Source organism: Legionella anisa (assembly GCF_001467525.1).
In the GTDB taxonomy this organism is placed as follows: domain Bacteria; phylum Pseudomonadota; class Gammaproteobacteria; order Legionellales; family Legionellaceae; genus Legionella; species Legionella anisa.
In genome coordinates, this window is sequence record NZ_LNXS01000022.1 from 1 (window position 1) to 57,671 (window position 57,671).

The window sequence follows — 57,671 nt, forward strand, 5'->3', positions numbered from 1 at the left end:
ATTGTGTAGGAACTCTTATTAGATCAAAAGTTTCCATCGCTTGCATCTTTTTTTTAGCGATTCAAAAATGAGAGGATCACTCAGAGCTTCGCTGCCTCAAAAGAAAAGAGATAAAGGGGCTAAGGGGTAAAAGTCCTGGTACAACGAACAGGTAGTTCGCTGAACTTATCGTTGATGTTGATGCTGTTACCCGACGGGAAGATCACGCCCCTCGCGATGGTGAGGTCGAGCTGCGACGAACTCCAGTAGAACGCGGTTGAAAACCCGCCAAAGTTACAAGGGATTGCAAGGTTGGAGCACAACGCGCTATGGACTGCAGACAGTTCGTTTCTTGCCGGAAGATACCAGTCTGCACTGATGTCTCGGCAGCGTTGGGCCGCGCACTCAGAAGGGCTGCCAGTACAAGCTACATCAGCGACAATGGCATCGGTATTGGCAACCCCATCATCCAGGCTTGTTGCGCCAGCTATAATTGTATAAAAACTCGTCCATCGGCTATCAAAACCTTGAGCGACATCAATAACGACTTTGCCGCTGCCTCCGCTTTCCTCAAATACCAATCCTCCTAAATGAAAAAAGGCAATCAAAGTTTGCGGGCTGTTGGCTGTGTTACTGCCGCTGACGGTAATCGTACAGGGCGCGTAAGGGGTGTTGGAAGTCAATTCCAGCGTGCAGGTGGCTCCAGGTGCCACACTGGCGCAATTGCTGTCGTCAACGGACAGGTTGGGACAGGCTGCCATATTGCTGACCGTAATCGCATTGGCATTGACGGCACTGCCGGCATCATTGGTGATTTCTAAAGAAAGCCCCGCTCCGGATACGGTAACGACCCGCTCTTGCTGTATGGGGTTGGTGATGCTTATCTGCGGCTGACTGGTGACGGTCACATCGACATTCACCGTATTGGTATTGCCCCCTGCGATGGGAATGGTGGTTGGTCCCTCTGCTGCCGAAGCGGTGAAGGTAATCGTACAGCTTGCTCCAATCGCAAGACTGGCACCACAAGTCGTACTCTGTACGCTGATGTTGCTGCCTCCAGGAATGGTCGCGGCGATATTTTCTGCTGCAACCGGAGAACCTGCGCTATTGGTCACGGTGACAAGGCCTGTTGAATTTTCAGCAAACAGTAATGTGGTTGGATTGACACTGATGGTGGCCATCGGTACGGGCGTAACCGTCACTGCAACATGGGCGGTATTGGTGTTGCTGCCGTGAATGCCAATGAGAGTGGGTCCCTCTGCTGCTACAGCGGTGAAGGTCATGGTACAGCTTGCCCCAATGGCAAGGCTGGCACCGCAGGTGGTGCTTTGTAGGCTGATGTTGCTGTTGGCCGGAATGGCGGCGGTGAGATTATATGCCGGTTGTGGTGAGGACACGTTGTTCGTTATCGTGACTACTCCATTCATTCCAGCGACAAAGTTTAAAGCAGAAGGATTCACATTGATTGTGGCGCCAGCCGCGGGGCCGCGCGTAATATTTAAGCTGTTGGCAGGACTTGGCTGATAACATTGGTTTGGATTGGGACTGCCATCGGAATTGGCCTGACACACTACAGGGCCGCCATGCACCCCGTTTCTGGGTAGTCTACTTCCGTTAATGGCAAGATTTAACGTGCAGGTGCTGCCCGCTTGTCCTTTCGGGGCTAATTGACAGGGTGCGGTTTGAGAAATCCCTGCAATCGGCTGAATGACCAGCTTTTTAGGTTTGCCAGACTGGTTGTGCACCAGATACTGCATGATGGCGGTTCCATTTTCCGGTACGGTCTGGGTGGGATTGTTTCCTGTTGCTGGCTGGATAATCCACAGAGGGCTTGCCGCTTGTGCTGCGGTCCACATCAGCCAGGATAACAAGCCAAACAGTATCCTGTTCCTCAACGTATTTTGGGTCGTTCTGCGCATGGTTTTATCCTTAAGCCACATAAGTCAGGTTAAATAACACCCCATTGGTGTAGAGGTGATTTTGATATTGAAAAAACAGTGCAAATTATGATACGTTGCTGATGTTTTAAAAGCAAAAAATTTCTTCAATTTTATTTCTTAAAATTATCTCAAACAATACGCGACAGCAACGAGTTAAGCACATAAAAAATTATCTCAAATTTTCCACTACTAAAATTGATATCTATGCTCGGAAATGGCTCTGGTGTATGATGCTTCTATTTATTTTCATTACGGAGTGTTTCTTAATGGAAGACTACAAGGCAAATCGAGTAATTAGAGCAAATCGAGGTAACGAAAAACAAGCCCAAAGCTGGCTAACTGAAGCGGCGCTACGTATGTTGTGCAACAACCTCGACCCAGATGTGGCAGAAGACCCTGATTCCCTAATTGTGTATGGCGGTTTGGGTAAAGCTGCTCGTAATTGGGAGTGTTTTAACAAAATTGTAGATGTTCTCAAAACATTAAACGAGCAACAAACCCTGTTAATTCAATCCGGTAAACCTGTTGGTGTTTTTACCACGCATGAAGATGCGCCTCGAGTTCTTATTGCCAATTCGAATTTAGTCCCGCGTTGGGCTACTTGGGAGCATTTTAATGAATTGGATAAGAAAGGTTTGATGATGTATGGACAGATGACTGCAGGAAGCTGGATTTATATTGGTTCACAAGGCATTGTACAAGGAACTTATGAAACTTTTGTTGCAGCTGCCCGCAAACACTATGCAGGAAGCTTAGAAGGACGTTGGATTTTAACTGGTGGTTTAGGAGGAATGGGGGGAGCACAAACTTTAGCTGGTACCATGGCAGGAGCTAGTGTGTTGGCTGTTGAATGTGATATATCACGAATAGAAAAGCGTATTAAAACAAAATACTTAGATCGATATACATCGGACTTGGATGAGGCTTTGGCATGGATTAATGAATCATGTCAAAAGAAAAGTCCGTTATCTGTTGCTGTTTTAGGAAATGCTGCAGAAATCTTTCCGCAGTTGGTTCAGCGAGGAGCTTCTCCTGCATTAGTTACTGACCAAACGAGTGCTCATGATCCCTTAAATGGATATCTTCCTGCTGGATGGACTTTAGAACAGGCAGCAAAATTGCGTAAAACTGCGCCGGAAGAGGTGGTTACTGCAGCAAAAGAGTCTATGGCCGTACAGGTTCATTCGATGCTTGAATTCCAAAAAAGAGGCATTCCCGTTTTTGATTATGGAAATAATATAAGACAAATGGCTTTTGAAGCGGGAGAAAAAAATGCTTTTGAATTTGAAGGTTTTGTTCCTGCTTACATCCGGCCTTTATTTTGTGAAGGAATAGGACCTTTTAGATGGGTTGCTTTATCAGGAGATCCTGAAGATATTTATGCTACTGATGAAATGGTTAAAAAATTAATTCCAGACAATAAGCATCTGCATAATTGGTTGGATATGGCGAAGAAAAAAATTGCGTTCCAAGGATTACCTGCGCGTATATGTTGGGTTGGGTTAAAAGATCGCGCTCGTTTAGCATTAGCCTTTAATGAAATGGTTCGTAAGGGTGATGTTAAAGCACCCATTGTGATTGGACGGGATCATTTAGACTCTGGTTCAGTAGCAAGCCCTAATCGTGAAACTGAAGGGATGATTGATGGTAGCGATGCAGTATCTGATTGGCCTTTACTCAACGCCTTACTAAATTGTGCGAGTGGTGCAACTTGGGTTAGCATCCATCATGGTGGTGGAGTAGGTATGGGATTTTCACAACATGCTGGAGTTGTGATTGTTGCGGATGGCACAGATAAAGCTGCGGAACGTTTGGCAAGAGTGCTCCATAATGATCCGGCTACCGGGGTCATGCGTCACGCGGATGCAGGGTATGAACTTGCAAAAAAATGTGCTAAAGAAAACTCACTTTGGCTGCCTATGGAATCTTAGATCAACCTTTGTTCGGGTTTTTATCCAACAAACTTTTGGTTCTAGTTGTGATCTCACGTTGGGTCAAAAAGACACAACCATATTTAAGGAGGTAAGTTAATGCAAGAATCTTTTATTCTTCAACCTGGCGAGTTGAACTTGCAGTCAATCAAATACATTTTAAATCAGCAATTGCATTGTGTTCTTGCTAAAGAGGCATTTGAGCGGATTCATGCATCGCACCAAACAGTTAAAAAGGTAATTCTTGATAAGAAAACAGTATATGGAATTAATACAGGTTTTGGTTCATTGGCGAATCAGAGGATCTCGGAGGAAAACCTGAAACAGTTACAGCGGAATATAGTCCTTTCCCACGCTTGCGGAACAGGTGAGCTGTTGTCTGATGAAGTTGTTGCTTTAATCTTACTGCTTAAGATAAACAATTTGGCTCAAGGGTATTCTGGAGTTCGTCTGGAACTGATTGAAGCATTAATCTCTTTATTCAATCATAAAGTTTACCCTTGCATTCCAGCTAAAGGCTCGGTAGGTGCTTCTGGAGATTTAGCCCCGTTAGCTCATATGTCTTTACCTTTATTAGGGGTTGGTGACGTTCGTTATCAAGGAAAAGTAATTAGTGCGATTGAGGGATTGAAAATCGCGGGTTTAAAACCAATTGAATTGGAAGCGAAGGAAGGACTTGCTCTTTTAAATGGACTCCAAGCTTCTACAGCTATAGCATTAAATGCTTTATTTGTTACAGAAACTTTGTTTGAAACCGCACTGGTTGCTGGTGCTTTATCGGTGGATGCGGCAAATGGCAGTGATGTACCATTTGATGAACGAATTCAAAAAGTACGAGGCCATGAGGCACAGCAAAATGTAGCAACATGCTATAGAGAATTATTAGCTGGAAGTGAGATCCGCGAGGCACATCGTCATTGCGCACGAGTCCAGGATCCTTACTCATTAAGATGCCAGCCCCAAATTATGGGTGCAATATTGCATCAAATTCGGTTCGTAAGAAAGACTTTAGACGTTGAAATCAATGCTGTTTCTGATAATCCACTTGTTTTTAATGAACAAGAGCAAATTATTTCGGGAGGCAATTTCCATGGGGAGATTGTTGCGATGGCGGCGGATAATCTTGCTTTGGCTGTAGCTGAGATAGGTGCAGGTGCTGAACGACGCATCGCACTGCTCATTGATAAAAACTTTAGTGGTTTACCTGCTTTTCTCACTAAAGAAAGCGGCTTAAATTCAGGATTTATGATTGCTCATGTTACGGCAGCAGCTTGTGCCAGTGAGAATAAGGCTCTTGCTCACCCACATTCAGTAGATAGTCTTCCAACATCTGCAAATCAAGAAGATCATGTATCTATGGCAACCAGTGCTGCCCGACGGTTGCGCGAGATGAATGATAATACTGCAACTATTTTAGCTATTGAGTTATTAGCAGCTGCACAGGGAATTGAATTTTATAAACCACTAAAATCATCAACATTATTAGAAAAATTTCATCAACGTATACGTTCTAATGTAGCAGCTTACGATACGGATCGATTTTTTGCACCTGATATTGCCATAATCAAGCAAAAAATATTCGATGAGGAATTTGCCACGCCATTTTTCCACGTGTGGAATAAAAATTAGGGATGAATGTGAGTATAGAAATTTATACCGATGGGGCATGTAAAGGGAATCCAGGACCTGGAGGCTGGGGAGTATTGCTTCGTTATAAAGGAAAGGAAAAAACTTTATACGGAGGTGAGGGGCATACTACGAACAATCGTATGGAACTCATGGCCGCGATTAAAGGTCTGGAAGCCTTAAAACGTCCTTGTACCGTTGATTTATATACTGATTCTCAGTATTTGAGACAAGGTATGACGGAATGGTTGGCTAACTGGAAATCAAACGGTTGGCGTAATTCCAAAAAGGAGCCTGTGAAGAATGCAGATCTTTGGAAGTTATTAGATGAATTGGCTTCGTGCCACAAAATCAAGTGGCACTGGGTAAAAGGACATTCAGGTCATGTGGAAAATGATTTGGTTGATTCTTTGGCTAACCGAGCAATTGAAGAGTTAAGTGAGTAAATAATGCGCCAGATTGTTTTAGATACAGAAACTACGGGTATAGGGCATGAGTATGGTCATCGTGTGATTGAAATAGGTTGTGTCGAATTAATAGATAGAAAATTAACCGGCAAACATTTCCATGTCTATCTCAATCCAGAGCGCCCGGTTGATGAGGGTGCTTTTCGCGTCCATGGTATTAGTGATGAATTTTTGCAGGATAAACCTTTATTTGCAGAAAAGGCGGATGAATTTTGGCAGTTTATTATTGGCGCTGAATTGATAATTCATAATGCTCCCTTCGATGTTGGATTTCTCAATTCTGAGCTGAGGCTGATTAAATGGAATAAGAAGTTAGAAGACTTTTGTCCTATTATTGATACACTCGTTTTGGCACGTGAAAAATATCCTGGGCAACGAAATAGTTTGGATGCTTTATGTAAACGTTATGCCATCGATCATTTTAATCGTGAACTCCATGGCGCTTTGCTTGATGCCGAGATCCTTGCTTATGTTTATTTGGCAATGACTGGTGGTCAAACCAGCTTGTTTGCAGAGGTTGAAGAAACATCAAGTCAGGCTAAAGTCAAAACGCAAGAAATTGCAGCACTCCATTTGGCAAATCCTGTTGTTTTATTAGCAGATAATGCAGAACTGGAATTGCATCAATCATTTGTTGATTTGTTGCACAAAAAGTCAGGTATTAATCACTGGAGCGATAACTGATATTTGGACGCATTATATCCTGTTTTCGAGCCGTATTTCCTATACATTACTCATAATGTTCGTTGAGTGATATAAAAGGCATTTCCATGCCTTTTATATTGAACTTAGTGGATTTAACTAGCTTTTGGGAACTAAGTATTTTATTGCAAAATCTTTACCAATACACTCACCAAGCGCCTTTCCCCATACTCCTGCATTATCGTTAGTAATTTTTTCAGGAATACTCGCATAAATATCTTGCTGACATTTACTGACACTATCTGGGATTTTGGCTACACATTGCTCAAAAGTCATTTTTATTTCATCAAGTCGTTTTTTTAATTGAGGGTCATTCTGAAATCCTTTACAAATGAGATCAGGTAATAAAGGTGTAACTGATTTTAACCAGCTCTCTTTCGATATGCTATCAGTAGCGCTGTCAGTAGAACTCCCAGTAGAACTGCTCGTAGAACTATCAGCCTTGTCTTCTGCATTTGAAGTGAACGAAATAAACATACATCCTAGTGTAATACAAAAAGCAGTAAACATTTGTTTAGTCATGATTGAAATACCTTTTAATATTCTTCACTTAATAGTAGAACAAATATCACTTCTTTGCTTGGAAATAATTTGAATTGATCAAAAAATGAACTAGAATTAGGATGAAGATGGATAAATTGTTAGGAATTATTATGGAAAAGCAAAGTTCTATTTTATTATCATTAGCATATTTTTTATTCATTGCCTTATTCGGTTTTCTTTTATATTCTTCCACCGCTTCAGCAAATACCTTTGTTTTTAATCCCAATACCCTTACATGGAAGGCTATTGATTCGAATGGTAAAGTGGTTCGTACCGGCAAAGGATCTGGTGGTAAAAAATATTGTAAGGACATACATAGAGGATGTAAAACACCGAGCGGAGTTTTTACAATTTGGAGTAAAGGTGGTCCTGGGTGTGTTTCCAGTCGTTACCCAGTGGGTAAGGGTGGTTCACCTATGCCCTATTGCATGTTTTTCTCAAAATATTATGCAATTCATGGTTCTTATGATGTACCCAATTACAATGCGAGCCATGGCTGTGTGCGAGTACATCCTGGTGATGCCAGATGGTTAAGTAAGAATTTTATTCATATAGGAACTAAGGTAATTATTAAACCTTATTGATTGAACAAGGCAAGGTGTAGCAAGGTGAAATTTATTTTCTGCCTCTACACCTTGATGATTTATTTTAATAATCATCTTCATCATCAATACTAAATGATGAGCCACAGCCACAAGTTGTTTTTGCATTGGGATTACGTATCACAAATTGTTCGCCCTGTATGCCTTGGACATAATCAATTTCAGCTTGATGCAAGTATTGATAACTCATTGAATCAATAAGAAGCTTTACGGAGGAGACGCCATCTGAACATTGCTGAATAACTACCGTATCATCCTCATTGACTTCTTCATCAAAACTGAATCCATACTGAAATCCAGAGCAACCTCCGCCTGTAATTGAGACCCGTAGATTCAAATTTGAATTATCTTCTTCTTTTATTAGCTCAGCCACTTTGTCTGCCGCACTAACAGTAAAGTGGATGTCGCTGGTGCTGGTAGCAGGGGATATATCAATAGCAGCCATTTTAACTCCCGTTTTATAATACAAGTATAATGTATTTATCTAATAATTTGTTCAATAGTAGCACCACCTAGGCACTGGTTTTTATCATAAAAAACCACATATTGTCCTGGTGTAACTGCTCTTTGTGGATTTGAAAACATCACATAATGCTGATTTTCATTCTGAGGTGATATCATACAGCCTTGTTCTGCCTGCCTGTATCTTGTCTTAGCGTAGCAGGTAAGCGGTAAATTATCTTTGCGATCAGCAAGCCAATGGATTGGACCGCAAATCAGGCCTTGTGCATAGAGCATTGGATGTTGACTGCCTTGGGCTACAAATAATGTATTGGTAGCTACTTCTTTATCGACTACATACCAAGGATCATCGGTTGAATCGTGTAAACCACCAATACCTAACCCTTGTCTTTGACCCAAAGTGTAAAACATTAATCCATCATGTTTACCCAGAACTTTACCATCGGTGCTCTTTATCTCGCCTGGTTGCGCCAAAATAAATTCTTGTAGAAAAGATTTAAAACGCTTTTCCCCAATAAAACAAATACCTGTCGAATCTTTCTTTGCTTGTGTCACCAAGCCAAGTTTCCTAGCAAACTCTCTAATTTCAGGTTTTGTATAATCGCCAACTGGAAACAGAGTTTTTGCCAGAGCTTTAGGATCTACAGCATGAAGAAAATAGGTTTGATCTTTATCACGATCTTTGGCTTTATATAAAAGTCCAATATCGCTTTCAATTTTATTTTTAGCGTAATGACCTGTAGCAATATAGTCAGCTCCAAGGTTCAACGCATGATTTAAAAAAGCATTAAATTTGATTTCCTTATTGCACAATACATCAGGATTCGGGGTTCTTCCTTTTTCATATTCACTTAAAAAATGGGTGAAAACCTTTTGCCAGTACTCTTCAGAAAAATTAACCGCATGGAGAGGAATATGTAATTGATTACATACGGCTTGAGCATCAGCAAGATCTTGAGCTGCAGGGCAGAATCCATCTTTATCATCCTGCTCCCAGTTTTTCATGAACAAGCCTTCTACTTGATAGCCTGCTTCTTGTAACAACCACGCTGCAACTGAGGAATCAACACCACCAGACATTCCAACTATAACTTTAGCTTTCATAAAATTAAGATACCGCTTAATATTCTATACTTTTCCAGAATTGTAGCCTGGGTGCTGCACCCAGGCTACAATTCTGGAAGTGACCTTTTACAAATATAACTCTTTAGGATACGACAATAATGCTCCACTTACAAGAAATGGTTAAACAAGGCCAACAAACTAAGACTGTGACACTCAGTGAGCGTTTACCTGATTTTATTACCTCTTCATGTCAGTTGGATATTACCTATCATGTTGAAGTTAAGGAAGATTTTTACCTGATTCATCTTCATGTTAAGGGTGTGTTGCCTATTCAATGTCAGCGTTGTCTAGACGAATTTAAATTTCCATATGATAATATAACAGTAGTTGCTGTATGTCGTAATGATGAGAGAGCAGAACAGTTATTGGAACATTACGAGTGTATTGTTTCTGAAAATTTTCTAGTGAGTTTGGAAGATATACTAATTGATGAGTTACATCTCTACGCGCCACAATTTCATCCGGAAATTAATGATTGCAGCAGTGAAATAAATCAAATTTTAGCGGGAAAAAAATGAATATTATTGAAATTTTATGTAATTAACACTAATATTCCCGCTTTATGAATGCAATTTGTTTAGGAGTAATACAATGGCCGTACAACAAAATAAAAAATCACGCTCACGTCGTGACATGCGTCGTTCGCATGATTCTTTGACCAAGCCAACACTTTCTGTTGATGCAACTACTGGTGAAACACATCGTCGTCATCATATGACAGAAGATGGTTATTATCGTGGTAGAAAGGTCATTGATACTGGTAACGTTTACGAAGACGAAAAAGAGTAATTTTCTTGAAAAATATCACCATTGCAATTGACGCGATGGGTGGGGATCATGGTTTAGGTGTTGTGATTCCTGCCTGTATTCGTGCGGCAAAGAATAACCCTGATTTGAAGCTTATTCTTGTTGGAGTTCACGACAAGATTCATGCATTTCTAAAAAAGCAGGGGATGACTTCTTCAAATCAATTTTCGATAGTACATGCTTCTGAAGTGGTGACTATGGATGAATTGCCTTCGCATGCTTTGCGAAATAAAAAAGATTCATCCATGCGTGTAGCCATTAATTTGGTGAAGGAGGGCATGGCTCAGGCCTGTGTTAGTGCCGGTAATACTGGTGCGCTAATGGCTACGGCACGTTATGTTTTAAAAACTTTACCAGGAATCGATAGACCTGCAATTGTTTCTGAACTGCCGACTATGCGCGGTAGAACATGGGTGATTGACTTAGGTGCTAATGTAGACTCTTGCGCGGAACATTTATTTCAATTCGCAGTTATGGGATCTGCATTAGTGCAAGCTGTAGCGAATAAATCCAAACCGAAAATCGCCTTGTTAAATATCGGCGTGGAAGAAATGAAGGGAAATGATCAAGTGAAGCGTACGGCACATATGCTTGCTGAATGTGACGTTATGAATTATGTAGGCTATGTTGAAGGTGATCATTTTTATACCGGAGAGGTAGACTTAGTAGTCTGTGATGGTTTTGTGGGTAATGTTGCCTTAAAAGCGAGTGAAGGCCTTGCAAAGCTTTTTGTGAATTTACTCATGGAGTCATTTAACAGGAATTGGTATACCAAACTTTCTGCTTTAATTGCTCGTCCGGCATTAAAGCATCTTAAAAACCGTTTTGATCCCTCTCGTTATAACGGTGCAAGTATGCTCGGTTTGAATGGCATAGTGGTGAAAAGCCATGGTGGTGCCAATGAGATTGGGTTTCAACATGCTATTGAACAAGCAGTTCTTGAAGTTAAAAATAATGTAGTTGATTTAGTGCGTGTTCAAATAAATGATTTTATAAATCAGGGATTGCTGTTATGAAAAATGCTGTAATACGTGGGACTGGAAGTTATATTCCTGAAAAGCAACTTACCAATCTTGAACTGGAGTCAATGCTGGATACCAGCGATGAGTGGATTGTTACTCGAACTGGCATTAGTAGTCGTAGTATTGCACAACCTTATGAAACCACCTCGTATATGGCATCCAAAGCTGCGGAACAGGCATTAAGTGCCTCAGGTTTGGAAGCTGATGAAATTGATTTGATATTGGTTGCTACGTGCACTCCAGATCATTTCTTTCCTGGAGTAGCTTGCTATGTTCAGCATGCTTTGAAAATTAAGCGACCTATACCTGCTTTTGATGTTGGCGCTGCATGCAGTGGCTTTGTTTATGTGATGGATATTGCAAAACAGTATATTGCAGCTGGTGCCGCAAAAAATATCCTAGTCATTGGTAGTGAAAGTATGTCCAGGGCTGTGGATTGGACAGATCGTTCAACCTGTGTTTTATTTGGTGATGGTGCCGGAGCAGTAGTTCTAAGTGCCAGTGACAGACAAGGTCTTATGGGTAGTGTGTTACATGCTTCTTATGATGCAGAAAAATTATTAAATCTTAGTAATGCAACATTTGATAATCAACGTGCTACGATTAGTATGCGTGGTAATGAGGTTTTTAAAATTGCTGTCAAGATTATGGGTGATGTTGTTGATGAAGTTTTAGAGGTGAGTCATTTAAAAAAATCGGATATTCAATGGCTAATTCCTCATCAAGCAAATATGCGTATCATTCAGGCTATTGCTAAAAAACTTGACCTTCCTATGTCACAAGTGATTGTTACTATCGGTAGCCAGGGTAATACTTCGGCTGCGTCTATTCCTTTAGCTCTAGACCATTCTATTCGAACCAATCAGATTAAGCGAGATGAGCTGTTATTGATTGAATCCTTTGGGGGTGGAATGACTTGGGGAGCTATGGTAATTCGTTATTAATAATTTATTGAGTTAACTTTTTTGAATTAATTTTTTAGTTCGGAGCTATTTTTGATATGGTAAAAACAGCATTTGTATTTCCCGGGCAAGGTTCGCAATCAGTAGGAATGTTGGCTGATTTTGAGTTGCAATATCCTATTGTTGTAAAGACTTTTGAAGAAGCATCAGAAGCAGTAGGTTATGATTTATGGAAACTTGTGCAACATGGTCCTGAAGAGAAACTAAATCAAACAGAGCATACTCAAGTCGCTATGCTTACTGCTGATGTCGCTGTATATAGAGTGTTGATGCAACATAATATTGCTCAGCCAATGATTATGGCTGGCCATAGCTTGGGCGAATATGCCGCATTGGTGTGTGCTAATGCATTGTCATTATTTGATGCCGCATGTTTGGTTGCCCGTAGAGGACAAGTAATGCAAAATGCAGTACCTTTGGGCTTGGGTTCTATGGCTGCAATTGTTGGTTTAACAGATGAGCAAGTAAAAACTTTATGTGATCAGGCCAGCGAAGCAAATGAAGTTGTGACTCCTGCAAACTATAATGCAATCGGACAGGTGGTTGTTGCAGGCCATACTCCAGCAGTCACACGAATATTAGGATTAGCTGAGGAAGCCGGGGCTCGTTTGGCTAAAGTGATTCCAGTCAGTGTTCCATGTCATTGTCCTTTATTGTCTGATGCTGCATCATCCTTTGCTGAATATCTAGCTAAAATTGAATTCAAAAACCCCAAAACTTATGTGGTGAGTAATGTTGATTTAAGTATTTATCATTCGCCGCAGCATATACGAGAAAAGTTAAAGGAGCAGTTATACAGTCCTGTTCGATGGGTTGAAACAATTCAACTTTTTAAAAATAATGGTATCGAGTTAATTCTTGAGTGTGGTCCAGGAAAAGTACTTGGCGGATTAGTTAAAAGAATAGACAGAAGCTTAAATACTATTAGTGTTTACGATACGATTAGCCTGGAACAGATTGAAGAACAATTTGCATAGTCTAGAGGTACATGAAGAAGCGAGTTTAGATGGTATGCTGGATGTAGAATGAGCTATGGCAGCCTAACTTGTGTTAGCGTGAAACCTGAAATTGTTTGCCAAGTGCAACCTACAAAAATAAACATTTTCTATCGAGGAAAATAAATGATGAGTCTAGAGGGAAAAATTGCCTTAGTCACAGGGGCAAGCCGAGGAATAGGACAGGCTATAGCCCTTAAATTAGCACAGCAAGGTGCTTTGGTATTTGGTACGGCAACTACTGAACAAGGTGCTCAATCAATTAATGCCTATTTTGAAAAAGAAAAATTATCAGGCAAGGGATTAGTTCTTGATGTTACAAACTCAGAGCAAATAGAAAATGTGATAAGCGAATTGGCTAAAGAAAACCAATCTCCTTCAATATTAGTAAATAATGCGGGGATAACATCAGATAATTTACTGCTGCGTATGGACGATGAAGAATGGTATAAGGTAATCGAAACGAATTTGAATTCAATATACAAAATGTCTAAAATTTGTATAAAACCCATGTTTAGAGCACGATGGGGACGAATTATTTCTATTGGGTCAGTGGTTGGTTCAAGCGGAAATTCAGGCCAAGTGAATTATACTGCAGCAAAAGCCGGTATTGTTGGTTTCAGTAAGTCTTTAGCTCAAGAAGTTGGAAGCAGGGGAATTACTGTGAATGTTGTCGCTCCCGGTTTTATTGATACAGACATGACAGCAGCTTTACCTGATATAGTAAAGGATGAAATGTTAAAAAGAATTCCTATGCGTAAGCTGGGAGAGCCTGGGGATATAGCTGAAGCTGTTGTTTTTTTAGCATCAGAAAGTGCTAAATATATCACAGGTGAAACAATTCATGTCAATGGCGGCATGTATATGGACTAAATGCACTTGCGTTATCTGTATAAATGAATAAACTATACCACTTCCATTTAACTTTGGTTGTTTTGGTTTTTTGAATTGCCTTTAAATTTAAGTGATTAGCTCATGGACTGTAAAAAGACCATTAAAAATGGAGCCTGGCTTGTTTGTTAATTGGTTAAAATTTAAAGAATAAATATGAGGCTTACTTTTCAAGCAATTAAAGTTAAGTGGAAGTAGTATGGTAATTAACCTAGAGTTTTTTAAATTTCTATCAACCGAAAGAGGAAAATCAAGTTATGAGTACAGTTGAAGAGCGTGTTCGCAAAATTGTTGTTGAACAATTAGGTGTTAAAGAAGAAGAGTTAAAGAATGATGCATCATTTGTTGATGACTTAGGTGCTGATTCTTTAGACACTGTGGAATTGGTTATGGCTCTTGAAGAAGAATTTGAAACAGAAATTCCTGATGAAAAAGCTGAAAAAATTACCACGATTCAAGAAGCAATTGATTATATTGAATCTAATTTAAATAAAGAAGAAGCGTAACGGTTTTCTTTTATCTCTTTCTCTCCTGCCCTTAGCGTGTAGGAGATGGACGAGAATGTTTTACGAGGAGCTTTCATTGAATAAGCGGCGTATAGTAATTACTGGCATGGGCATGGTGACTCCTGTCGGACTTAATGTAGAAGAAACTTGGCAAAATATATTAGCTGGTGTAAGTGGCGTTGTTTTAGCAGATGAGTTTGATGCTAACGAGTACAGCACACGAATATGGGCTAAGGTTAAGAATTTTAATATTGAGAACTATGTTCCGCTTAAAGATGCACGTAAAATGGATGCATTTACCCAATACGGTATTGCTGCTGCTGATGAAGCAATACTTGATTCGGGTTTGAAGATTGATGCAAATTTATCAAATCGTATTGGTGTTGCTGTGGGTGCGGGAATTGGTGGCATCCAGACAATTACTAATAATCAGGATAAACTGATGGCGGGTGGTCCTCGAAAGGTTTCTCCGTTTTTCATTCCAGCCGGTATTATCAATATGGTAGCTGGACAGATTTCAATTAGACATAAGCTCAAAGGCCCCAATATTGCAGTTGTTACTGCCTGCACTACAGGAACACACAATATTGGTCTTGCTGGACGAATGATTGCTTATGGCGATGCCGATGTCATGGTATGTGGTGGGGCTGAAATGACCTTAACACCGCTATGTTTAGCAGGATTTTCTGCTGTACGTTCTTTATCTAAGCGTAATGATGAGCCTGCAAAGGCATCAAGACCTTTTGATAAGGATAGAGATGGTTTTGTTATGGGCGAGGGTGCAGGTGTTCTTGTATTAGAGGAATATGAGCATGCTAAAGCTCGTGGTGCAAAAATTTATGCCGAACTTGTAGGATTCGGTATGTCTGGTGATGCTTTTCATATCACTGCTCCAGATGATGACGCTGATGGTGCTGCTCGTGCAATGGAAGCAGCCATACATGATGCAGGAATTGATCCCGAACAGGTTGATTATATTAATGCGCATGGTACATCGACTTATCTTAATGATTTGAATGAAACAAAAGCGATTAAACGTGTATTTAAGCAACACGCTTATGATTTGGCTGTGAGCTCTACAAAATCAATGACTGGACACTTATTGGGTGCTGCCGGTGCTGCAGAAGCAATATTTAGTATTTTAGCAATCAGAGATCAAATTGCTCCACCAACGATTAATTTGGATAATCCAGATGAAGGATGTGATTTGAACTATGTACCCCATACACCTCAAAAAAGAACTATTAATTACGTTCTGAGTAACTCATTAGGTTTTGGTGGAACAAATGGTAGCTTATTATTTAAGCGTGTATAAATGACGTTTCCAAGACATAAAAAACTGGTGCTTTTTGTAGTAATACTGTTTTTTATGTCGTTCCTTTCTTTTTTTTTGATTGTCTATAATCAAATCACTAGACCTATTATTCCAAAACAAGGCTCGCCGGTTATTATCACCGTTGACCGAGCTGCTTCGGCATCGCAATTTGTAAAAAATTTAAAAGAGAAAAATCTAATACGTTCAAGTTCAATGCTTTTAATGATGATTCGTTATTCAGGTTTGTCTTCTCAACTTAAAGCGGGTGTATACCAAATAAATCCAGGTGAAACGCCAATGCAATTAGTGCATCGAATCGTAGCCGGAGAAGTTTTAACGCAAAATTTTACAATAATAGCAGGGACTACTCAGCTGAAAATTTCTCAAGATTTGATGAAAGCAGCATATTTGAATTATCGTTCGGAGGATTGGAATTCGATTAAGGGTGATCATCCCAATGCTGAAGGATTATTACTTGCTGATACTTATCAATATCCAGGTGGGGGTAGTGGTAAAAGTTTGTTAGAGCATGCTCATCGTAATTTAATGAATTATTTAAATATAAGTTGGGCTAACAGAGCACCTAACTTGCCTTATAAAAGCCCATATGAATTGCTTACAGCAGCCTCAATAATTGAAAAGGAAACAGCTATTTCGCAAGAGCGAAAATTGATTTCAGGTGTAATGGTTAACCGCTTAAATAAAAAAATGCCTTTACAGATGGATCCTACAATCATTTATGGATTAGGTGCTACATATACTGGAAAACTATCTCACAATGATATGTTCATCGATTCGCCCTATAACTCATATCATAATCGAGGATTACCGCCAACACCGATTGCAATGGTAGGTAAGGAGGCTTTAGATGCAGCAGCACATCCTCAATTATCCAATTATTTATATTTTGTTGCCAAAGGAGATGGAACACATCAGTTTTCAGAAACTTATGAACAGCAAAAACAAGCAATTAATCAATACAAACGCAAGGATTTTTAATGCCATCATTAAGCGGGAAATTAATTGTTATTGAAGGATTGGAGGGAGCAGGGAAGTCCACTGCAATAAACACTATTACCGAGCTGCTTACAGAAAGACAAATTAAAACCCTAACTACTCGAGAGCCAGGTGGCACCGCAATAGGTGAGATTTTGCGTGCTTTGATCAAAAATCCAGATTATCGTGATATTTTGGATGATCGCAGTGAATTATTATTACTCTATACGGCGCGTATTCAGCTTTTTGAGGAAATTATTAAACCTGCATTGCGTCAAGGAGTTTGGGTTATTGCAGATCGATTCGAACTTTCCACTATGGCCTATCAAGGTGATGGGCGTGGCTTGGACCAAGAGATAATAAATCAGTTATCTTCTTTTGCATTGAAGGGATTTAAACCGGATTTGATTATATATTTAGATATTAGTCCTGAGGAAGGAATGAAGCGAGTCAAATCAAGAGGAGAGTTTGATAGGATTGAGCAACAATCTATTGATTTTTTCCATCGTGTCCATAAAAGCTATATTCGTCATGTTGAAATGAGCACTAATGCGATAACAATTGATGCGAGGCAACCGCTACATGAAGTGCAGCAGGCAATTCAAAAAGCAATGAATGACTTTATAGAGCGCCAGGGATGAGTGAGTTCAATGAGCTTCAGGATCTTTCACCACCGAATGGAAAGAAAGAATATCAAACGCAATGGAATCAAATGCAATCTGCATGGGCAAGCAATCGTATACCTCAGTCTATGCTATTCGTTGGTTCGTTTGATTATGCTTTTATGGCTTTTGTTAAGAAATTGACTCAATTAATTTTCTGCAAAAAAAAGGAAAATAAGCCTTGCTTTGAGTGTGCTGATTGTCACATGGTTGCTCATGATGAGCACCCTGATGTGGAATGGGTTAAACCAGAAAAAAGTAGTGGTCCAATTAAAATCGATCAGATCAGAGAATTACAAAATTATGCCTATTTGACCCCTCAGCGGAGCAAGCATCGTTTGATTGTGATTGAATCGGCTGATCGAATGAATACTGCTGCTGCAAACTCATTACTAAAAATTTTAGAAGAGCCTGCGCCGCAGACGATATTTTTACTTTTAGCGCAACAACTAAGCACTTTATTGCCTACGGTTTTAAGTAGATGTCAAATAATACGCTTTACATCACACGAAGATTTATCAGTTATTAATCTTTTGCAATTGGCTGAACACTACTTACCGGACTCTGAACAAGTAATGATTGTGAAACAATCGGAATTTATTTTAGATGGTTTAATCGCTGTGATGGAACAAAAGGAACATCCGAGTGTGATTGCAGCTCAATGGAATCAATTTGAGTTTGGTGCGTTACTTTGGTTTCTGTATTTAGTCTATGCGCAAGTACAAATGATGCAAATTAATATGTCTGCAGCTGTTGGTCCAGCTATTCATCAATTGAATCATCTAATGTCTTTATTAAATCCCATAATAATTTTCGCTCAAATAGATAAATTAAATACATTGCGGCGAAAATTAAGCCATAATATGAATGTAAATCAAATTTTGGCATTGGAAGATTTATTGCTAGGACTACAGTAAATCTAAGACTTTCTCATAAACAAGCCCATGCTTTAATGTTTTGATTATATAGAAAATTAAGGGATATAAAGGAAATCGATGATGGATACAATTCACCAGATCAATTGCACATTTCTTAATGAATCAGCATTATATGCAGCTTATATGCCTTTTATAAAAGGAGGCGGGTTATTTATCCGTACTAATACAAATTATTTGTTTGGTTCAACAGTTAATTTATTGATTAAATTAATGGATGAGGATGAGATCTATGTAGTCGATGGGAAAGTAGTTTGGATTACACCTAAGGGGGCTCAGGGTAATAAAGTACCTGGAATAGGGGTACAATTTATTGGTGAAAACAGTCGCTACGTGTGTAATAAAATAGAGACCTATTTGGCAGGCATGTTAAAATCCTCGCAATTAACCGATACAATTTAGAACGTATAAATATTTAATGAGGACATCCATGTTAGTTGATTCGCACTGTCATTTGAATTTTCTCGATTTAGCAGATTTTAATGATGATATAGCTAATGTCTTAGCACAAGCAAAAGCAAATGGTGTGCAGCATTTTTTATCTGTTTGCGTCGAACTAAAGGATTATCCGCAATTGGAAAAGCTTGCAGCAGAATACTCTGATATCAGCATTTCTGTAGGTGTTCATCCAAATACGGAAGTGGAATATCCTGTTACATCACAAATGCTATGTGATTTAGCAGTGAATCCAGCATGTATTGCCATAGGTGAAACAGGTTTGGATTATTATCGAACTCATACCGAAGAAGCTCAGGAAGTACAACGTAACCTTTTTAGAGAGCATATTAAAGCTGCTTTAAAATCTTCGAAACCCTTGATTATTCATACTCGCCAGGCAGCAGAAGATACAATAGCATTAATGGCAGAAGAAAATGCAGGTCAAATTGGCGGTGTCATGCATTGTTTTGCTGAAAGTTTGGACATCGCACATAAAGCGATGGATTTAAATTTTTATATTTCATTTTCAGGGATTGTTACATTTAAAAATGCAACCGCACTTCAAGATGTGGCACGTAAGGTGCCTTTGAATCGAATACTTATTGAAACGGATTCCCCCTATTTAGCTCCAGTGCCTTATCGTGGCAAACAAAATCATCCTGCACTTGTAAAGCATGTAGCTGAGGCTATAGCCGAGCTTCGTAATATGTCCTATGATGAAGTAGCTGAAATTACTACGAATAACTTTTATACTTGTTTCAGATTGTAATCACGTACAACGTAGCCTGGGTGCAGCGCGGCGAAACCCGGGGTTTCCAGACAAGAATAGATTTATTAATCCTGGGTTTCGCTGCGCTGCACCCAGGCTACAAGTGACAATCTCTATTTTTAATATAATTTGGTAATGAATTGAGGATTAATTAATGACTTTGTACATTGGCTTGATGTCTGGAACAAGTATGGATGGTATCGATGCTGCTCTTGTTGATGTATCAACAAATACGTTGCTTTATGGAATTACTAAAAAATACAGTGATGAAGTACAAAGACGGATGGAGAAGCTGCTTTCCGGTACAGATTTAAGTTTGGCATCTATTTGTCAGCTCAACACATTAATTGGAAGAGAATTTGCTTATGCAGCAAATGAATTATTACAGAAAGCAAAATTATCAGCCAGTGATATTTGTTCCATAGGAAGTCATGGTCAAACAGTATGTCATAATACTACGTGCACTATTCCATATACTTTGCAGCTTGGATGTCCTCACACTATTTCTACATTAACAGGCATTACCGTTGTTGCTGATTTTCGAACCCGTGATCTCGTATTGGGTGGGCAAGGAGCACCTTTTGCGCCTCTTTATCATCAGAAGTTATTTGGTGATACGAATAATCATGTCGCTGTAGTAAATATAGGCGGTGTTGCAAATATTACATTGATTAATGCAAATGAACCAATTAAAGGCTGGGACGTAGGCCCTGGAAATTGTTTAATGGATGCATGGATAATGAAACACCAGGGGAAGTCTTATGATGCTGATGGGGCATGGGCGCGGCAAGGGAAAATTATTGAACCTCTTCTTGAAACGCTAATGTCTGATTCGTTCATTACTTCGACATCACCCAAAAGCATAGGCAAAGAATACTTTTCTTTATTATGGCTAGAGCGCCATTTAAAAGAAAAGTATCAACCTGTGGACATTCAAAAGACACTGCTTGCATTTACTGCTAAAACAATTGCAGATGCAGTATTAAATGAAAAAAATCATGTTGAAACAATGTACTTATGTGGTGGCGGGACTCACAATCTGGCTTTATTATATATGCTGGCTCAGTTATTGCCTGAAACCGGAGTAAAAAGTATTGCAGAAGTGGGCCATAGCCCTGATTACTTGGAAGCCATGATGTTTGCCTGGCTTGCTGAACAAACGATAAATCACATTCCAGTAGATTTATGTACTATTACTGGCGCACGACAACCAGCAATTTTGGGCGCGGTCTATCCTGTTATAAAATGATTTGAAGGAAAATCATACCGCTTTGGGAAGCGAATATAACCCAGAGTTTATGGTAGTTACTTTGTTGTCTGATCAGGCTTTTTTATCTTTAAATGGGATGAAAAAAAAGTACTGAATATATATTAAATCTGTATTTGCTTTATATGTATCAAGATTATATTGACAAAATAAATATGGATAGGCTTAAATGTGGAATTTCAAACGGAGTGACCTTAAATTGAGCGCACATTATTCAAAAAACACAAATCAAGGAACGAGCACAAGTCTCGTAACTGCTTATTTTATATTTTTCCTCGCGGCTTCATTTTATTTATATGAATTCATTTTGCAAGTAGCACCTAGTGTTATGGCTGAATCCATGATGAAGACTTTTGGAGTTACCGGACAAGGATTTGGGGTAATATCGGCTTTTTATTTTTATGCTTACGCACCCACCCAAATACCTGCTGGTGTGTTATATGACCGTTATGGTCCGCGAAAATTAATGACTTTTGCAATTATTCTATGTGCGCTTGGCTCTGCTTTTTTTGCTTCAACAGACAGTGTATTCACTGCATGTATTGGAAGGTTCCTTATTGGAATTGGCTCAGCATTTTCTTTCATAGGTGTGCTGGTTCTTTTATCACGATGGTTTCCCCCTTATTATTTTGCCATTTTGGCAGGAATTGCCCAATTGATGAGTTCGGTTGGTGCCATTTTTGGTGAAATGCCTCTTGCCTTTTTAATTCAAGCTGTTGGGTGGCGGAATGCAAGTTTTATCCTTTCGATTATTGGCTTTATTTTAGCAGCATTTTTTTGGTTGTATATCCGCGATTATCCACACCAGAAAAGTCAATCAGTTCCTGAGCATTACCTGCGTGATGAATGGAAACGACTTATTGAAGTGTGCAAACATGGTTATACTTGGATAATAGGCAGTTATGCGTTCACAATATGGGCTCCAATTGCAGTTTTTGCTGCACTCTGGGGGGTTCCATATTTACAAGAAAAATTTCAAATAAGCTTGGTTGCTGCTTCAGGATTGTGCAGTATGATTTGGATTGGAATAGGTGTGGGGAGTCCTCTCCTAGGATGGTTCAGTGATAGGATTGAAAGTCGACGTATCGCTCTGATTATTAGTGCATTTTTAGGTTTATTTGCCACATTGGTCCTATTGTATTTGCCTGGATTAACCTATGGATGGGCACCCTTTATTCTCTTTGTATTGGGTTTAGGGGCAGGTGGGCAAACAGTAAGTTTTGCAGTAGTCAAAGAAAATAACCCTCCTGAGTTTGTTGGTACTGCTTCAGGTTTTAATAATCTTTCAGTTGTGTTAGGTGGTGCACTATTTCAGCCATTGGTAGGTTACATCTTACAGCATACTAACTTATGGCATGTAGTGAATGGGGCGCATGTATATAGTGTTGCAAGCTACCAGATTGCCTTGGTGGTAATGCCAATTTGCTTTTTAGCCAGTTTACTTATTGCAACCTTCATCCTTAAAGAGTCGCATCCAGCGCATCAGAAGCATTGATTACAAATTTTTAGGCTCATCTCTTCAACTAAAGAAAAGATGAGCTTACTGCAATTTCAAGATCCCAATAGAGTGGTACATCCAATACTCAAGTCGGCTGAATTGCTTGGTTCTGCCTTATTTTTTGATGCAAACCATAATAAAGCACATTTTTCTTTATAAAAGATATAACTTGCTTCATTTAATCTACTTAAATACTTTTGCTTGGCATAACCATCATAGCATTGTTCATCTTTTGCAATCCGATTAAATTTTTCTTCAAAAGCATTAAGCTTGGCTGCTAAAAATTTAGCTGCTTCTGAGGTATCCCATGTACTCGATAAAATTCTGGTAATGTTATTAGGATAAGTAAAAATATGTTCCTCAAAAGAGTCAAATAGAATATCCCATAAGCTTAATGCTTCAAAAGGGCCTTTAATTTGTGAAATTGTTTGCACAAATTGGCAAACAGACTGTGAATGCAGCTGCAAAATCCCCTCTTTTCGCGCTTCTTCCAAAAGAAAAAATTGAATGGAATGAGCCCATTTGCCATGTGTTGGACCTGCACCCACATCAGCCGATAAATAACCATTTTGTAATAGAACATTCTTAAATAGATCGGCTGTCAATTCACCATATAAAACAGGTGTGTGTTTTGGATATTGGAAGTCAGGGCTGGTTTTAAATTCCTCACTGATTTTATCAGTGTTTGGAGCATTAAAATGATTTTTGCTACCCCATTCATCAAAAAATTGGCGTAATGACCTTTTTTCTTTTTGGTTAAATAAAAAATATTCAGTTACAAATTTTTTTAAACCCCGTAATACCAATTCTTCATTACAGAAAAATTTCCAGACTGCAATAACATCTTCCTTAACTTTTTTGTCTAGGTCGGTATATCCAAAATCGTGTAAGCTTTGTTCATAATCATTCGTATCTTCTTTTCCAATTTGTATGAGTTCAACAGTCATGATCTTTCCTTCGAAATGCAGTTCCGATGATCAGTGATTTTTAGAAGATTAAACGGTTTTCACAATAAATTAAGCTTCAATCACTACTTTTAGTTGCTTGAACTATCAAAATTTTGACTTATAGCTTCTGAGGAGTATTTGGCATTGAGTTTGCACTTGTTGCCGATTCAAATGTTATATTAATCATTTATTGTCATGCTTGTCAAACGGTTGATCCTCTGGCATTTGTTTGCGCCAAGAAGGGTAATGATTATAGGATTTTCCCATGTAGCAATTTTATTATGCCAATACAATAGCACGTAATGTTCCAGCAAGTGCAGGGGGCAAATGGGCATCTTGTCCTGGAGTAGGTATGTATGAAAGTGCAGGTTCAAGATATATATTGTTCATTATTTTTGCCTGATAATAAATTTGATACATTATCTCAGAAGAGCGATTTGTAATTCTATGATTGAGCCAAGCGAGAGAAAATCCTGTGCCTAGTGAGTCTCCCTCTCGATTTGCAATAAGGCCAAATACAGTGAAGCCTGCACCAACGGATCGTTTCATCGGTAATACACTGGAATTGTTGATACTTAATTGATAAAACGCAGAAATCCCGCTAATGTCATATCCGGGATGGCGATACCACAAACGTTGGGAACCAAATAGATAGGCGCCGGTTGCTCCCTTTTCAGTAAGATCATGTTGGCGAATTAATCCTGTTTGATGCCATATACCTATTCCTGCAGTGCCTGGTCGATGATTTCTGCCCAAAACCCAGGCTCCACCAGTTTCACCAACCTGAAAATAGTTTCCATTGAATGTTGGACCTGTCAAGCCAGTTTGTTTGCCACTGGCTAAATTGCCATCATATATGCCGTAGGAAAGGTACCATTGAGTGATCGGAGCCAATGTCACGGTAATACCATATGCGGTATTCGTATAACCCGGCATGACGCCATCAACTGATGGATTGATGAAAATCGGAGTATAAATCAAGCTTGTTACAGCAGGGATATTGGGTGCATCAGAACTAAGTGATGCAGGCTTGATTACATTATTAAAATCAAGGGTGGTGATCGTTTTTCCAATTCGAAGAAACATCTTTTTATCAAAAAGTGCTTGTCTATACCAAAGCGCATAAAGCTCGGACCGATTAAAAGGATAAACATCTGGTAATGAGTTATATCCTTGAATAATACCTGCTTGCGCATTGGTATTCTGAGCATTTTGTTGGAGAAACTGAGCGCTAAATAACCCTCCATTCCATCCATTAAACTGTTCCATATCTACAGTAAGATCCAATAAAAGTACACTGTTTGATGTTACACGATCAGCATCTGAGATTCCTCCTGAAAACAATTTATTCGTGTCACCTATCCAAGCACCTTGAAACATAATTCCATGATTATTTTGAATACCCAGCTTTTTCTCTAAATAGTGTTGAAAGGCGCCCGATCCCGTTGTTACATTGACCGCGGCTGGGTTAGAGCTTATGCTCGAATTACTTGCTATAGCTTTGGGATTTGATTTCGTTGATTCTATAGGGACAGATTGTGATCCCTTTGAATTAGCAATACTATAAATACTATTTACAAGAATAAGTAAGGTAAAAAATAATAATTTGATCATATTTTTTCTTTTAAAAGCATAGACATGCACATGTTTTTCTTTACATCTTTTACCATATACTTTTCTAAAGCTAGATTCAATAATTTCTAGGACCTAAATCAACAATTGCAACAGGAATTGAGCTGTATTGAGTGCTCAAAAATAGTGCATATGGAACAAGGGGATATAGTCAGGCTTGGAAGAAGCAATTTTATAAGCTTGTGGGCTAAATATGCTCCTAGAACACTGCCACAAGCTTATAAAAATTTTTGACGGTCTAGCAGCCTGCACCAGTCATTAGTATCGCTGATGCAAGTTGGTCTTGGTTTACAATATAGGTTTTATCAGGAACAATATCTACCCAGTTTGTAAGTAAATCAGGCCCCTTTTTGCCAGTTGACCAAACCACTACTCTAAAGTAATTGGCATGATTAGGTAGAGTAAGCTTGATTTTCCCCTTTTGAGAAAGAATCATAAGGGAGCTTAAATCTAATTTTGAACCATTAATGATGGTTTTATTGCTTTCATTAATGGCCTCAGCTGATGTTACCCATTGCACTGCAATTTTGCCTCGATTATTTTTTGCAGGGTAATCTGTTTTATTATCAAGCACAATTTGAGTAGCAAAGGAAGTTGAAGCCGTGAGGTATAAGTATAAGTAAACTGAGATCTTATTCATTTTTTACCTCAAGGTTATTCAATAATTTTGCCTTCTTGAGGCACACAGGTTGCCTTTTCATTGATTTTAGGCGTTGCGAGAGGGAACTTGCCTTCAGCGCTAAGTGTGGTCGCCTTCCCATTGTGCATGAACGTTTCTTTAGGAATATGAACAGCTACGTTCTTAATGACATTGACTGCTTCGGGAATTTTAAAATCACCTACCATGCTTAAAAATTGGTAACTTTCTTGCGGAGAGAACCCTTGAGTGCGTACTAAAAAGTTAATTGCGTTTTTAGAGGCAAGCTGCATCGCTTCAAACAGGTTTTCATGTAAACCCATTATTATCCATTCATCAGCATTTTCGACAATAGGCCATGTGAATAAACTATTCCCATTTCGTTTGGTTTTATCAAATACCCCTTCGGCTTTTAAATCTTTTCTTACAATAAATTGCAGGGTAATTCCTTCATAGGAGGTCTCGAGTGCTGTGACATCAATCTCACCATTACTCTGCATGGCATGTGAATCACCTGTCCAAACTAAAGCCCCTTTTTGGAAAACGGGCAGATAAAGAATGGATCCTGCTTGCAAGCTTGGTTGATCGAGGTTCCCTCCAAAAGGACCTGGCGGGACTGAGTTGAATTGTCCTGGAACGGGTTGGCCCATGTGACTTTCTATATTCACCGGCCATCCATCAGGCCAATCCCGAGGTGGCGCTACCGCGATAATTCCCGGAAAGGGTTTTAGGCGTAAACATATACCCTTGGCGAATTCTGTGGTGTTCTTTTCTTTATCATATTTGAAGTACATGATTCTTGGTTTAGTAAACTCTGATAAAATCCCTTGCGTAGGGCTTAAAAAGTTATACCCAAAATCATTTAATTTGATATCTAACACGCGAATCTCGAGTACATCCCCAGGCTCTGCTTCTTCAATATAAACAGGGCCCGTTAAGCTATGCATACCACGTCTTTTTTGAATGTCATATTTTGTATAGAATTTTGCAATTTCAGCAGGTGTAGTTTTATTAAAGACCATTTCATGCAAGCAACTGTTCCAAGTTTCTAAGGACACAGAATCTCCAGAGTGAACTTTAACTACAGGTGTTTTATCCAGTGTAAAAAGACCAAGGGTTACCGTATCTTTTGTGGCCGCAACTTTGAATGTTTCTGCTGAAACAGTAGAGGAAAATGCGGTTGCTATGAATAAAGAGAACATTTGTATTTTCTTCAGCATTTCTTGTCCTTAAGAATGAATGTGTGGCAATAGAGTACATCGAATAACTTAATAGGTTAATAAAAATTCAAGTCAGTTTAAAGTTGTATCTTAAAGAGTTATCACGCCATAACCATTATGAAATGTTTTATAATTTTAAGCTAGTGCTCTATTAGTTTATCTGGAAAGACCTTTGGGAAAATACTTTAAAATCTATGACGCCCATTAGATTATTTATGAGTAGAGAATGGCAGATATGCAGTGTCTCACTACATGCTAATGTTGTCACTCGTATCTGCACTTTCAGCTGCAACTGGTTCTTTAGGTAAAAACGTTAAGCCTATAAATATCAGGAATATGAATTGGATTGCATTACAATAAAGCGCAAAATGAAGGTTATTGTGCTGCTTATAAAATAAATTAGCTATTTCTGTTCCTAGTGCACCAACAACCATAACACATAGGCTAACTAATGCGGAGGCGGTGCCCTTACTTACATGCGTTACAAAAAGGCAGTATCTATTTAAAGGTGCATTAATCACACTCAGTGCAAAGAAGTAAATAATTGTTCCAGGCAGCAAATAATAATAAGCATTCCCATAAAGAAAAGGAAGTAAAGAAGTTAAAACTGCCCCAATAATCATGATAAAACAACCTAAAAAAACTATTTGCTCAATTTTGAATTTGTAGGTTAATTTGTGTAAGAACCAATTACCTAAAATGGTTGCTCCAAATACCGGGAGTTGCCAAAGCCCATATTGAATCACAGAGAGTTTCGCCTCAACAATCAAAATGATCGGGGCTAAAGCAATCCAGGCAATGCATGGAATACCCACTGTCCCGGCAGCTAAAGTACCAAAACAAAACCTTTTATTGGTAAAGAGGTCTTTATAGTTTTTAAATACTTTATGTGCTGTGAATTTGGTTTTAGGAGTTAGCTCACCATTCTTCTTTATTTGTCCTATAGGTTCTGGCATGTATCGCCACAATCCCCATAATGTAACAAGAGCCCCGAACGCAATAGTCACAAAGATGTAACGCCATGAAGTATAATGAATAACTATGGCTCCAATAAGAGGCCCTAATAATGGGGCAAGAATCGCAACATTTGCCATAATCGATATTAAGCGAATCGCATCCATCTCTTCAAAGATCTCTTGGATTGTTGCATAGCCTATTACGCCAATAAAGCATAAGCCCATCCCTTGAAAAAAGCGTGCAATCAAAAACTGGTTCATTGAATTGGAGCTAGCAATAAATAAAGTAAAAATAAAGAATAGGAATGCACCAAGCAGCATCATGGGTCTGCGCCCATAACTATCCGATATAGGACCTAAGAAGATTTGCAGGCTTGCCCCTCCAAGAATATAAACACTCAAAGAGGTCGCTACAGCAGATTCAGGCGCGTTAAAAGAACGAACAACATGAATCATGCCGGGCATAATCATGTCGTTGGCAATATAAGTTAAAAACTCATACATGACAAAAAAGCAGGTAAATATAAGTGCCTGGTTTTTTGATATAGGAATAAGGGGTTCAGCCATAACAAGACCCTTGTTGTTTAATTTTTTCTTTAAGTGTACTACTCTGTAATTCTGTGACTAATTTTTATATACTCTTTTGATGTTCAATGTTGCGAAACAATCTTATGAAATGGTATTTTTTTGGCGAAGACAGTGGCAAACCCAGAATTAATGAACATTTAATGATTTACATCCTTAGTCTACTTGATCCCACCTCACAGTTCAAGGCATCTCAGGTTAATCATAAATGGAACGAACTCGTAAAATTAACAAAAAAATACATCGATTTATTGCCAACGATTCATCGCATTCCGTTTCTTTCTAAGGTAGGTCTCGATGTATTAAGACTAAAATTAATGTCGGGAGGAATGACAAATACTGTATACAGAGTCCAAGTAGGGCCAAATATAGCTAAATCGCTCATAAAATACCCTAATGTCAGCCAAGAGCTTATTGATCGTAGCATGCCCCAGCGCTGGGTATTACGAATCCCAGGAGAAGTATCATTATTTTCCGTATCACGTAAACACGAATTAGAAAATGCACGTCAGGCATCGATTTTAGAGCTTAATGTACCTATAAAACATTTTGAGCCAGATGGATTGCAATTAACTAAGTTTATAGAAAATGCTCAAGTTTTAGATGAAAAAGCATTACAACGTGTTGACGTATTACAAACTCTAGCCCTTATGGCAAAAAAGTTACATACTTCAGAACGCTTTGATAATGATACTGCTGTTTTTGAACGTAATGAACGATTAGTGGAACACTTAAAAATAAAGAATTTTGCTTTCCCCAAGGAAATGGACTTTGTAATGAAACAGATGTTGTATTTGCAGAGTTTGTTTTCTTCTTATCAAATTGAAATGAGACCATGCCATAATGATTCAACACCATTGAACTACTTGATGTCGTTTATTGGGTTAAAGAAAGAGGAGGTTTTCCATCAAATTGATTGGGAGTATTCAAGCAATAATGACTTTATGTGGGATCTCGTTTATTTTGCAATAGAAGCAAAACTCAGCAAGGAACAAGAGTTAATTTATTTAACTGCGTATTTTGGGAAAGAGAATCTTACAGATTCAATCTTGGCCTGGTTCAACGCGTATAAACCGGTCGTGGAGTGGTGGATAACTCTTTGGTCATGGACCCAATTGGCAAATGAAGCCAAATCTGTGGGGAAGAATGAATATGAAAACTTGGGAAAAGAGCGTTTCGCAAAAACTTTGGAGCATCTGCAGAGTGATGAATATCAGAATGCACTTGCTGTTATTGAAGCAGAGCGATTAGAGTCTTCCTTTACTGGTCATCGGCCTTTTAAAATTTAATTGTAGCCTGGGTGCAGCGCAGCGGAACCCGGGGGTTAAGGGCTATCATATCTAGCAATCCCGGGTTCCGCTGTGCTGCACCCAGGCTACAAAAACCAGTTAGGCCATATTACTCAAAAACTCTTGTAAATGTATTTTCTCTTGTTCGGAGCTTAAATATGTTTTGAGTAATTCCAACGCACGCTGATATTCATCATATTGAAGTATGCCTCGCATCAGCTCAAATCGTAGAAAAACACAATAGGTATTGAGCACGTCTGTCTCACAATAATCGCGAATACTTTTTATTTGGCCTAATAAATAATGTTCCCATACTTTAGAGCCACTCATACCCATTTTTCCAGGGAATCCAAGCATACTGGAGATTTCATCCAAGGGGGCAAAAGCTTTATTTTGATATCCTGCGATGACATCCATAAGATCAAGATGTCGATAATGGAATCGACTTAAGTAGTTGTTCCAACGGAAATTTTGTTGATTTTCACCGGTTTCCCAATAAGTAGGTGCTGTAATCCCATGCAATAAGGAGCGGTAATGTAAAACCGGCAAATCAAAGCCGCTGCCATTCCAGCTGACCAAAGTCGGGGTATGTTTGTCAATTCCAGCAAAAAAACGAGTTATTAGTTCTTTTTCGTCAGAAGACTCATCACCTAAGGACCAAACTTTTATTTGTGAGCCGTGGCTCATAACTAAAGAAATGGCACAAATTTTTTGCAGATAATGAGGTAAAAAATCATGGCCAATTTTGGCTCGACGTAAAGCAAACATTGCCTCCGCAGTATCCTTATCAGACAATCCATGTAAATCATATAAAGTACGCCCAGTTTCAATATCAGGGATTGTTTCTATATCGAATACAAGAATAGTCATTGGTTTAACTTATTATCATGAATGAATCCATATCTTAACACGAGGTAATCCATGGAAATAGTAATTTATTTTTTTAAAATAACAGCTTATTTAGAGTTCATCATGCGTGGATTGTAGTGCTTAAATTTGTTAAAATGATCTTTTTATTGTGTGGCTGCTCATGGACGCTCTATTACAAAATTTTAAGAAGTTGAGAATAAGCTTTTTGTTGTTTACTTTTTTTCTTACCGCCTGTGTTAGCCATCCTCCTGCGGATGTTAATAACCTTTGTAATATATTTAGACAATATCCTAAATGGTATAAAGATGCCAAGGATGTTGAGCGCCGATGGAGAGTTCCTATTCCAGTGCAAATGGCTATAATCCATCAGGAATCAAAATTTAACTCTCGAGCACGACCAGCACGCAAAAAACTTTTCTGTGTAATTCCCTGGAAAAGACCTTCTTCAGCTTATGGATACACCCAAGCGTTGGACGGAACCTGGAGTCATTACAAACAAAATTGTGGAGGATGGTTTGCTTCACGTGGTGATTTTAGTGATGGTGTGGATTTTATTGGTTGGTATGCAAATGAAGCGTATAAAAAAGCAAGAATTCCGCGTACAGACGCTTATTCGCTTTATTTAGCCTATCATGAAGGTATAGGTGGTTATCAGCGTAAAACCTATTTGAGAAAATCATGGTTAATACCTGTTGCCCGCAAAGTAAAAGCGCGCTCACAACTTTATGCAGCGCAACTTAATTCGTGTAAAAAGAGGTTTGAATCACGATCCTGGTTTTAGGGGGTCAACAAGGTTGTAGCCTGGGTGTGGCAAGGCGGAAACTAGGTTATATTTGAATTTATATGGTTTAATAAGTAATAATATATTCAGTAACTAAAAACTGATAGATTACTAAGGAGTTTTTTTAATGCGATTAATGCTTTTGGGTGGGCCGGGTGCAGGAAAAGGAACCCAGGCTTTGCGTTTGATAGAACGGTATCAAATTCCGCAAATCTCCACAGGTGATATGCTGCGTGCGGCTATTGCACAAGGAACTCCCTTGGGACTAAGTGCTAAAAAGATTATGGAAACAGGCGGTCTGGTTCCCGATGATATTATTATTGGCTTAGTGAAAGAACGATTAAAAAAGAGTGACTGCGCCAATGGTTTTCTATTTGACGGCTTCCCTAGAACAATTGTACAGGCAAATGCGCTGAAACAAGCAGAAATCTATTTAGATCATGTTATTGAAATTGATGTCAACGATGAGGAAATCATTAAGCGAATCAGTGGTCGTCGTATTCATCAACCTTCTGGTCGTGTTTATCATATTGAAAACCATCCTCCAAAGCGCGAGGGAGTAGATGATATTACCGGTGAAGCTTTAATTCAACGCGAAGATGATAAAGAAGAAACTGTAAGGAAACGTTTAGAGGTTTATCGCAGTCAAACAGCGCCTTTAGTCAATTATTATAAATCATGGGCTGATAGCGAGACTCATGGTGCTCCTGAGTTTCATAGTATTTGCGGTACTGGAGATGTAGATGAGGTCTTTCAAAAGATTATCAACTCGATCGAAGCTAAGGAAGAAATATGACCAGCCTCAACATAACTAATACTGAGTTCCAATCTTTAATTGATAAAAACGAAATTGTGTTTATTGATTTTTGGGCTGACTGGTGCGCTCCATGCAAACAATTTTCTAAGGTTTATGAGCAAGTTGCTGAACAGTTTCCTAATATAAAATTTGCAAAAGTAAATATTGAAGCGGAGCAACAATTATCTGATTTTTTTGAAATACGCTCAATTCCTCATCTTATGGTTTTCAAAGAAGGGATTGTAATTTATTCAAATGCTGGCAGTATGCCAGCCTCTACACTCAAGGAGTTGGTTGAGCAAGCAGTGGCAGTTGATGTCAGTGCAATAAAAGCGGAGCTTCAAGAAAAGGATGAGAAATAGCCTGCGATAAGTACTTTGCAAGTTCTTTCTTTCCTACTTCATCAATGATGATATCGAGCTTGGTCCGTCGCTTGAGTATATCATCACAACTTTGAGCCCATTCTTCTAAAATCAAATAATCTACTTCAACTTGATAAAGGTAGGTACAGTACTTTTTCCCTAGGGATTCTCTACTATTACAAGGCGCAAGAAATAGTTCCATACGACTTCCATAAGTATATAAATAGCGTTGCAGTAGGTCTTTATCCATCCATTTGTATTTCTCTTTAGCATATTGTGTATATTGCTCGAAATTCATTCCTTCAAAAACAGCCCCCGGCAAGGGAGTTGATGCGGTCAGCGAAGGACCAATTTGTGGAAATGTTTGCAGTAGCTGATTGATGACCTCTTCTGCCAATTGGCGGTAAGTGGTTATTTTACCACCATAAATTGTAACAATAGGCGCCGGGTTAAAATGTATTTTGTAGGAGTAGTCACGGCTTAAGGCGCTTGCTGCCTTGTTTCCATTGGCGAGTAACGATCTAACTCCACTCCAAGTATAGATAATATCTTTTTCGGATATTTTACATTCAAAATATAAATTAACTAATTCAATTAAATACTGAATTTCTTCATTGCTAATACTTGTATTACCCGGATTATTACCAGTTAATGGAATATCGGTTGTGCCTATCATGCTGAATCCGTGATAAGGAATAACGAAGATGATACGTTTGTCTTGATGTTGCAATAAATATGCGTGATTACCCTCATAAATTTGGGGGACAATAATATGACTCCCCTTAATTAAACTAATTTTTTGTCGATCTGGAGTTTGAGTAAGTTGTTCTACGGATTTAACCCATGGTCCTGCTGCATTAACCACTGACTTGGCATAGAGCGTATAGCTTGAACCCACTTTAGGTTGTACTGTTAATTGCCATAAATTATTTACAACTTCAGCATGAATTACTGTAGAGTGCGTTCGTATGCTTGCTCCATGATTTTTCGCTTGAATCGCATTAGCAATGGTTAGGCGAGCGTCATCAGTTACAGCGTCGTAGAATAGGAATCCCATATTCAGTTTATTGATTAGGGCAGAAAAATAGTTTTTTTTACTTTTTTTATAGATTATTCTACATTTAGGTAGGCGATTTTTGTTGCTCAAATGATCATAAATAAATAAACCCAAACGCAAAAACCAAACGGAACGCATGTGTTTTTCATAGGGGAGAACCATGGCTTGGGGATGGACTATATGCGGTGCTAGATCTAAGAGCCTTTGTCGTTCGATTATTGCTTTTTTAACCATCCTAAATTCGTAATTTTCTAAATATCTTAACCCGCCATGAATGAGCTTTGTACTGCTTGAGGATGTTTTAGAGGCTAAATCATCCTGCTCCAAGAGCACTACAGACAATCCTCTTAGGGCTGCATCTGCAGCACAACCACAGCCATTGATGCCGCCACCAATAATTGCAACATCAAAAACCGAATTCATATTTTGGTCTCCACAAAAAAAGTATACACTTACAATATACACATGAGACAAGGAACTCTGCAACAATGAATTATTTACTTGCATTAGATCAAGGAACGAGCAGCACACGAGCTATGATATATACTGTTCATGGCGAATTGGTTGCAACCAGCCAATATCCGCTCACGCAATATTATCCTCATGCAGGTTGGGTCGAACATGATCCGGAAGAAATATGGCAAAAAACTTTAGCTGCAATGCGTGATGTGGTATCGCAAGTTCCTGCGGATCATATAGTATCTTGTGGTCTAACAAATCAAAGAGAAACTACTGTAATCTGGAATAAAAAAACGGGTGTATGTCTTGCCCCAGCTATAGTATGGCAGGATCGTAGAACCGCAGAATTTTGCCGTACTTTGGTAGCTGATGAATCCATGATTCAAGAAAAAACGGGTTTACTTCCTGATTCTTATTTTTCTGCAACTAAATTAAAATGGCTTTTAGAAAATAATCCTGAAGCAAAAATGTTAGCAGATAAGGGGAGCCTAGCTTTTGGTACCATTGATAGTTTCCTGATTTGGCGCTTAACTACAGAACATTTGCATTTGACTGATGTGACCAATGCGTCACGAACGATGCTATTTAATATCAAGGAAGAGCAATGGGATTTGGACTTACTTCATTATTTTAAAATCCCTGAGTCTGTTTTACCTAAAGTTTGTGCAAGTGATAGTCATTTTGGAATGATTGATAAACAGTGGCTTGGTATAGAATTACCAATTACAGGAGTTGCTGGCGATCAGCAGGCTGCATTAATTGGTCAAGGCTGCTTCAAAATGGGGATGGTAAAAGCAACTTTTGGAACAGGGGCATTTCTATTACTCAATACAGGAGTTAAACCCGTATTATCACAACATAAACTTTTAACGACAATTGCTTATAAGATTCAAGGACAAACAATTTATGGACTGGAAGGAAGCATTTATCATGCTGGTACAGCTATAAAATGGTTAAGAGATTCAATGAAATTGATTACTAATCCTGATGAAACTGAGATACTGGCGAATTCATTAAGTGGAAATGAGGGGGTTTATCTTGTTTCAGCATTTACAGGTTTAGGTGCTCCTCATTGGTTATCAGCATCTGGAGCATCCATGGTTGGTTTAAGTTTATCAAGCAACAGGGCTCATTTTGCCAGAGCGGCATTAGAAGGAGTATGTTATCAAACTCGAGAAGTATGCCTTTGTATGCGAGAAGATAGCCAATTGAACCTATCACTATTACGTGTTGATGGGGGAATGGCTGTCAACCGTTGGTTTTTACAGTTTTTAGCAGATCAATGCCAATTAGAGGTACAAAAACCTAAAAATATTGAAACAACAGCCAAAGGCGCAGCATTATTAGCAGCTTTGGGGTGTGGCGTTTTTAACTCTTTGGATGAGCTGCATGCAAGTTGGGGTGTAGAGCAAGCGTTTATACCACAAAGATCTTTAGAACAAGTGGAGCTGGATTATCGTGGTTGGAGACAGGCTTTACAAAAAATAACGAATCCGGGTTCTGCTGGTCCTTCCCGGGCTATATTCTAGCTAAATCTTCTACACAATTCATCGAAAAGCCACATTTGTCACATCTTGAGAGTCGACATGGTTCTCAAAATGCTCATATAGTCATCTATGCTGCTTTTGAGAACCATGTTCACCCAACCTTTTCCCCAAGATTCATAACTGGCGAAGAGGCAGCTATATTCTAGATTTAGGGAACATCTCTGGTTTTTTCACCAGTATAAAGCTGACGAGGTCTACCAATTCTTGATTTAGTGGCAACCATCTCCATCCAATGACTCATCCAGCCAACAGTACGGGCTAGAGCAAAAACCACCGTAAACATATTGGTTGGAATTCCTATAGCACTTAAAGTCAGACCCGAATAAAAATCAACATTGGGATAAAGTTTTTTCTCAATAAAATAATCATCTTCAAGAGCAATGCGTTCAAGTTCCATAGCAAGCTTGAATAACGGAGCATCTTTTGCTCCTACAGCTTCCAGTACATCATAGCAGGTTTGGCGCATTACTTTTGCTCTAGGATCATAGCTTTTATAAACACGATGGCCAAATCCCATTAATCGGAATGGATCATCTTTGTCTTTTGCACGTTTGATGTAATGTTGTATGCGATCAACACTGCCAATTTCTTTCAGCATATTGAGGCATGCTTCATTTGCACCACCATGCGCAGGTCCCCATAATGCACCGATTCCTGCAGAGATGCATGCAAAAGGATTTGCACCAGTTGAGCCAGCGAGGCGGACAGTAGAAGTAGACGCATTTTGCTCATGATCCGCATGTAATATGAAAATCGTATCCATAGCACGTACTAAAACGGGATCAGGTGTGGACTCCTCTGTTGGAACACTAAACATCATATGCAAGAAATTTTCGGCATAAGACATTTTATTTTGTGGGTAGATATAAGGTAATCCTATTGAGTATTTATAACTCATTGCCGCAAAAGTAGGCATTTTAGCAACCATACGAATTGCAGAAATAAAGCGATCTTCTGCATTATTTAAATCCATGGTGTCATGATAAAATGCAGATAGGGCGCCAACCATACCGACCATAATTGCCATTGGATGTGCGTCACGACGAAAACCATTTAAGAATTGATACATTTGCTGGTGTACCATAGTGTGATTGTTAATGAGATTAACAAATTTCTTCTTCTCTTCAGCACTAGGCAATTCACCATTAAGTAAAAGATAACTTACATCAAGAAAATCTTTTTTCTCAGCCAATTGCTCAATAGGATAGCCACGGTAAAGTAAGATGCCTTTATCACCATCGATGTAGGTAATTTTAGATTCACAGGAGGCAGTCGATAAAAAACCCTGATCAAAGGTGAAGACGCCACGTGCACCCAGTTGTGTGATATCGATCACATCATTCCCTAATGTAGGTGTGTATACTGGTAATTCAAGCGGATCTTGGCCTTGAAGGCTAAGTTTAGCTGTTTTTTTTGTCATTGCTTCTCCTGATAAAGGATTCATTTGAATTGTGCGTGGCACTATATACAAAATGAGCACTTACAGTCAATTTTATTATGGTTTAGAATTTCAAAGAATAACAGTAAAATATAATAAATTTATCACGTAAAGAAAAGGGCGCAGACTACGCGTGCATTTTATTGTTTATCCTTACATTTGGGCACTTTTCCAAGTCTACAATTTAGTGTAGATGATTTAATTAAATCCGTCTGTGTGGTATCCTTTATTATTAAAAAATTATCGTCAAGGATACATCCAAACTATGGTTTATCTAGCTAAAGAAGTCTTGCCAGTTAATATTGAAGATGAGTTAAAGCAATCTTATTTAGATTATGCGATGAGTGTCATTGTAGGTAGGGCTTTGCCTGATGTTCGTGATGGATTGAAACCGGTTCATCGACGCGTACTCTATGCGATGAGTGAATTAGGTAATGATTGGAATAAACCCTACAAAAAATCTGCGCGTGTTGTAGGGGATGTAATCGGTAAATACCATCCGCATGGCGACACCGCAGTTTATGACACTATAGTTCGTATGGCTCAGCCTTTTTCGATGCGTTATCTTTTGGTAGATGGACAGGGAAACTTCGGTTCTGTAGATGGTGATGCGCCTGCAGCAATGCGATATACCGAAGTAAGAATGTCCAAGGTGGCCCATGCTTTATTGGCGGATCTTGATAAAGAAACTGTTGATTTTAGCCCTAACTATGATGAAACAGAATTCGCTCCTGTAGTTTTGCCATCACGTATACCCAATTTATTAGTTAATGGTTCTTCAGGTATCGCTGTAGGTATGGCGACTAATATCCCACCGCATAACCTTACTGAAGTCATCAATGCGTGTATTGCTCTGGTTGATGATCCTGAATTAAGTCTCGATGACATTATGGAAATTATTCCTGGCCCGGACTTTCCAACAGCGGCCATTATTAATGGCCGAGCTGGAATTATTCAGGGGTATCGTACTGGAAAAGGACGAGCCATCATTCGAGCGCGAACAGAAATTGAAACAGATGAAGATTCAGGGCGGCAAGCCATTATTATTACGGAGCTTCCTTACCAAGTGAACAAAGCCCGTTTGGTTGAGCGTATTGCTGAATTGGTGCGAGATAAAAAAATTGAAGGTATTTCTGGACTTAGAGATGAGTCTGACAAGCAGGGTATGCGTGTCGTTATCGAACTAAAACGTAATGAAGTGGCTGATGTCATTTTAAATAATTTGTACGCCCATACTCAAATGCAAAATGTGTTTGGAATCAATATGGTTGCCTTGGTTGATGGCCAACCACGCACATTAAATTTAAAACAAATTCTTGAATATTTTATTAAACATAGACGTGAGGTTGTAACCCGAAGAACATTATTTGATCTGAAAAAAGCTCGTGCTCGCGCTCATTTATTAGAAGGATTGGGAATTGCTTTAGCCAATATTGATGAAATGATCGCTTTAATTAAAAAATCACCAACACCTCAGGATGCTAAAGAAGCTTTACTTGCCAAATTGTGGCAGCCAGGAATGGTTAAGGCGATGCTGGAAAAAGCGGGTTCCAATGCATCTCGACCAGATGATTTGGCTCCTGAGTTTGGTTTAAGTGTTGATGGATATAAATTATCAGAAGCTCAGGCTCAGGCTATTCTTGAATTAAGACTCCATCGCTTAACCGCCTTGGAGCAAGATAAAATTTTAGGTGAGTTTGAAGAGTTATTAAAATTGATTCGCGAACTGTTGGAAATATTAGCTTCTCCAGAGCGACTCATGCAAGTGATTCGTGATGAGCTCATTGAAATAAAAACCCAATTTGGTGACGAACGTCGAACTGAAATCACCGCATCACAAGAAGATTTAACAATTGAAGATCTCATCACTGAAGAGAATGTGGTAGTAACTCTATCGCATCAAGGGTATGTAAAGTACCAGCCGCTTAGTGCATATCAGGCACAACGTCGAGGTGGCAAGGGTAAATCCGCTACAAATGTTAAAGATGAGGATTTTGTTTCACGTTTGGTTATTGCAAGCACGCATGACACCTTACTTTGCTTCTCTAATCATGGAAAACTCTATTGGAAAAAGGCTTATGAGCTTCCCTTAGCCAGTCGTATTTCTCGTGGCCGTCCGATTATTAACATATTACCGCTTGCTGAAGGCGAGGAAATTAATGCCATGTTACCAGTGAGGGAATACCAGGATGGCTATTATGTGTTTATGGCTACTAAAAAGGGAACGGTTAAGAAAGTACCTTTAAATGCGTTTAGCAGACCTAGGTCTAATGGAATTATTGCTGTTGATTTAGATGAAGATGACAGTTTAGTTGGAGTTGATATCACTGATGGCAGTAAGGATATCATGCTCTTTACTGATGCAGGTAAAGTAGTTCGCTTTGATGAAAGTAAAGTACGGCCTATGGGACGTACTGCTCGTGGCGTGCGAGGTATTCGTATCGAAGAGGGGCAGGCAGTGATCTCCCTGGTAGTGGCTCATCTAGATGGTACTATATTGACTGCAACAGAAAATGGATATGGTAAACGTACTTCAATCGAAGAGTATCGGGTGTCTGGACGTGGTGGACAAGGTGTGATTTCCATTCAGGTAAGCGAACGTAATGGTAAAGTTGTTCGCTCAGTGCAGGTTACTGATGGAGATGAGGCTATGTTAATAACGGATAAAGGTACATTAGTACGCTTTAAGATCAGTGAATTATCTGTAATTGGTCGAAATACACAAGGTGTTCGTTTAATCAATGTCAGCCCAGGTGAAAAAGTAGTTGGTATGCAAAAAATTGAAGATTTGGGTGAGGACTCCAATGAGTCCGATAATGAAATTGAAGCTGAAACTGAAATTGAAGAAAGAAGCGATGACAACTCGAGTTTATAATTTCGGTGCGGGTCCTTCCATGCTTCCTGAGACTGTTCTTAAGGAAGCTCAGGAAGAGTTTCTTGATTGGCAAAATCTCGGTGTTTCTATTCTTGAGGTGGGGCATCGTAGTCCGGAGTTTTCGGCTCTATTAAATCACGCAGAACAGTCCTTAAGAGAGTTGCTTTTTATACCTCAAAATTATCATGTTTTATTTTTGGGCGGAGCAGCCCGAACTCAGTTTGCCATGATTCCAATGAATCTCTTAAACCCGGAAGAGCAGGCAGGATATCTGGTCACAGGGGTATGGTCGCATATGGCCTTCGCTGAAGCACAGCACTTGAAAAAAGCATATTGTATTGCCAGTGCGGAAGAAAATGGCTATAAAACTATTCCTGATCCGAAAAACTGGAAAATAAAAGAAAATACATCGTACATTTACTATACCCCCAATGAAACCGTAAATGGAGTTCGCTACCCTTATGTTCCTAACTCCAAGGGAATTACGTTAATCGCTGACATGACGTCAGCTCTGCTTAGCGAGCCAGTAGATATCAAAAATTTTGGTTTAATTTTTGCTGGGGCGCAGAAAAACATAGCTAATGCTGGATTAACCATAGTAATTATTAGAGATGATTTATTAGAAAGAATGCCTATTCCTCCTGTGCCAACGATGCTAAGCTATAAAATTCAAGCAGAACATCATTCGCTTTATGCTACTTCGCCAGTTTTTAATTGCTATTTGGCTGATAAAATATTTGATTGGATGAAAGCACAGGGTGGAGTTGAAGAAATATATCGCTTAAATTGCGAAAAAGCTGCTAAATTATATCAATATTTGGATAATACAGATTTTTATACTACTCATGTAAATCCTGAAGTACGTTCTATAGTTAATGTTTGCTTTTCACTCAAAAATGATAAATTAGAGAATGAATTCCTTCGCTTAGCTCAACTCAGAGGTTTATATGCTTTAAAAGGACATCGTTTAGTAGGTGGAATTCGTGCCAGTCTTTATAATGCAATGCCAATGGCTGGGGTTGATGCACTTATTGAATTCATGTCTGAATTTGCAAAGGAATATAGTCGGTGAGAATACATAATTTTATAAGTAAACCTGTTCATTCAATAAAAGGTGAGATCACTGTGCCTGGTGATAAGTCAATTTCTCATCGTTCCATTATTTTTGGCTCTATAGCTAAAGGCACAACAATTATCAATGGATTTCTTGATGGTGACGATTGCATGGCGACCCTAAAAGCGTTCCAAGCAATGGGAGTTACAATAGAAGGACCTGATGAGCAGCAAGTAGTCATTTACGGTGTTGGTAAGCATGGGTTACAAAAGCCAGAAAAGATGGTTGATTGTGGAAACTCTGGGACCAGCATGCGTTTGTTAGCAGGATTATTGGCTGCACAATCTTTTGATAGTCAATTAACTGGAGATGAGAGTTTATTGAAGAGACCCATGCTGCGGGTTAGTAAGCCACTAACACAAATGGGTGCTGATATCACTACTGTAGATGGTAAGCCTCCTATTACAATTAAAGGAGGAAAAAAACTTACAGGGATCCATTATGTAATGCCTGAAGCGAGTGCTCAGGTAAAGTCGTGTATTCTATTAGCAGGACTTTATGCTGAGGGTGAAACGCGAATTACAGAAATAGGCGTAAGCCGTGATCATACAGAGTTAATGCTAAAAAACTTTTCTTATCCAGTACATCGCTCGGATGATACTCTAATAATTAACTCAGCGCATGAGTGTCTAGGCACTGATATATATATTCCTGGAGATATTTCATCTGCCGCATTTTTCATTGTTGCGGCTTCTATTATCCCAGGCTCCGATATTCTCATTCGTAATGTAGGTATTAACCCAACACGTACAGGGATAATTCATATTTTGCTAGAAATGGGAGCTAATATTACTCTTTTAGCGCAGCGACAGTTGGGTGAGGAGTGGGTTGCCGATTTACGAATTAAATATGCACCATTAAAGGGTGTTAATATCGAAGCAAACATGGTGCCACTTGCAATTGATGAGTTTCCTGTTATTTTTATAGCCGCAGCGTGTGCCCAAGGACAAACCACGCTGCATGGTGCAAGCGAGTTGCGTTTTAAAGAAAGTGATCGTATTGCCGCCATGGTTGATGGCCTAAAAAAATTAGGTATTCATGCGCAAGCATTAGATGACGGAATAATAATTGAAGGAGGAACGTTACAAGGAGGTACTGTTGAGAGCAGAGGCGATCATCGTATTGCCATGTCTTTTGCAATCGCTGGGGCTGTAGCTAGTGATCCTGTTACTATAAAAAATTGTGTCAATGTAGCTACCTCATTTCCTTTGTTTGTACAAACTGCAAAGGAACTTCAATTACACATAGAGGAAACTGTTGATAATGTACAATGACACTGTGCCTGTTATAACCCTAGACGGACCAAGCGGAACTGGTAAAGGAACTTTATGCCAATTACTTGCGAAACATCTTAAATGGAATATGCTCGATAGCGGTGCAATTTACCGTGTTCTTGCTTACGCAGCCAGGAAAAACAAAATCGATTTTAAAGAAGTGCATGAATTAACTGCACTCGCGCGCTCTTTAAATTTACATTTTGCATCCTCTGATGATTATGGAGCAAAAGTAATTTTGGATGATGTAGATATTAGTGCAGAAATTCGAAGCGAGCAATGTGGCCAAGATGCGTCTCAGATCGCTGCTATTCAGGAAGTAAGGCAAGCTTTGCTTGAGCGCCAACGCAATTTTGCCCAACCTCCGGGTTTAGTTACAGATGGTCGAGACATGGGCACGGTGGTCTTTCCTAAGGCAATTTTAAAGGTTTTTTTATATGCAGGTGAAGAAGAAAGAGCAAATAGACGTTATTTACAGTTGAAAGAAAAAGGAATTAATGTTAGCCTCGCGCAGGTTGTAGAAGAGTTGGCTAAACGTGATGTAAGGGACACTGCTCGTACGCATGCGCCATTAAAGCCTGCAGATGATGCAGTCCAAATTGATACAACCAGATTATCCATTGTACAAGTGTTTAATATTGTATTAAAATTAATTAATGAACGTTTGTTTCATGTTTAATGGTTTGTTGGGGGAAAGATGAGTGGAACTCATTCTTTCATTTTTTTACTAAAGAGTTTATTAACATGTCTGAAAGTTTCAAAGAATTGTTTGAGCAAAGTATTGCCGGCGCTCAATTTTATCCAGGTGCCATTATTAATGCCAAGGTTATCGGTATCGATAATGACTATGTCATTTTAAATGCCGGTCTAAAATCTGAAGGTATTGTACCTAAAGAAGAATTTTATGATAAAGATGGTGCGTTGGAAGTTAACCTAGGCGATACCGTTGAAGTTGCTTTAGATTCTGTAGAGGATGGCTACGGTGAAACTCTCCTTTCGAGAGAAAAAGCGAAACGTCAGGAAGCTTGGCGTAAATTATCTAAATCACATGAAAACAATGAAACAGTTACCGGTCTTATTTCTGGGAAGGTCAAAGGCGGATTTACTGTTGAAATTGGTACTATACGCGCATTCTTACCTGGTTCATTAGTAGACGTCAGACCTGTAAGAGATCCTTCTTATCTGGAAGGCAAAGAGCTTGAATTCAAAGTAATTAAAATGGATTTAAAGCGCAACAACATTGTCGTATCACGTCGTGCAGTCGTTGAAGAAGAAAGCAGCGCTGACAGACAGGCATTGCTCGAGTCCCTGCATGAGGGTCAAGAACTCCATGGTATTGTTAAAAATCTTACCGATTATGGTGCATTTATTGATTTGGGCGGCATAGATGGATTGTTGCATATCACTGATATTTCATGGAAACGTGTAAAACATCCAAGTGAAGTATTATCCGTTGGCCAAGATGTAAAAGTAAAAGTATTAAGTTTTGATAGCGAAAGAAACCGTGTTTCTTTAGGTATGAAGCAATTAGGTAATGATCCTTGGGTTGATCTAGTAGAGCGTTATCCTATAGGCAAAAAATTACAAGGCAAAGTAACGAACATTACAGATTATGGTTGCTTTGTTGAAATAGAAGAGGGCGTAGAAGGCTTAGTCCACATGTCAGAAATGGATTGGACCAATAAAAACGTACATCCAAGCAAAGTAGTTTCTCTGGGTGATGTGGTTGATGTTATGGTTCTTGAAATTGACGAAGAAAGACGCCGTATTTCTTTGGGTATGAAGCAATGTGTTGGTAATCCATGGCAACAATTTGCTGCAAGCCACTCTAAAGGTCAAAAAGTAAGCGGTAAGATTCGTTCAATTACCGATTTTGGAATATTTATCGGCTTGGATGGCGATATTGATGGCTTAGTTCATTTGTCTGATATTTCCTGGACTGTTGCTGGTGAAGAAGCTGTAAAACAGTTCAAGAAAGGCCAAGAGATGGAAGCTGTTATTCTTGCTATAGATCCTGAACGTGAGCGTATTTCTTTGGGTATTAAACAGCTTGAAGGTGATAATTTTGCAAGTTTCGTTGATGAGTATACCAAAGGCGCTATCGTTAAAGGTACTGTTGTGGCCGTAGATCCTAAGACAGTTACTGTAGCATTGGCAGATGACATTACCGGCACTATTCGTGCGAGTGAGCTGTCTGATGAGCGTGTTGATGATGCGACTACTCTTGTCAAAGAAGGCGACGAGATTGAAGCAAAAATTATAAACGTTGATCGCAAAAATCGCTCAATTACTCTTTCAGTAAAAGCGAAAGATGCTCAAGATGAAGCAGATGCGATTAAGAAATATTCCAGAACCGAAGGTGCTTCAACAACCTTAGGTGATTTGCTGAAAGAAAAAATGGCAAGTAAAGAGAGTGACTAATCTCTTTATTGCCAATTAGTTAAGAAAGCGTAGATTCTTCTACGCTTTTTTTTGTTTGTATATTTTAATAGCCTGAGTGACGCGAAGTATAACTTAGGTTATTGTTATGTTGTGTCCTGGAAAAGCCTGGGACTGCTTCGCTCTACCTAGGGAACAAAAAAGGAAGAATTTATGCGCATATTAATGCTGGTTATTTATATATTTTTGATCATTATTGGCGTTAGTTTTGCTGCTTTAAATGCTACTTCAGTGGACGTTAATTTTTATTTTAAAGTAATATCAATGCCTATTTCTGTTCTTATGACAATTATGTTGGGCATCGGAATTTTAATAGGTTTTATACTTTTTATAGTGCGATATTGGCGTTTAAAAGCTGAGTGTCACAAAATTAAAAACCAATTAAAATTAACTGAAAAAGAAATTAAAAACTTACGATCAATTCCATTGCAAGATCAGCATTAGTTTTTTTATTATTATAAACTTGACATGCACAGAGGAGGGTAATAATGATAGATTTATGGCCATTACTATTGCCTGCTGCTGCTTGGTCTGGCTGGTGGATGGCAAATCGTAGTAAACCCAAGGACGATCCTACTTTTTATAATCGTTTATCCCGTGAGTATGTTGTCGGACTAAATTATCTTCTAAATGAACAAGCAGATAAAGCTGTTGATGTTTTTATTAAATTATTAGAAGTTGACAGCGATACTGTAGAAACTCATCTGGCATTGGGAAGCTTATTCAGACGTCGTGGCGAGGTAGATAGAGCCATACGTATACATCAGAATTTAATTGCAAGACCTCAGCTCAGCATTTTGCAAAGAAAAGAATCTTTAATGGCGCTAGGCCAGGATTATATGAGCGCTGGTTTATTTGATCGAGCAGAACGAATTTTTTTAGAGGTTGTCGAACTAGGGGGCTCTAAAGAAACGAGTAGTTTGCATGGCTTATTAGCGATTTATCAACAAGAAAAAGCATGGGAAAAAGCTTTAGATGTAATTAAAAAACTGGAGATTTCGACAGGGACAAGTTTTCATAATCAAGCGGCGCATTACTATTGTGAAATGGCCAATCAAGCATTAAAAACAAATGCAATTGATAAAGCGGCTTATTGCATTAAACAGGCAATATCCGTTGACAATCAATCAGTTCGAGCAAGTTTAATGAATGCAAGCCTTGAAATGAAAGAAGGACGTTTTAAACAAGCAATCCGTTCATTAAAACGTATACCTCAACAAGATGCTGATTTTTTAACAGAAATTATCGAACCTTTAGTTATATGTCATAAAGAATTAAATACAATGGATGAGTGTGTCAAATATCTTGAAGAGACCTTAGAGAATAATCCCAGAGCTTCAGTAATTTTTGTAATAGCAGAGTATTTGAGGCACCAAAAAAATATGGATGCAGCTATAGATTTCGTAGCCGATAATTTGAGCAAGCATCCGTCAATTCGGGGTTTAAATCAGTTAATCTATTGGCATCTTGAATCTGCTCACGGAAAAGTGCGTGACAAGTTACAAATGCTTTATGATATAACAAGTAAATTTTTAGATAATAAGCCAGTCTATCGATGTGTTCATTGCGGTTTTGGTGGAAAACATCTTCATTGGCATTGTCCCAGCTGTAAAAACTGGGGAAGAATGAAACCTGTCCATGGCTTGGAAGGATATTAACTAATTTTTAAGAGATTATGATGCAATTTATCGATTTAAAAAAACAATATTCAATAATAGAAAACGAAATTTTAACCGGTATTAAAAACGTTTTGAATCATGGCCAATACATTATGGGGCCTGAAATTACGCAACTTGAGAAGCAATTGGCTGATTTTATAGGAGTTAAACATGCCATTGTCAATTCAAGCGGAACTGATGCCTTATTAATGGCATTAATGGCTTTAGAAATTCAGCCAGGAGATGAGGTAATTACCACTCCTTTTAGTTTTTTTGCTACCACAGAGGTAATAAGCCTTTGTCAAGCCAAGCCTGTTTTTGTAGATATTGATCCACTTACTTATAATATGGACCCTAACCAGTTGGAAGCTGCAATTACTAGCAAAACTAAAGCAATAATGCCAGTTGGCTTATATGGTCAATGTGCTGAACATGATGAAATTAATTCAATTGCGGCTCGCCATGGTATCCCAGTAATTGAAGATGCAGCACAAAGTTTTGGAGCAACTTATAAAGGTAAATATTCTTGTGCTTTATCAACGATTGGATGCACAAGCTTTTTTCCATCCAAGCCTTTAGGGGGTTACGGGGATTCAGGAGCCTGTTTTACCAATGATGATGTTTTAGCCCAAAAACTTATTGAAATAAGAATCCATGGCCAAAATGCACGTTATTGTCATAATCGTATCGGTATAAATGGACGAATGGATACAATTCAAGCAGCTGTTTTAATTGAAAAGCTGAAACTTTTCCCAGATGAAATCATTATGCGTCAACGAGTTGCTAAGTCTTATGATCAAATGCTTTCATCTTTAGTCAAAACACCATTTGTTCATAGTCATAACACCAGTGTTTATGCGCAATATACTATTGAAGTAAATAATCGTGATGCGTTTCAAAAAGCGATGCAAGAATCAGGAATTCCAACAGCTGTTCATTACCCAGTACCATTACATCAGCAAATAGCCATGGCCTATTTAGGTTACAAAGTAGGTGACTTTCCACATGCGGAATATGCAAGCAGCCGAGTGATTAGCTTACCCATGCATCCTTATTTGCAAGAAGCAGAACAAATGAGAATCAGTACTGCGGTAAAAAATGCTCTAAAAGTACATAAAGAAGAGGCAATAGCATAAATGACGCCTAAATTAATTGTTGCATTGGATTTTGATAATGAACATGATGCTTTAAATTTGGTTGAAAAACTTGATCCGAAAAGCTGTGGACTAAAAGTAGGCAGTGAGCTTTTTACGCTACTTGGGACCCATTTTGTGAAACAACTGATCAAGAGACAATTTAAAGTATTTTTAGATTTAAAATTTCATGATATTCCTAATACAGTTGCAAAAGCGTGTAAGGCAGGAGCTGATCTAGGTGTTTGGATGATGAATGTTCATGCCTCAGGTGGAATGAGCATGATGCAGGCCGCAAGAGAAGCAATTGATTCTTATGGTATTAATAGACCAATATTAATTGCGGTAACTGTTTTAACTAGTTTTGATCAAAACGAACTAACTGCTATTGGAGTGAATGCACCGATAATAGATCAGGTGAAAAAACTAGCAATTTTAACCAAAGAATCGGGTTTGGATGGCGTAGTCTGTTCTGCTCAAGAGGTAAAAATAATAAAAAGCACTTGTGATCATCAATTTATCACGGTTACTCCCGGTATTAGGCTAACAGGTAACTCAAATGATGATCAATCAAGAGTAATGACTCCAAAACAAGCTATTGAAGAAGGCAGCGATTTTCTAGTAGTGGGGCGTCCAATCACTCAAGCCACTAACCCGGCACTAGTTGTAAATGAAATTTTAAGTAGTATACAAAATATTTAATTTTTTCTTTGTAAGTTGGAGCAATTTACTATCCAAATGGTTTGCCTTCGATACGCTCAATAAAATCTTTTTGTGCAAGATCATCTTCGGTTACGATCTCATCTGTTTTATCTAAAAGATTAAGATTTTCTTGCAATACTAATTTCTCATGGAGCTTGATTAGTTTACCTATTAATTTAGGAAGATTTTCATCGAGACTCATTCTCTTTTTCACATTTTTATCATGCTGCCATCGTGTGATTACATCAGGCTCATCGAGTGTGAAATGTGCTTTTTTATGAGATTTCTCGAAGGCAATTTCTGCTTTTTCTAAATCAATTATATTTTTATTGAAATCCTTAATAAGTTTATTCAACTGGGGCAAAAATTTAGTATTTTTATCTTCATGCAATTTGATCTTCAGGCTGATTAATTCAACAAAAATATTAAACAGCCATTGATAATGTAACACATCGAAATTAGCCATTTTATAGCAAATGCAAGGGTTTAAATCATGTTGCAAAAGTTTAATTGCTTGCTCTGAGGAACAAGGGGGCTGAAATAAAGGCAGACTTTTACGATCGGTGCTTTTAAAAAAGGGAATAAATGAATATTCAGTAGTTTTTATTACTGGTGGTTTAGCACTTAATTCTTCACTTACCCAAGGTATGGATTTCTTACAAAGAAAAAGATTCAGTTTATATTGTCCCTCTGCATACTTCAGGTAATAAATTAATTTTTCTTCCTCTGTAGTTGCTGTCCCAGTATTTATAACCTCGATTTTTAGCCGGTCACTTTGAGACTGATAATGCTCTATAACCGTTTGGGGAGCCGTATCATCAAATACCACAAACTGGGTTGCTTGTGCCTTCCTAAGCTCATCATCACTAAGCAAAATAATGATATTTGAAATGCCAACTTTATCAAGCTGATGTAAGCGACCAAAGGGAAGGTTAGTATATTCCACATTCGGTAAAATTACTGCGATTTTCATCTCGATTCTCAATAAAAGCGATAACTGATTTTATTTAAGTATAGTCTGCAGTCCCAATATACTGAGCGTAAAATGCCTATTGTTTGTAAATAGCATTATCCTTTGGGATATGGGAATAATACCTTGGTAATAAGTATTTCGAAGTATAGTCGAGTCAAGTCAATGAGAGACCCGAATCATTTTTGTTCTATTTAATTTCTGATAAATTTGTGTTAATTATATTTGTGATGGTTAAAAATAATAAAACAAAGAGCATCGTCATCATATAGTTGGAACAAGAGGTTATGGAGAGGAATAAAAATCGAGTTAATTAAAGCAAGATCAATTCAGCAATATATAACTTGGAGAAGTGATTAAATTATTGCTGAATGTTAATGGATTATCATAACTTAAGGATAAGTCATGACACCACAACACGTAATAAGTCAGTTGCTTGCATCTGACACACACCAATATCCTCAAAATCTGGAATTATTAAAAAAGATAATTATTACGGCCTATTTAGGTCGTTTGCAAATTAATGGTTTACCACCTGATAATAAAATTGCTTTTGGTAACTATCTATTTGATAACGAACAAATAATGTTCGATTTTACCCGTGTAAGTGATGAAAAAAGAGCATTGTTCAAGCAATGGTTTTTGGAACCACATCAAAAGGATAAAACCAAGGCATTTTTAAGCGGCGTTACTGTGAATGAATATCGAGGTTTTACTGCCGAAGTTGCCTTAACATGGTGGGGTAGGATAGTCAGTTGGTTTCAGGGACTATACCAAGAGCATTGGAGAATAAGTGATTTAGATTTATCACTTAAAAATATATCCCATTATCAATTGACTGGTATTCAAATGTGTCATGGTAATCATGGTACATTAATTGGTTTTAATCAATTTTTAGTTCCCGGAATAGGGACAAAATATAATGATCCTAATGATTCACAGCAAGAGCCTTTAGGGAATACCAAACGAGTTTTCATTACCGATAAATTAGTCGATAAGCTCATTGCGTTTAATGTAAAAAATATCAAATTTGAATCGGTATGCAAAAGCCCTCACCCACAATCTATAGAGGTATCTGATCCCCAAGAACGTCTAGATAAAATGCATGATTATCGAAAAATGCAGCGTTTTATGTCATTGAAACCATGGTATGTTCGTATTTGGAGTTGGTTTTTTCCTTGGATAAATGATGAAAAAGTTAAAAGTAAGTCAATTAAAGAAAAACAAGTAGTATCGCTATATGAAACAAAAAAAATTGAGATTTTCCGATTTTTAAAATCACATGAGATTCTGGTTAGGGAAAGAAAACCCAATATTGAAAATATAGTGTTTTGTGGTGGTGGTGCAAAAATTTTTGCACATGTTGGGGTCTGGAAAGCGTTAAATGAAGCCAAAATTTACCCTGATAAATTTGCTGGTAGTTCAGCAGGTGCGATTATGGCTTTATTGTGTTACTTGGGTTACTCTGCATCTGAAATTGAAGACCTGTTCAAACATTTCAAGAATGAACATTTGGTTCATTTTGATATCAATATTAATGGATTTTCTGAAGCACATTCATTAAAGACAGCGCTTGATTACGCAATTGCATATAAATTGAACCAAATTGTTACCGAATATCAAATCCCATACCCTCAAGGGAAAATTACTTTTGCTACTTTGGAAGCAATTCGGCAAAAATGTCCGGGTTGTGGAATTGGAAAAGAGTTAGTGGTTACAGCGACAAATAAACGTCAAGGTACAACTCGATATTTTTCCTTTTTACACTCACCAACTTTTGAAGTAACTGAGGCAGTTAAAACATCGGCTAGCTTCCCTATAGTCTACAGATCAACGCTTATTGATGGGGAGGAACATAATGATGGTGGTATATTAAATAATTTTCCTACGGAGCCTTTTTCTGATGATCATTCAACCCTACTCGAATCAGAATATGGTAATAACTTAAAAGTATTAGCAGTCAAGTTTGATGATGGGCCTGAGCGAAAGGCAATAGATAGGGTCATGGATAGGGTTTATAGAGAAAATGTTGTATTAAATTGGATTTATAGATTGTTAACTGGGGTTAGTGATCCGGCGAGTGGCTGGGAGAAAGATCGCTTGAAATTGAGAAAATATGCATGTCAATCCATCGTGATCAATGTCGATAATGTACCAAGCTCATCATTCACAGTAGGAGAAGAAACAAGAAAACAAATGATCGATGCAGGTTATGAGGAGACAAAGAATTATTTGAGTATGCGTTATCGAAAAAATGATACCGAAGAATATGAAAATGAAGAATTCATGTATACGACTTTTAGTTCTTTGGGTGAATTACTTTCTTACTGTTGTTATCGAGGTGATCGACATTGGTTTGAAATAGTATATCAACTTATTGAGGAATCTACTGCACCTAATCGAACTGAGCTAATGCAACAGGCGGAAGAGCTGCGGAGCCTTTATTTCAGTACGGCTACCCCACCCAAAAGTCCTAAACAAGATGAGAGTTCGCTCACTTTTTTTGGCAATGAAGTAATGCCACATACTGCATCTACATCAATTGGAAATGAGAATCATAAGATTTTACTTGCTGTATACCCTGTGCTTTTAAAATTATCACAAGACTTATTCAATGACAGTACAGATAAAAAAATCTTTGACTTTGCTCGTCATTCTTTTTCCTTGAAAGCACCTTTTGCATGTTTGAATCATTTTGCAAAAATTCGCAATGAAACGCATATAATTTTTCATATTGCAATTAATTTAATAAAAGAACTGAAAAAAAATCCCAGTGAGAAAGTATATGAAGCATTTGCTCAATTGCTTGAGTTTCTAAATAGCGGTAATAAAAATATATACAAAGACGAGTATTTTGCACGTTGGGATTTATCTTTTGCGCAAAGTTTACGTATATTGGGTTTCTTGAACAAGGATTCTAAAGTTCATCCCCGATTACTTCGTTCATTGAGCCGAGGCAGTGAACCTATGCAAATAGTTATTGATGGAGTTTTTTTTGAGGACAATTATGATAATTTAGAGTCTGAGGAATCGCTTTCTTTTAGTATGTAGTAGCCAAGATAATAGAGTTGAGAATAGGCCGCTGGTAATTTCATAAAACTATGATATTGTACTTCGCAACTCGCAAACAGGAAGTAAATGGGAACTAGTTTTATTTATGAAAGTAAAAGGGTTTACGCTACTTGAGCTGGTGATAACCATGTCATTGTTTTTAAGTTTATCAATAGTTGGAATTGGCTCCTATGTTTATTTTATGAAAAAAAATGAGCAGAAAACATTCATTGATGAACTGCGGACTGCGATACAATATGCCAAGATGCAATCCATTATTCTTGGCAATTCTGTATATCTTGCTCCTTTAGATATTTCATCCAGTTGGTCAAATGGTATGGCCTTGAATTTTTTAAATAAAAAAACAAATAAAGTTGAGCCGATTTATCAATGGCAATGGAGTCATCCTCGTTGGGATTTGAATTGGATAGGGGTAAGCTCAACAAATAAAATTGTATTCTCAACTCATCCGGGACAGGCGATTAGTAATGGGCGCTTTATTTTAATTAATAAAGATACCCATGAGCAGGTTGCTATCATCTTAAATCGACTTGGTAGAATAAGAATTAGCAATACCTTGTCGCTGAAGCGTTAATTTTGTAAGATCGCGCTGAAATATATTTTGTAATAGTACTAAAATCCATGCCCATTAATACCTATTCTATTTTTACAATAAGCGCACAAAGTTCTGAGCAACTCTCAGAATGGCTCAATTATCAGGATTCATTAACCGATAAACTGCAGCAAATTAAAGGTGATGCGCACGTTGAACTAATTTCTCAATGTTGGACGAGTACAGACTGGTGGGATAAAAACTTTTTACAAATTCAAGATAAGCTGGTTTTTCAACGTGAAATCATTATGAAAAGCCACGATGTTGCTTATTGGTACGCCCGAAGCATTATTCCTAAAAAATGTTATGATCTTGATCCCGCTTTTTTTGGCCGTTTGGAAAATGAATCAATAAGAAATTTAATCTTTAAAGAAGATAAGGTACATCGTGTCCAGTCAATCAATTACCCAATTGATCAACAATGTTTGGAATATTATTGGGTAAAAAGGAACTTGGGCTCTGTTGATGGTGTACTTTGGGTTCGGCTTGCAGAATTTTTATTTCAGCAAAAGGAGCCATTTTATTTAGCTGAAATTATGTTACCTACACTCGAGAGTATTACCTCATGAAATGGAATGCATATTGGCGGTTAATGCGTTTTGATAAGCCTGTGGGAATTTTATTGCTTTGGTTTCCAACAGCATGGGCTTTATGGCTAGCGAATAAAGGAGTGCCAACACTTAGACTTTTTATCCTGTTTTTATGTGGTACTGTATTTATGCGAGCCGCTGGCTGTGTAATCAATGATATTGCAGACCGGAATATCGATAAACATGTCGCACGTACTAAATTAAGGCCATTAACTTCTGGTGAGGTTAGTTTGCCAGAAGCCTTTCTTTTACTAGTAGTCTTGCTTTTCGCTGCATTATTTATATTAATTCAGCTGCCCCGAAATTGTTTTTATTTCGGACTAATTTCATTATTTATTACTTTTCTATATCCTTTTTGCAAGCGTTTTCTGGATGCCCCTCAACTGATCCTGGGTTTAGCATTCTCCATGGGAATTCCTATGGCTTATGTTGCCTCAGATCTTCCTTTAAATGCTGAGTTTTTCTTATTATTTTTAATCAACTTTTCCTGGATTCTTGTTTATGACACAATGTATGCCATGGCTGATAAAGCAGATGACTTGCGGATTGGCGTGAAATCTACCGCAATTTATTTTGCTAGTTATGATCGAATGATTATTGGTTTATTACAAGGTTTATTTCATAGTTTATGGCTGTACTGGGCTTTGGTGAATCAAATAAATGTATGGTTTTATATTTTTTGGTTTGCAGCAGGCATGGTATTGATATACCAACAAAAGTTAATAGGTAAAAGAATCCCTCAAGAGTGTTTTAAGGCTTTTATTGTTAGTGTGTATTACGGTGCTTTAATGTGGCTAGCTGTTGTAAGCAGATGATGAGCCACTTACGATTCGCTCATCGTTTGTGGTAGTTTTCAATAGCTCATAAAAGAATAAAATGAGTGCTCAAAACTCAAAAAATCATAAAGTTTCACATCTGTAAAAATGAATATTGTGCTAACAAGGATTGTTGATGATTATATATTTAAAGGTGTTGAAGTGTTTTTTCATTGTAGACATGTTTTTTACTGGTTTACATTGGATAATTGACTCATTCGAATATGCAGATTATTGGAGTGAAATAAGAAACTCATTAAAGCATCACAATCAGCCGCATTTGAGAGGTAATGATACATATACGTCAATATTGAATATGACGATTAAATCAACGCTTGTTATCTTATTATTTTATGATTTTTTTTCTTTTCTATTAGGATATAAAATATACCTATCTGCGTTTGACATAATTATTTATTTTATATTTGTCTTAACAGCATTTTTGAACCATAAATATGTGCACTCTCCCTCAAACAAAGTGCCAGCACCATTTAAATTTCTGCAAGAAATGTTACTTGTTGATAAAAAATATCATAGAATTCATCACAGTAGCGAGATTAAACCTAAAAATTTTAGTTTTTTGTTTGGATTAATCGATCGACCTTGTAGCTATTTATTCAACGCCTCATATAAAAAGTATTTTGGCAAATGGTGGGCAATAATAAGACTAAGTACCATATTGCTCATTATATTTGGAATACAATGGTTGAATATTTATTTAGATAGCCTTCTGATAAAGTAGGGTTCTTACCATACAAGGAAGTAGTATGTAATGAATGATGTGAAATATATTATATTGATATTGGCAAGAACAAGCATCTACTATGGACTTATTGTTTTACTGCTTTTATTTTCAAATACTTTATTGGCACAAACTCAATTTAACACACCAAAGAACGCTTTGAAATGGCTATGGGGAACGCCTGAAGCTACTCAGTTAAATTTTTTTCCTATAGGGTACCATTTTACAGATAATCATGATGCGAATAATAAACAATGGCTTATTGGTGGTGTTTATCAGGGAATAACTGCCGCTACATTTATAAATACTTGGAATAATCGGGTCTATTATGTTGGGATTAAGAGACAAGTATATAAAAACAATTATATTTCAATTAGTTATTTGGTTGGAATTATGCAAGGTTATCGTGGCAACTTTAAAAAAGCATTAGGTCCTGTGTTAGGGCATGATCCAGGCCCTTTAGTAGCAGTCAATCTTAAATATTATGTGATGGAGCATTTTACTCTTGAGTTAGCTTCTTATGGTGTTGGAGGCTTAATCGGCGCAAGTTATATTTTTTGAACTACGGATACACTTCATAAACTTATGAAGAAATTTATGGATAACTAATATTCATGGATACCGCGAACGCGTCGCGGTACGTAGGGGAGATTGTTAATACACTCTATATAAAGTTCAGGTTTTAATAGGCCTCACTACCATTATCTGCAACAACACGTGTGTTTTTTCCATAGATTACAAGAATTTTTTGCTTCGTTTTTAGCTTGAGATCCTCTGCCTGAACTACAGAAATAATTCCGCCTGAATTTAGTCGAATCACATACTCAACGCCACGCGATTGACTGTAGCCATTATCTTCAAAGCTATTACTTGTTTTTTTAGTAATATTGCTCATATTTCGACGCAAATTTACAGGTCGTTTTGAAATAATCGTGCCTGGGATTACTTTTTTAACTTTACCTACCTCAGCTGAATCATACTCACCAGGAGGTAATGTTTTGTTACAACTAAGTAAAATAAAACTAAAAAGTAATACTAAAACGGACTTAAATAAGTTTTTTCGATTCATGGGGCTTAAACTCCAGTTAGGAACATGACCGAAATAATATACCCTTTAAATATGAACTATGAGTTTCAACAAATAGGGAATTATTTCGGTCACATTAACATTAATTTTGCGGCCTTGCGCAGTATAACCGAGAATTAATCTATTTTTAACAGTTCTTCCAATAAACTGCTGGCACCAATGCGAAACCAGCTCTTATTAATTTGCTTGTCAAGCATCAGCTCTGCAAGTTTTGCATAATTATAAGCGTGCTGTGGTTTTCTAATGCCACCTGAAATTTTAATTCCACAACATGTATTTGTATCTCGAATAGCGCTTAAAATTGCAAATACTGCCGATAAAGATGCTCCTGCTTGAATTTTACCTGTTGAGGTTTTAATAAAATCGCATCCTAATTCAATTAACTCTTTGCTTGCGTTGTAAATGGTTTCTGTCTCAGGAAAAGAACCCGTTTCTAAAATAATTTTTAAAATGAGCTTTTGTTCTTTGCATAATTGCGCAATAGCTTGACATTGATTTAAAGCTTTTTGCTTTTGCCCCTGCAGATAAGTTCGATAAGGAAAGACATAGTCAATTTCTGTGGCGCCTAATTGAATCGCTTTTTCTATAGATGCAATTGAGTCAGTCAATTCTTCAACTCCCTGGGGAAAATTAATCACTGTAGCTAAGTTAATGCTATTGTGCGAAGAGAATTGACCTAGATGTTGTATATAAACACATAGTGCAGCAACCTGGTTTTGATTTGCACTGTATTTTAATTGATCTAGTGTCTCAATAGTTGCATATTCATCCAATAAGGTAAGATCAATAGAGTGGATCAGCTGCTTGGCTGTAATGGTACTCTTAGAGTAACTGTCAAGCAATGCCTTCATAACTTCATTAATATGGGTCTCTAAACTCATTTTAAACTCGCAATGTACTGTTTTAAAATGAAATTAAGCTTTTCTGCGGCACTTTCTGCCATCGCAATCACCGATTCATGGCTGTGGGCTGTTTTCGAAAGACCTGTAGCATAGTTGGTAATCATAGCAATAACTGCTACATGCATACCACAATGATTTGCCACCAATACTTCTGGAACTGTAGACATCCCTACAGCATCTGCTCCCCAAAGTTTAAATGCTCTGATTTCAGCAGCAGTTTCGTAGTGCGGGCCTAGTACAGAAATGTAAACTCCTTCTGTAAGCTGGATTGAATTTTTTGCTGCGATGGACAATAAATTAAAACGCATTTCTTTATCATAAGCGTTATCTAAAGGATAAAATCTTGGACCAAACTCATTATCATTCGGACCAATTAAGGGATTACTGGGCTGCAAATTGATATGATCGGAAATAAGCATTAATTCACCTGGGCCAACATCCTCTCTTAATGAGCCAGAAGCATTAGTGGCTATGAAATAATCGCACCCTAAAAGCTTTAAGGTACGAATATAGGTTTTAACTGTTTCATAATTTTCCAAGCCTTCATACGTATGAGCTCGACCTTGTAAACATACAACACCCACATTATTCCAATATCCAAAAATTAAATTACCCCCATGGCCTTGTACAGTAATTTTGGGGAATCCTGGTAATTCTTCATAACTGATACGTGTTGAATCGTGTAACTCC

General features: G+C 38.1%; 56 protein-coding genes (1 of these 56 running past the window's edge). 40 read left to right on the forward strand and 16 right to left on the reverse strand.

All coding sequences use genetic code 11. The annotated features are described in order from the left end of the window. Nucleotides 1-119 precede the first annotated feature (119 nt). Nucleotides 120-1,898 carry an Lcl C-terminal domain-containing protein gene (locus Lani_RS20750; RefSeq protein ID WP_019232147.1) on the reverse strand — a complete coding sequence of 593 codons (1,779 nt, stop codon included), beginning with the start codon at nucleotides 1,896-1,898 and terminating at the stop codon, nucleotides 120-122. 287 nt (nucleotides 1,899-2,185) lie between these two features. On the opposite strand from Lani_RS20750, the gene hutU reads away from it, so the two are divergent. The 4 genes from hutU to dnaQ all read left to right on the forward strand — a co-directional run bounded on the left by hutU (nucleotide 2,186) and on the right by dnaQ (nucleotide 6,627). Further along, nucleotides 2,186-3,850, forward strand: a complete 1,665-nt coding sequence (hutU, locus tag Lani_RS07285; RefSeq protein ID WP_019232148.1) for a urocanate hydratase — start codon at nucleotides 2,186-2,188, stop codon at nucleotides 3,848-3,850. 99 nt (nucleotides 3,851-3,949) lie between these two features. Next, a complete protein-coding gene (gene hutH / locus Lani_RS07290) occupies nucleotides 3,950-5,479 on the forward strand; it encodes a histidine ammonia-lyase (RefSeq protein ID WP_019232149.1) in 1,530 nt (509 codons plus the stop codon). A gap of 8 nt (nucleotides 5,480-5,487) precedes the next feature. Further along, a complete protein-coding gene (rnhA, locus tag Lani_RS07295; protein ID WP_040521933.1) occupies nucleotides 5,488-5,922 on the forward strand; it encodes a ribonuclease HI in 435 nt (144 codons plus the stop codon). Between the two features lie 3 nt (nucleotides 5,923-5,925). Continuing rightward, nucleotides 5,926-6,627 carry a DNA polymerase III subunit epsilon gene (dnaQ, locus tag Lani_RS07300; protein WP_019232151.1) on the forward strand — a complete coding sequence of 234 codons (702 nt, stop codon included), beginning with the start codon at nucleotides 5,926-5,928 and terminating at the stop codon, nucleotides 6,625-6,627. Between the two features lie 117 nt (nucleotides 6,628-6,744). Here the strand turns inward: dnaQ and Lani_RS07305 are convergent, their stop codons facing one another. Next, on the reverse strand, nucleotides 6,745-7,167 hold the full coding sequence (locus Lani_RS07305) for a hypothetical protein (RefSeq protein WP_019232152.1): 423 nt from the start codon (nucleotides 7,165-7,167) through the stop codon (nucleotides 6,745-6,747). Between the two features lie 131 nt (nucleotides 7,168-7,298). Here Lani_RS07305 and Lani_RS07310 point away from each other — a divergent pair, with 131 nt between their 5' ends. After that, complete coding sequence (locus Lani_RS07310; protein ID WP_040521935.1) at nucleotides 7,299-7,772, forward strand: L,D-transpeptidase; 474 nt, start codon at nucleotides 7,299-7,301, stop codon at nucleotides 7,770-7,772. A 64-nt stretch (nucleotides 7,773-7,836) separates the two neighbouring features. Here Lani_RS07310 and erpA read toward each other — a convergent pair whose 3' ends face one another. Both erpA and mnmA read right to left on the reverse strand, forming a co-directional pair. Then, nucleotides 7,837-8,235 (reverse strand): iron-sulfur cluster insertion protein ErpA, encoded by a 399-nt coding sequence (gene erpA, locus Lani_RS07315; RefSeq protein ID WP_019232154.1) that lies wholly within the window; start codon nucleotides 8,233-8,235, stop codon nucleotides 7,837-7,839. Between the two features lie 35 nt (nucleotides 8,236-8,270). Further along, a complete protein-coding gene (gene mnmA, locus Lani_RS07320) occupies nucleotides 8,271-9,356 on the reverse strand; it encodes a tRNA 2-thiouridine(34) synthase MnmA (RefSeq protein ID WP_019232155.1) in 1,086 nt (361 codons plus the stop codon). A gap of 119 nt (nucleotides 9,357-9,475) precedes the next feature. Here mnmA and Lani_RS07325 point away from each other — a divergent pair, with 119 nt between their 5' ends. The 15 genes from Lani_RS07325 to Lani_RS07395 all read left to right on the forward strand — a co-directional run bounded on the left by Lani_RS07325 (nucleotide 9,476) and on the right by Lani_RS07395 (nucleotide 22,437). Further along, nucleotides 9,476-9,895 (forward strand): YceD family protein, encoded by a 420-nt coding sequence (locus tag Lani_RS07325; protein WP_019232156.1) that lies wholly within the window; start codon nucleotides 9,476-9,478, stop codon nucleotides 9,893-9,895. Nucleotides 9,896-9,968: 73 nt separating this feature from the next. Then, nucleotides 9,969-10,166 (forward strand): 50S ribosomal protein L32, encoded by a 198-nt coding sequence (gene rpmF / locus Lani_RS07330; protein ID WP_019232157.1) that lies wholly within the window; start codon nucleotides 9,969-9,971, stop codon nucleotides 10,164-10,166. A 5-nt stretch (nucleotides 10,167-10,171) separates the two neighbouring features. Continuing rightward, a complete protein-coding gene (gene plsX, locus Lani_RS07335; RefSeq protein ID WP_019232158.1) occupies nucleotides 10,172-11,200 on the forward strand; it encodes a phosphate acyltransferase PlsX in 1,029 nt (342 codons plus the stop codon). Beyond that, nucleotides 11,197-12,150, forward strand: coding sequence for a beta-ketoacyl-ACP synthase III (locus Lani_RS07340; RefSeq protein ID WP_019232159.1), 954 nt, complete (start codon nucleotides 11,197-11,199; stop codon nucleotides 12,148-12,150). The genes plsX and Lani_RS07340 overlap by 4 nt, the downstream gene beginning before the upstream one ends. A gap of 56 nt (nucleotides 12,151-12,206) precedes the next feature. Then, nucleotides 12,207-13,145, forward strand: a complete 939-nt coding sequence (gene fabD, locus Lani_RS07345; protein WP_019232160.1) for an ACP S-malonyltransferase — start codon at nucleotides 12,207-12,209, stop codon at nucleotides 13,143-13,145. Nucleotides 13,146-13,289: 144 nt separating this feature from the next. Next, on the forward strand, nucleotides 13,290-14,036 hold the full coding sequence (fabG, locus tag Lani_RS07350; protein WP_019232161.1) for a 3-oxoacyl-ACP reductase FabG: 747 nt from the start codon (nucleotides 13,290-13,292) through the stop codon (nucleotides 14,034-14,036). A 275-nt stretch (nucleotides 14,037-14,311) separates the two neighbouring features. Next, a complete protein-coding gene (gene acpP / locus Lani_RS07355) occupies nucleotides 14,312-14,560 on the forward strand; it encodes an acyl carrier protein (RefSeq protein ID WP_003631752.1) in 249 nt (82 codons plus the stop codon). Between the two features lie 76 nt (nucleotides 14,561-14,636). Then, nucleotides 14,637-15,875: a beta-ketoacyl-ACP synthase II gene (fabF, locus tag Lani_RS07360; RefSeq protein WP_040521937.1), complete on the forward strand. Its 1,239-nt coding sequence runs from the start codon at nucleotides 14,637-14,639 to the stop codon at nucleotides 15,873-15,875. Next, on the forward strand, nucleotides 15,876-16,874 hold the full coding sequence (mltG, locus tag Lani_RS07365; protein WP_019232163.1) for an endolytic transglycosylase MltG: 999 nt from the start codon (nucleotides 15,876-15,878) through the stop codon (nucleotides 16,872-16,874). Next, complete coding sequence (tmk, locus tag Lani_RS07370) at nucleotides 16,874-17,512, forward strand: dTMP kinase (RefSeq protein ID WP_019232164.1); 639 nt, start codon at nucleotides 16,874-16,876, stop codon at nucleotides 17,510-17,512. The genes mltG and tmk overlap by 1 nt, the downstream gene beginning before the upstream one ends. Further along, nucleotides 17,509-18,450: a DNA polymerase III subunit delta' C-terminal domain-containing protein gene (locus tag Lani_RS07375; protein ID WP_058388493.1), complete on the forward strand. Its 942-nt coding sequence runs from the start codon at nucleotides 17,509-17,511 to the stop codon at nucleotides 18,448-18,450. The genes tmk and Lani_RS07375 overlap by 4 nt, the downstream gene beginning before the upstream one ends. Nucleotides 18,451-18,531: 81 nt before the next feature. Next, the gene (locus Lani_RS07380; protein ID WP_019232166.1) at nucleotides 18,532-18,870 is read left to right on the forward strand and encodes a PilZ domain-containing protein; all 339 of its coding nucleotides are present in this window, start codon (nucleotides 18,532-18,534) and stop codon (nucleotides 18,868-18,870) included. Between the two features lie 28 nt (nucleotides 18,871-18,898). Then, nucleotides 18,899-19,675 (forward strand): TatD family hydrolase, encoded by a 777-nt coding sequence (locus tag Lani_RS07385; RefSeq protein ID WP_019232167.1) that lies wholly within the window; start codon nucleotides 18,899-18,901, stop codon nucleotides 19,673-19,675. 154 nt (nucleotides 19,676-19,829) lie between these two features. Beyond that, nucleotides 19,830-20,924 carry an anhydro-N-acetylmuramic acid kinase gene (locus Lani_RS07390; RefSeq protein ID WP_019232168.1) on the forward strand — a complete coding sequence of 365 codons (1,095 nt, stop codon included), beginning with the start codon at nucleotides 19,830-19,832 and terminating at the stop codon, nucleotides 20,922-20,924. Between the two features lie 217 nt (nucleotides 20,925-21,141). Further along, nucleotides 21,142-22,437: an MFS transporter gene (locus Lani_RS07395; protein ID WP_040521939.1), complete on the forward strand. Its 1,296-nt coding sequence runs from the start codon at nucleotides 21,142-21,144 to the stop codon at nucleotides 22,435-22,437. Between the two features lie 56 nt (nucleotides 22,438-22,493). Here Lani_RS07395 and Lani_RS07400 read toward each other — a convergent pair whose 3' ends face one another. From Lani_RS07400 to Lani_RS07420, 5 genes are all read right to left on the reverse strand, one after another. Next, nucleotides 22,494-23,387 (reverse strand): LirA/MavJ family T4SS effector, encoded by an 894-nt coding sequence (locus Lani_RS07400; protein ID WP_019232170.1) that lies wholly within the window; start codon nucleotides 23,385-23,387, stop codon nucleotides 22,494-22,496. Between the two features lie 279 nt (nucleotides 23,388-23,666). Continuing rightward, a complete protein-coding gene (locus Lani_RS07405; RefSeq protein ID WP_040521940.1) occupies nucleotides 23,667-25,001 on the reverse strand; it encodes a carbohydrate porin in 1,335 nt (444 codons plus the stop codon). A 256-nt stretch (nucleotides 25,002-25,257) separates the two neighbouring features. After that, entirely contained in the window at nucleotides 25,258-25,659 is a 402-nt protein-coding gene (locus tag Lani_RS07410; RefSeq protein ID WP_019232172.1) for a hypothetical protein, read from the reverse strand. 14 nt (nucleotides 25,660-25,673) lie between these two features. After that, nucleotides 25,674-26,876, reverse strand: a complete 1,203-nt coding sequence (locus Lani_RS07415; RefSeq protein ID WP_019232173.1) for an acetamidase/formamidase family protein — start codon at nucleotides 26,874-26,876, stop codon at nucleotides 25,674-25,676. Between the two features lie 248 nt (nucleotides 26,877-27,124). Continuing rightward, complete coding sequence (locus tag Lani_RS07420; protein WP_019232174.1) at nucleotides 27,125-28,399, reverse strand: MFS transporter; 1,275 nt, start codon at nucleotides 28,397-28,399, stop codon at nucleotides 27,125-27,127. A gap of 104 nt (nucleotides 28,400-28,503) precedes the next feature. Here Lani_RS07420 and Lani_RS07425 point away from each other — a divergent pair, with 104 nt between their 5' ends. Further along, a complete protein-coding gene (locus tag Lani_RS07425; protein ID WP_058388507.1) occupies nucleotides 28,504-29,706 on the forward strand; it encodes an F-box protein in 1,203 nt (400 codons plus the stop codon). A 99-nt stretch (nucleotides 29,707-29,805) separates the two neighbouring features. Here the strand turns inward: Lani_RS07425 and Lani_RS07430 are convergent, their stop codons facing one another. Then, on the reverse strand, nucleotides 29,806-30,576 hold the full coding sequence (locus tag Lani_RS07430) for a 3'-5' exonuclease (protein WP_019232177.1): 771 nt from the start codon (nucleotides 30,574-30,576) through the stop codon (nucleotides 29,806-29,808). Nucleotides 30,577-30,736: 160 nt separating this feature from the next. On the opposite strand from Lani_RS07430, the gene Lani_RS07435 reads away from it, so the two are divergent. The 3 genes from Lani_RS07435 (at nucleotide 30,737) to Lani_RS07445 (ending at nucleotide 32,515) form a co-directional block, all read left to right on the forward strand. Further along, nucleotides 30,737-31,357: a transglycosylase SLT domain-containing protein gene (locus Lani_RS07435; protein WP_040521943.1), complete on the forward strand. Its 621-nt coding sequence runs from the start codon at nucleotides 30,737-30,739 to the stop codon at nucleotides 31,355-31,357. A 127-nt stretch (nucleotides 31,358-31,484) separates the two neighbouring features. After that, a complete protein-coding gene (gene adk / locus Lani_RS07440; protein WP_019232179.1) occupies nucleotides 31,485-32,153 on the forward strand; it encodes an adenylate kinase in 669 nt (222 codons plus the stop codon). Further along, complete coding sequence (locus Lani_RS07445) at nucleotides 32,150-32,515, forward strand: thioredoxin family protein (RefSeq protein WP_019232180.1); 366 nt, start codon at nucleotides 32,150-32,152, stop codon at nucleotides 32,513-32,515. Before adk ends, Lani_RS07445 begins: the two co-directional genes overlap by 4 nt. On the opposite strand, the gene glpD is transcribed toward Lani_RS07445, so the two are convergent. Further along, the gene (gene glpD, locus Lani_RS07450) at nucleotides 32,472-33,995 is read right to left on the reverse strand and encodes a glycerol-3-phosphate dehydrogenase (RefSeq protein WP_058388494.1); all 1,524 of its coding nucleotides are present in this window, start codon (nucleotides 33,993-33,995) and stop codon (nucleotides 32,472-32,474) included. The genes Lani_RS07445 and glpD overlap by 44 nt on opposite strands. 65 nt (nucleotides 33,996-34,060) lie before the next feature. Between glpD and glpK the strand changes: the two genes are divergently transcribed. Continuing rightward, nucleotides 34,061-35,560, forward strand: coding sequence for a glycerol kinase GlpK (gene glpK, locus Lani_RS07455; RefSeq protein WP_019232181.1), 1,500 nt, complete (start codon nucleotides 34,061-34,063; stop codon nucleotides 35,558-35,560). Between the two features lie 166 nt (nucleotides 35,561-35,726). On the opposite strand, the gene gltA is transcribed toward glpK, so the two are convergent. Then, nucleotides 35,727-36,998, reverse strand: a complete 1,272-nt coding sequence (gltA, locus tag Lani_RS07460; protein ID WP_019232182.1) for a citrate synthase — start codon at nucleotides 36,996-36,998, stop codon at nucleotides 35,727-35,729. A 283-nt stretch (nucleotides 36,999-37,281) separates the two neighbouring features. Here gltA and gyrA point away from each other — a divergent pair, with 283 nt between their 5' ends. The 9 genes from gyrA (at nucleotide 37,282) to pyrF (ending at nucleotide 48,211) form a co-directional block, all read left to right on the forward strand. Then, a complete protein-coding gene (gene gyrA / locus Lani_RS07465; RefSeq protein WP_019232183.1) occupies nucleotides 37,282-39,891 on the forward strand; it encodes a DNA gyrase subunit A in 2,610 nt (869 codons plus the stop codon). After that, nucleotides 39,872-40,963, forward strand: coding sequence for a 3-phosphoserine/phosphohydroxythreonine transaminase (serC, locus tag Lani_RS07470; protein ID WP_040521946.1), 1,092 nt, complete (start codon nucleotides 39,872-39,874; stop codon nucleotides 40,961-40,963). Before gyrA ends, serC begins: the two co-directional genes overlap by 20 nt. Next, nucleotides 40,960-42,279, forward strand: a complete 1,320-nt coding sequence (gene aroA, locus Lani_RS07475) for a 3-phosphoshikimate 1-carboxyvinyltransferase (RefSeq protein WP_019232185.1) — start codon at nucleotides 40,960-40,962, stop codon at nucleotides 42,277-42,279. The genes serC and aroA overlap by 4 nt, the downstream gene beginning before the upstream one ends. Further along, complete coding sequence (gene cmk / locus Lani_RS07480; protein WP_019232186.1) at nucleotides 42,269-42,958, forward strand: (d)CMP kinase; 690 nt, start codon at nucleotides 42,269-42,271, stop codon at nucleotides 42,956-42,958. The genes aroA and cmk overlap by 11 nt, the downstream gene beginning before the upstream one ends. Nucleotides 42,959-43,023: 65 nt before the next feature. After that, nucleotides 43,024-44,700 (forward strand): 30S ribosomal protein S1, encoded by a 1,677-nt coding sequence (gene rpsA / locus Lani_RS07485; RefSeq protein ID WP_040521898.1) that lies wholly within the window; start codon nucleotides 43,024-43,026, stop codon nucleotides 44,698-44,700. 171 nt (nucleotides 44,701-44,871) lie between these two features. Continuing rightward, nucleotides 44,872-45,162, forward strand: a complete 291-nt coding sequence (locus Lani_RS07490; protein ID WP_019232188.1) for a LapA family protein — start codon at nucleotides 44,872-44,874, stop codon at nucleotides 45,160-45,162. 44 nt (nucleotides 45,163-45,206) lie between these two features. Beyond that, nucleotides 45,207-46,376, forward strand: coding sequence for a lipopolysaccharide assembly protein LapB (lapB, locus tag Lani_RS07495; RefSeq protein ID WP_019232189.1), 1,170 nt, complete (start codon nucleotides 45,207-45,209; stop codon nucleotides 46,374-46,376). A gap of 20 nt (nucleotides 46,377-46,396) precedes the next feature. Continuing rightward, nucleotides 46,397-47,512, forward strand: a complete 1,116-nt coding sequence (locus Lani_RS07500; protein ID WP_019232190.1) for a DegT/DnrJ/EryC1/StrS family aminotransferase — start codon at nucleotides 46,397-46,399, stop codon at nucleotides 47,510-47,512. Continuing rightward, on the forward strand, nucleotides 47,513-48,211 hold the full coding sequence (gene pyrF, locus Lani_RS07505) for an orotidine-5'-phosphate decarboxylase (RefSeq protein ID WP_019232191.1): 699 nt from the start codon (nucleotides 47,513-47,515) through the stop codon (nucleotides 48,209-48,211). 28 nt (nucleotides 48,212-48,239) lie between these two features. Here the strand turns inward: pyrF and Lani_RS07510 are convergent, their stop codons facing one another. Next, nucleotides 48,240-49,184 (reverse strand): hypothetical protein, encoded by a 945-nt coding sequence (locus Lani_RS07510; protein WP_019232192.1) that lies wholly within the window; start codon nucleotides 49,182-49,184, stop codon nucleotides 48,240-48,242. Between the two features lie 402 nt (nucleotides 49,185-49,586). Between Lani_RS07510 and vpdC the strand changes: the two genes are divergently transcribed. From vpdC to Lani_RS07540, 6 genes are all read left to right on the forward strand, one after another. Beyond that, a complete protein-coding gene (gene vpdC / locus Lani_RS07515; protein WP_019232193.1) occupies nucleotides 49,587-52,232 on the forward strand; it encodes a Dot/Icm T4SS effector VpdC in 2,646 nt (881 codons plus the stop codon). A gap of 106 nt (nucleotides 52,233-52,338) precedes the next feature. Then, entirely contained in the window at nucleotides 52,339-52,827 is a 489-nt protein-coding gene (locus tag Lani_RS07520) for a GspH/FimT family pseudopilin (protein WP_019232194.1), read from the forward strand. Between the two features lie 47 nt (nucleotides 52,828-52,874). Beyond that, nucleotides 52,875-53,414: a chorismate--pyruvate lyase family protein gene (locus tag Lani_RS07525; protein ID WP_019232195.1), complete on the forward strand. Its 540-nt coding sequence runs from the start codon at nucleotides 52,875-52,877 to the stop codon at nucleotides 53,412-53,414. Then, complete coding sequence (gene ubiA, locus Lani_RS07530) at nucleotides 53,411-54,250, forward strand: 4-hydroxybenzoate octaprenyltransferase (RefSeq protein ID WP_019232196.1); 840 nt, start codon at nucleotides 53,411-53,413, stop codon at nucleotides 54,248-54,250. Before Lani_RS07525 ends, ubiA begins: the two co-directional genes overlap by 4 nt. Before the next feature lie 136 nt (nucleotides 54,251-54,386). Then, complete coding sequence (locus tag Lani_RS21165; protein ID WP_019232197.1) at nucleotides 54,387-54,992, forward strand: fatty acid desaturase CarF family protein; 606 nt, start codon at nucleotides 54,387-54,389, stop codon at nucleotides 54,990-54,992. 30 nt (nucleotides 54,993-55,022) lie between these two features. After that, nucleotides 55,023-55,553 (forward strand): hypothetical protein, encoded by a 531-nt coding sequence (locus Lani_RS07540; RefSeq protein ID WP_019232198.1) that lies wholly within the window; start codon nucleotides 55,023-55,025, stop codon nucleotides 55,551-55,553. Between the two features lie 121 nt (nucleotides 55,554-55,674). On the opposite strand, the gene Lani_RS07545 is transcribed toward Lani_RS07540, so the two are convergent. The 3 genes from Lani_RS07545 to Lani_RS07555 form a co-directional block, all read right to left on the reverse strand. Beyond that, nucleotides 55,675-56,061: a hypothetical protein gene (locus Lani_RS07545; RefSeq protein WP_019232199.1), complete on the reverse strand. Its 387-nt coding sequence runs from the start codon at nucleotides 56,059-56,061 to the stop codon at nucleotides 55,675-55,677. A gap of 134 nt (nucleotides 56,062-56,195) precedes the next feature. Further along, nucleotides 56,196-56,960 (reverse strand): deoxyribose-phosphate aldolase, encoded by a 765-nt coding sequence (deoC, locus tag Lani_RS07550; protein ID WP_019232200.1) that lies wholly within the window; start codon nucleotides 56,958-56,960, stop codon nucleotides 56,196-56,198. After that, nucleotides 56,957-57,671: the 3' portion of a purine-nucleoside phosphorylase gene (locus tag Lani_RS07555; protein WP_019232201.1), read on the reverse strand. The gene runs 125 nt beyond the window's last position; 715 of the gene's 840 nt are visible here — the last part of the coding sequence; its start codon lies beyond the right edge, outside the window — the gene reads right to left on this strand; the stop codon is at nucleotides 56,957-56,959. The genes deoC and Lani_RS07555 overlap by 4 nt, the downstream gene beginning before the upstream one ends.

What these genes read in the sequence shown, in the direction of transcription:
- Lani_RS07500 (WP_019232190.1), top strand. Translation starts at nt 46,397, where the DNA reads ATGCAATTTATCGATTTAAAAAAACAATATTCAATAATAGAAAACGAA.
- rpsA (WP_040521898.1), top strand. Translation starts at nt 43,024, where the DNA reads ATGTCTGAAAGTTTCAAAGAATTGTTTGAGCAAAGTATTGCCGGCGCT.
- Lani_RS20750 (WP_019232147.1), bottom strand. Translation starts at nt 1,898, where the DNA reads ATGCGCAGAACGACCCAAAATACGTTGAGGAACAGGATACTGTTTGGC.
- lapB (WP_019232189.1), top strand. Translation starts at nt 45,207, where the DNA reads ATGATAGATTTATGGCCATTACTATTGCCTGCTGCTGCTTGGTCTGGC.
- deoC (WP_019232200.1), bottom strand. Translation starts at nt 56,960, where the DNA reads ATGAGTTTAGAGACCCATATTAATGAAGTTATGAAGGCATTGCTTGAC.
- glpD (WP_058388494.1), bottom strand. Translation starts at nt 33,995, where the DNA reads ATGAATTCGGTTTTTGATGTTGCAATTATTGGTGGCGGCATCAATGGC.
- Lani_RS07385 (WP_019232167.1), top strand. Translation starts at nt 18,899, where the DNA reads ATGTTAGTTGATTCGCACTGTCATTTGAATTTTCTCGATTTAGCAGAT.
- Lani_RS07340 (WP_019232159.1), top strand. Translation starts at nt 11,197, where the DNA reads ATGAAAAATGCTGTAATACGTGGGACTGGAAGTTATATTCCTGAAAAG.
- fabG (WP_019232161.1), top strand. Translation starts at nt 13,290, where the DNA reads ATGATGAGTCTAGAGGGAAAAATTGCCTTAGTCACAGGGGCAAGCCGA.
- vpdC (WP_019232193.1), top strand. Translation starts at nt 49,587, where the DNA reads ATGACACCACAACACGTAATAAGTCAGTTGCTTGCATCTGACACACAC.
- tmk (WP_019232164.1), top strand. Translation starts at nt 16,874, where the DNA reads ATGCCATCATTAAGCGGGAAATTAATTGTTATTGAAGGATTGGAGGGA.
- mltG (WP_019232163.1), top strand. Translation starts at nt 15,876, where the DNA reads ATGACGTTTCCAAGACATAAAAAACTGGTGCTTTTTGTAGTAATACTG.
- rpmF (WP_019232157.1), top strand. Translation starts at nt 9,969, where the DNA reads ATGGCCGTACAACAAAATAAAAAATCACGCTCACGTCGTGACATGCGT.
- Lani_RS07490 (WP_019232188.1), top strand. Translation starts at nt 44,872, where the DNA reads ATGCGCATATTAATGCTGGTTATTTATATATTTTTGATCATTATTGGC.
- gltA (WP_019232182.1), bottom strand. Translation starts at nt 36,998, where the DNA reads ATGACAAAAAAAACAGCTAAACTTAGCCTTCAAGGCCAAGATCCGCTT.
- acpP (WP_003631752.1), top strand. Translation starts at nt 14,312, where the DNA reads ATGAGTACAGTTGAAGAGCGTGTTCGCAAAATTGTTGTTGAACAATTA.
- Lani_RS07325 (WP_019232156.1), top strand. Translation starts at nt 9,476, where the DNA reads ATGCTCCACTTACAAGAAATGGTTAAACAAGGCCAACAAACTAAGACT.
- pyrF (WP_019232191.1), top strand. Translation starts at nt 47,513, where the DNA reads ATGACGCCTAAATTAATTGTTGCATTGGATTTTGATAATGAACATGAT.
- hutU (WP_019232148.1), top strand. Translation starts at nt 2,186, where the DNA reads ATGGAAGACTACAAGGCAAATCGAGTAATTAGAGCAAATCGAGGTAAC.
- Lani_RS07540 (WP_019232198.1), top strand. Translation starts at nt 55,023, where the DNA reads ATGAATGATGTGAAATATATTATATTGATATTGGCAAGAACAAGCATC.
- erpA (WP_019232154.1), bottom strand. Translation starts at nt 8,235, where the DNA reads ATGGCTGCTATTGATATATCCCCTGCTACCAGCACCAGCGACATCCAC.
- Lani_RS07400 (WP_019232170.1), bottom strand. Translation starts at nt 23,387, where the DNA reads ATGACTGTTGAACTCATACAAATTGGAAAAGAAGATACGAATGATTAT.
- Lani_RS07390 (WP_019232168.1), top strand. Translation starts at nt 19,830, where the DNA reads ATGACTTTGTACATTGGCTTGATGTCTGGAACAAGTATGGATGGTATC.
- Lani_RS07520 (WP_019232194.1), top strand. Translation starts at nt 52,339, where the DNA reads ATGAAAGTAAAAGGGTTTACGCTACTTGAGCTGGTGATAACCATGTCA.
- Lani_RS07430 (WP_019232177.1), bottom strand. Translation starts at nt 30,576, where the DNA reads ATGACTATTCTTGTATTCGATATAGAAACAATCCCTGATATTGAAACT.
- Lani_RS07435 (WP_040521943.1), top strand. Translation starts at nt 30,737, where the DNA reads ATGGACGCTCTATTACAAAATTTTAAGAAGTTGAGAATAAGCTTTTTG.
- Lani_RS07420 (WP_019232174.1), bottom strand. Translation starts at nt 28,399, where the DNA reads ATGGCTGAACCCCTTATTCCTATATCAAAAAACCAGGCACTTATATTT.
- glpK (WP_019232181.1), top strand. Translation starts at nt 34,061, where the DNA reads ATGAATTATTTACTTGCATTAGATCAAGGAACGAGCAGCACACGAGCT.
- Lani_RS07375 (WP_058388493.1), top strand. Translation starts at nt 17,509, where the DNA reads ATGAGTGAGTTCAATGAGCTTCAGGATCTTTCACCACCGAATGGAAAG.
- hutH (WP_019232149.1), top strand. Translation starts at nt 3,950, where the DNA reads ATGCAAGAATCTTTTATTCTTCAACCTGGCGAGTTGAACTTGCAGTCA.
- Lani_RS21165 (WP_019232197.1), top strand. Translation starts at nt 54,387, where the DNA reads ATGATTATATATTTAAAGGTGTTGAAGTGTTTTTTCATTGTAGACATG.
- Lani_RS07405 (WP_040521940.1), bottom strand. Translation starts at nt 25,001, where the DNA reads ATGATCAAATTATTATTTTTTACCTTACTTATTCTTGTAAATAGTATT.
- serC (WP_040521946.1), top strand. Translation starts at nt 39,872, where the DNA reads ATGACAACTCGAGTTTATAATTTCGGTGCGGGTCCTTCCATGCTTCCT.
- Lani_RS07545 (WP_019232199.1), bottom strand. Translation starts at nt 56,061, where the DNA reads ATGAATCGAAAAAACTTATTTAAGTCCGTTTTAGTATTACTTTTTAGT.
- Lani_RS07445 (WP_019232180.1), top strand. Translation starts at nt 32,150, where the DNA reads ATGACCAGCCTCAACATAACTAATACTGAGTTCCAATCTTTAATTGAT.
- Lani_RS07305 (WP_019232152.1), bottom strand. Translation starts at nt 7,167, where the DNA reads ATGACTAAACAAATGTTTACTGCTTTTTGTATTACACTAGGATGTATG.
- Lani_RS07380 (WP_019232166.1), top strand. Translation starts at nt 18,532, where the DNA reads ATGGATACAATTCACCAGATCAATTGCACATTTCTTAATGAATCAGCA.
- cmk (WP_019232186.1), top strand. Translation starts at nt 42,269, where the DNA reads ATGTACAATGACACTGTGCCTGTTATAACCCTAGACGGACCAAGCGGA.
- mnmA (WP_019232155.1), bottom strand. Translation starts at nt 9,356, where the DNA reads ATGAAAGCTAAAGTTATAGTTGGAATGTCTGGTGGTGTTGATTCCTCA.
- gyrA (WP_019232183.1), top strand. Translation starts at nt 37,282, where the DNA reads ATGGTTTATCTAGCTAAAGAAGTCTTGCCAGTTAATATTGAAGATGAG.
- ubiA (WP_019232196.1), top strand. Translation starts at nt 53,411, where the DNA reads ATGAAATGGAATGCATATTGGCGGTTAATGCGTTTTGATAAGCCTGTG.
- dnaQ (WP_019232151.1), top strand. Translation starts at nt 5,926, where the DNA reads ATGCGCCAGATTGTTTTAGATACAGAAACTACGGGTATAGGGCATGAG.
- Lani_RS07425 (WP_058388507.1), top strand. Translation starts at nt 28,504, where the DNA reads ATGAAATGGTATTTTTTTGGCGAAGACAGTGGCAAACCCAGAATTAAT.
- Lani_RS07525 (WP_019232195.1), top strand. Translation starts at nt 52,875, where the DNA reads ATGCCCATTAATACCTATTCTATTTTTACAATAAGCGCACAAAGTTCT.
- Lani_RS07415 (WP_019232173.1), bottom strand. Translation starts at nt 26,876, where the DNA reads ATGCTGAAGAAAATACAAATGTTCTCTTTATTCATAGCAACCGCATTT.
- fabD (WP_019232160.1), top strand. Translation starts at nt 12,207, where the DNA reads ATGGTAAAAACAGCATTTGTATTTCCCGGGCAAGGTTCGCAATCAGTA.
- Lani_RS07310 (WP_040521935.1), top strand. Translation starts at nt 7,299, where the DNA reads ATGGAAAAGCAAAGTTCTATTTTATTATCATTAGCATATTTTTTATTC.
- adk (WP_019232179.1), top strand. Translation starts at nt 31,485, where the DNA reads ATGCGATTAATGCTTTTGGGTGGGCCGGGTGCAGGAAAAGGAACCCAG.
- Lani_RS07410 (WP_019232172.1), bottom strand. Translation starts at nt 25,659, where the DNA reads ATGAATAAGATCTCAGTTTACTTATACTTATACCTCACGGCTTCAACT.
- Lani_RS07510 (WP_019232192.1), bottom strand. Translation starts at nt 49,184, where the DNA reads ATGAAAATCGCAGTAATTTTACCGAATGTGGAATATACTAACCTTCCC.